49 protein-coding genes and 1 pseudogene (1 of these 50 cut by a window edge) are annotated in these 57,395 nt (G+C 59.6%); 23 read left to right on the forward strand and 27 right to left on the reverse strand.

Annotated elements, in window-relative coordinates; genetic code table 11:
• Positions 1 to 123: 123 nt before the first annotated feature.
• Both yedA and CD175_RS28900 read left to right on the forward strand, forming a co-directional pair.
• Positions 124 to 1,053, forward strand: a complete 930-nt coding sequence (yedA, locus tag CD175_RS28895) for a drug/metabolite exporter YedA (RefSeq protein WP_104451360.1) — start codon at positions 124 to 126, stop codon at positions 1,051 to 1,053.
• Positions 1,054 to 1,131: 78 nt separating this feature from the next.
• Positions 1,132 to 2,472 (forward strand): RNA helicase RhlE1, encoded by a 1,341-nt coding sequence (locus CD175_RS28900; RefSeq protein WP_007975800.1) that lies wholly within the window; start codon positions 1,132 to 1,134, stop codon positions 2,470 to 2,472.
• Between the two features lie 130 nt (positions 2,473 to 2,602).
• Here the strand turns inward: CD175_RS28900 and CD175_RS28905 are convergent, their stop codons facing one another.
• Entirely contained in the window at positions 2,603 to 3,844 is a 1,242-nt protein-coding gene (locus CD175_RS28905) for a TIGR03862 family flavoprotein (protein WP_104451361.1), read from the reverse strand.
• Between the two features lie 280 nt (positions 3,845 to 4,124).
• Positions 4,125 to 5,045, reverse strand: a complete 921-nt coding sequence (locus CD175_RS28910) for a histone deacetylase family protein (protein ID WP_104451362.1) — start codon at positions 5,043 to 5,045, stop codon at positions 4,125 to 4,127.
• Between the two features lie 79 nt (positions 5,046 to 5,124).
• Between CD175_RS28910 and CD175_RS28915 the strand changes: the two genes are divergently transcribed.
• The 3 genes from CD175_RS28915 (at position 5,125) to CD175_RS28925 (ending at position 7,259) form a co-directional block, all read left to right on the forward strand.
• On the forward strand, positions 5,125 to 5,694 hold the full coding sequence (locus CD175_RS28915; protein ID WP_104451363.1) for a GNAT family N-acetyltransferase: 570 nt from the start codon (positions 5,125 to 5,127) through the stop codon (positions 5,692 to 5,694).
• A gap of 105 nt (positions 5,695 to 5,799) precedes the next feature.
• Positions 5,800 to 6,669, forward strand: a complete 870-nt coding sequence (tesB, locus tag CD175_RS28920; protein WP_104451364.1) for an acyl-CoA thioesterase II — start codon at positions 5,800 to 5,802, stop codon at positions 6,667 to 6,669.
• Positions 6,666 to 7,259, forward strand: a complete 594-nt coding sequence (locus tag CD175_RS28925) for an HAD family hydrolase (RefSeq protein WP_104451365.1) — start codon at positions 6,666 to 6,668, stop codon at positions 7,257 to 7,259. The genes tesB and CD175_RS28925 overlap by 4 nt, the downstream gene beginning before the upstream one ends.
• A gap of 143 nt (positions 7,260 to 7,402) precedes the next feature.
• On the opposite strand, the gene CD175_RS28930 is transcribed toward CD175_RS28925, so the two are convergent.
• Positions 7,403 to 8,362 carry an alpha/beta fold hydrolase gene (locus CD175_RS28930; protein WP_104451366.1) on the reverse strand — a complete coding sequence of 320 codons (960 nt, stop codon included), beginning with the start codon at positions 8,360 to 8,362 and terminating at the stop codon, positions 7,403 to 7,405.
• Complete coding sequence (gene ypfJ, locus CD175_RS28935; protein ID WP_104451367.1) at positions 8,363 to 9,256, reverse strand: KPN_02809 family neutral zinc metallopeptidase; 894 nt, start codon at positions 9,254 to 9,256, stop codon at positions 8,363 to 8,365.
• Between the two features lie 166 nt (positions 9,257 to 9,422).
• Here ypfJ and CD175_RS28940 point away from each other — a divergent pair, with 166 nt between their 5' ends.
• Positions 9,423 to 10,199 carry an IclR family transcriptional regulator gene (locus CD175_RS28940; RefSeq protein ID WP_104451368.1) on the forward strand — a complete coding sequence of 259 codons (777 nt, stop codon included), beginning with the start codon at positions 9,423 to 9,425 and terminating at the stop codon, positions 10,197 to 10,199.
• A gap of 125 nt (positions 10,200 to 10,324) precedes the next feature.
• Positions 10,325 to 11,209, forward strand: a complete 885-nt coding sequence (locus CD175_RS28945; protein WP_102702081.1) for a DMT family transporter — start codon at positions 10,325 to 10,327, stop codon at positions 11,207 to 11,209.
• 125 nt (positions 11,210 to 11,334) lie between these two features.
• Here CD175_RS28945 and CD175_RS28950 read toward each other — a convergent pair whose 3' ends face one another.
• Complete coding sequence (locus CD175_RS28950; RefSeq protein ID WP_104451369.1) at positions 11,335 to 12,672, reverse strand: MFS transporter; 1,338 nt, start codon at positions 12,670 to 12,672, stop codon at positions 11,335 to 11,337.
• A gap of 345 nt (positions 12,673 to 13,017) precedes the next feature.
• On the opposite strand from CD175_RS28950, the gene quiC reads away from it, so the two are divergent.
• Together quiC and CD175_RS28960 are read left to right on the forward strand one after the other, a co-directional pair.
• A complete protein-coding gene (gene quiC, locus CD175_RS28955; RefSeq protein ID WP_104451370.1) occupies positions 13,018 to 14,919 on the forward strand; it encodes a 3-dehydroshikimate dehydratase QuiC in 1,902 nt (633 codons plus the stop codon).
• 102 nt (positions 14,920 to 15,021) lie between these two features.
• Positions 15,022 to 15,699: a TetR/AcrR family transcriptional regulator gene (locus tag CD175_RS28960; protein ID WP_104451371.1), complete on the forward strand. Its 678-nt coding sequence runs from the start codon at positions 15,022 to 15,024 to the stop codon at positions 15,697 to 15,699.
• A 79-nt stretch (positions 15,700 to 15,778) separates the two neighbouring features.
• Here CD175_RS28960 and CD175_RS28965 read toward each other — a convergent pair whose 3' ends face one another.
• From CD175_RS28965 to CD175_RS28985, 5 genes are all read right to left on the reverse strand, one after another.
• Positions 15,779 to 16,633 carry a shikimate dehydrogenase gene (locus tag CD175_RS28965; protein ID WP_104451443.1) on the reverse strand — a complete coding sequence of 285 codons (855 nt, stop codon included), beginning with the start codon at positions 16,631 to 16,633 and terminating at the stop codon, positions 15,779 to 15,781.
• Between the two features lie 5 nt (positions 16,634 to 16,638).
• Positions 16,639 to 17,079 carry a type II 3-dehydroquinate dehydratase gene (aroQ, locus tag CD175_RS28970; protein ID WP_104451372.1) on the reverse strand — a complete coding sequence of 147 codons (441 nt, stop codon included), beginning with the start codon at positions 17,077 to 17,079 and terminating at the stop codon, positions 16,639 to 16,641.
• Between the two features lie 140 nt (positions 17,080 to 17,219).
• Entirely contained in the window at positions 17,220 to 18,131 is a 912-nt protein-coding gene (locus tag CD175_RS28975; protein WP_104451373.1) for a LysR family transcriptional regulator, read from the reverse strand.
• A 113-nt stretch (positions 18,132 to 18,244) separates the two neighbouring features.
• Positions 18,245 to 19,324 (reverse strand): tRNA (uridine(54)-C5)-methyltransferase TrmA, encoded by a 1,080-nt coding sequence (gene trmA, locus CD175_RS28980; protein ID WP_104451374.1) that lies wholly within the window; start codon positions 19,322 to 19,324, stop codon positions 18,245 to 18,247.
• The gene (locus tag CD175_RS28985) at positions 19,321 to 20,616 is read right to left on the reverse strand and encodes an NCS2 family permease (protein ID WP_046041744.1); all 1,296 of its coding nucleotides are present in this window, start codon (positions 20,614 to 20,616) and stop codon (positions 19,321 to 19,323) included. The genes trmA and CD175_RS28985 overlap by 4 nt, the downstream gene beginning before the upstream one ends.
• Positions 20,617 to 20,838: 222 nt before the next feature.
• Between CD175_RS28985 and CD175_RS28990 the strand changes: the two genes are divergently transcribed.
• Positions 20,839 to 21,285: a DUF4879 domain-containing protein gene (locus tag CD175_RS28990; RefSeq protein WP_104451375.1), complete on the forward strand. Its 447-nt coding sequence runs from the start codon at positions 20,839 to 20,841 to the stop codon at positions 21,283 to 21,285.
• A gap of 68 nt (positions 21,286 to 21,353) precedes the next feature.
• Positions 21,354 to 21,905, forward strand: a complete 552-nt coding sequence (locus CD175_RS28995) for a DJ-1 family glyoxalase III (RefSeq protein ID WP_007975779.1) — start codon at positions 21,354 to 21,356, stop codon at positions 21,903 to 21,905.
• Here CD175_RS28995 and CD175_RS29000 read toward each other — a convergent pair.
• Positions 21,902 to 23,152, reverse strand: coding sequence for an MFS transporter (locus tag CD175_RS29000; protein ID WP_104451444.1), 1,251 nt, complete (start codon positions 23,150 to 23,152; stop codon positions 21,902 to 21,904). The genes CD175_RS28995 and CD175_RS29000 overlap by 4 nt on opposite strands.
• A gap of 486 nt (positions 23,153 to 23,638) precedes the next feature.
• On the opposite strand from CD175_RS29000, the gene CD175_RS29010 reads away from it, so the two are divergent.
• The 3 genes from CD175_RS29010 to CD175_RS29020 all read left to right on the forward strand — a co-directional run bounded on the left by CD175_RS29010 (position 23,639) and on the right by CD175_RS29020 (position 26,327).
• Positions 23,639 to 25,075 carry a cytochrome ubiquinol oxidase subunit I gene (locus CD175_RS29010; protein ID WP_007975777.1) on the forward strand — a complete coding sequence of 479 codons (1,437 nt, stop codon included), beginning with the start codon at positions 23,639 to 23,641 and terminating at the stop codon, positions 25,073 to 25,075.
• Positions 25,076 to 25,078: 3 nt separating this feature from the next.
• Positions 25,079 to 26,086 carry a cytochrome d ubiquinol oxidase subunit II gene (gene cydB, locus CD175_RS29015; RefSeq protein ID WP_007975775.1) on the forward strand — a complete coding sequence of 336 codons (1,008 nt, stop codon included), beginning with the start codon at positions 25,079 to 25,081 and terminating at the stop codon, positions 26,084 to 26,086.
• Between the two features lie 73 nt (positions 26,087 to 26,159).
• Complete coding sequence (locus tag CD175_RS29020) at positions 26,160 to 26,327, forward strand: DUF2474 domain-containing protein (protein WP_104451376.1); 168 nt, start codon at positions 26,160 to 26,162, stop codon at positions 26,325 to 26,327.
• A 64-nt stretch (positions 26,328 to 26,391) separates the two neighbouring features.
• Here the strand turns inward: CD175_RS29020 and CD175_RS29025 are convergent, their stop codons facing one another.
• Positions 26,392 to 27,516, reverse strand: a complete 1,125-nt coding sequence (locus tag CD175_RS29025; protein WP_104451377.1) for a methyltransferase — start codon at positions 27,514 to 27,516, stop codon at positions 26,392 to 26,394.
• A gap of 175 nt (positions 27,517 to 27,691) precedes the next feature.
• A pseudogene (locus CD175_RS29030) lies at positions 27,692 to 28,405 on the reverse strand (helix-turn-helix transcriptional regulator).
• Between the two features lie 305 nt (positions 28,406 to 28,710).
• Here CD175_RS29030 and CD175_RS29035 point away from each other — a divergent pair.
• Complete coding sequence (locus tag CD175_RS29035; RefSeq protein WP_104451378.1) at positions 28,711 to 29,487, forward strand: ferredoxin--NADP reductase; 777 nt, start codon at positions 28,711 to 28,713, stop codon at positions 29,485 to 29,487.
• 41 nt (positions 29,488 to 29,528) lie between these two features.
• On the opposite strand, the gene mscL is transcribed toward CD175_RS29035, so the two are convergent.
• Positions 29,529 to 29,942 carry a large-conductance mechanosensitive channel protein MscL gene (gene mscL, locus CD175_RS29040; RefSeq protein ID WP_104451379.1) on the reverse strand — a complete coding sequence of 138 codons (414 nt, stop codon included), beginning with the start codon at positions 29,940 to 29,942 and terminating at the stop codon, positions 29,529 to 29,531.
• Positions 29,943 to 30,568: 626 nt separating this feature from the next.
• Between mscL and radA the strand changes: the two genes are divergently transcribed.
• Entirely contained in the window at positions 30,569 to 31,936 is a 1,368-nt protein-coding gene (radA, locus tag CD175_RS29045; protein WP_104451380.1) for a DNA repair protein RadA, read from the forward strand.
• A gap of 103 nt (positions 31,937 to 32,039) precedes the next feature.
• Here the strand turns inward: radA and CD175_RS29050 are convergent, their stop codons facing one another.
• On the reverse strand, positions 32,040 to 32,408 hold the full coding sequence (locus CD175_RS29050; RefSeq protein ID WP_104451381.1) for a PilZ domain-containing protein: 369 nt from the start codon (positions 32,406 to 32,408) through the stop codon (positions 32,040 to 32,042).
• 160 nt (positions 32,409 to 32,568) lie between these two features.
• On the opposite strand from CD175_RS29050, the gene CD175_RS29055 reads away from it, so the two are divergent.
• The 3 genes from CD175_RS29055 to yjiA all read left to right on the forward strand — a co-directional run bounded on the left by CD175_RS29055 (position 32,569) and on the right by yjiA (position 35,972).
• A complete protein-coding gene (locus CD175_RS29055) occupies positions 32,569 to 34,635 on the forward strand; it encodes a carbon starvation CstA family protein (protein WP_104451382.1) in 2,067 nt (688 codons plus the stop codon).
• Positions 34,636 to 34,650: 15 nt separating this feature from the next.
• Entirely contained in the window at positions 34,651 to 34,848 is a 198-nt protein-coding gene (locus CD175_RS29060) for a YbdD/YjiX family protein (RefSeq protein WP_007895266.1), read from the forward strand.
• Positions 34,849 to 35,000: 152 nt separating this feature from the next.
• Positions 35,001 to 35,972 (forward strand): GTPase, encoded by a 972-nt coding sequence (gene yjiA, locus CD175_RS29065; protein WP_104451383.1) that lies wholly within the window; start codon positions 35,001 to 35,003, stop codon positions 35,970 to 35,972.
• Between the two features lie 123 nt (positions 35,973 to 36,095).
• Here yjiA and CD175_RS29070 read toward each other — a convergent pair whose 3' ends face one another.
• From CD175_RS29070 to CD175_RS29100, 7 genes are all read right to left on the reverse strand, one after another.
• Entirely contained in the window at positions 36,096 to 36,776 is a 681-nt protein-coding gene (locus CD175_RS29070) for a GntR family transcriptional regulator (RefSeq protein ID WP_104451384.1), read from the reverse strand.
• Positions 36,777 to 36,801: 25 nt separating this feature from the next.
• Entirely contained in the window at positions 36,802 to 37,506 is a 705-nt protein-coding gene (locus CD175_RS29075) for a FadR/GntR family transcriptional regulator (protein ID WP_104451445.1), read from the reverse strand.
• A gap of 48 nt (positions 37,507 to 37,554) precedes the next feature.
• Positions 37,555 to 38,868, reverse strand: a complete 1,314-nt coding sequence (locus tag CD175_RS29080) for a C4-dicarboxylate transporter DctA (RefSeq protein ID WP_102702058.1) — start codon at positions 38,866 to 38,868, stop codon at positions 37,555 to 37,557.
• 308 nt (positions 38,869 to 39,176) lie between these two features.
• Positions 39,177 to 39,734, reverse strand: coding sequence for a hypothetical protein (locus tag CD175_RS29085; protein WP_104451385.1), 558 nt, complete (start codon positions 39,732 to 39,734; stop codon positions 39,177 to 39,179).
• Between the two features lie 60 nt (positions 39,735 to 39,794).
• On the reverse strand, positions 39,795 to 40,337 hold the full coding sequence (locus tag CD175_RS29090) for a hypothetical protein (RefSeq protein ID WP_104451386.1): 543 nt from the start codon (positions 40,335 to 40,337) through the stop codon (positions 39,795 to 39,797).
• A 281-nt stretch (positions 40,338 to 40,618) separates the two neighbouring features.
• Entirely contained in the window at positions 40,619 to 41,872 is a 1,254-nt protein-coding gene (gene glyA / locus CD175_RS29095) for a serine hydroxymethyltransferase (RefSeq protein WP_104451387.1), read from the reverse strand.
• A gap of 233 nt (positions 41,873 to 42,105) precedes the next feature.
• Positions 42,106 to 45,954, reverse strand: coding sequence for a bifunctional diguanylate cyclase/phosphodiesterase (locus CD175_RS29100; RefSeq protein WP_104451388.1), 3,849 nt, complete (start codon positions 45,952 to 45,954; stop codon positions 42,106 to 42,108).
• A 273-nt stretch (positions 45,955 to 46,227) separates the two neighbouring features.
• On the opposite strand from CD175_RS29100, the gene ettA reads away from it, so the two are divergent.
• Positions 46,228 to 47,892 (forward strand): energy-dependent translational throttle protein EttA, encoded by a 1,665-nt coding sequence (ettA, locus tag CD175_RS29105; protein WP_007970893.1) that lies wholly within the window; start codon positions 46,228 to 46,230, stop codon positions 47,890 to 47,892.
• A 347-nt stretch (positions 47,893 to 48,239) separates the two neighbouring features.
• Positions 48,240 to 49,577 carry an NADP-specific glutamate dehydrogenase gene (gene gdhA, locus CD175_RS29115; protein WP_008052046.1) on the forward strand — a complete coding sequence of 446 codons (1,338 nt, stop codon included), beginning with the start codon at positions 48,240 to 48,242 and terminating at the stop codon, positions 49,575 to 49,577.
• On the opposite strand, the gene CD175_RS29120 is transcribed toward gdhA, so the two are convergent.
• The 4 genes from CD175_RS29120 to CD175_RS29135 form a co-directional block, all read right to left on the reverse strand.
• On the reverse strand, positions 49,574 to 50,068 hold the full coding sequence (locus CD175_RS29120) for a GreA/GreB family elongation factor (protein WP_104451390.1): 495 nt from the start codon (positions 50,066 to 50,068) through the stop codon (positions 49,574 to 49,576). The two genes, gdhA and CD175_RS29120, sit on opposite strands and share 4 nt — an antisense overlap.
• A 70-nt stretch (positions 50,069 to 50,138) precedes the next feature.
• Positions 50,139 to 50,495, reverse strand: coding sequence for a hypothetical protein (locus CD175_RS29125; RefSeq protein WP_104451391.1), 357 nt, complete (start codon positions 50,493 to 50,495; stop codon positions 50,139 to 50,141).
• A 183-nt stretch (positions 50,496 to 50,678) separates the two neighbouring features.
• Positions 50,679 to 52,532, reverse strand: coding sequence for an Lnb N-terminal periplasmic domain-containing protein (locus CD175_RS29130; protein WP_104451392.1), 1,854 nt, complete (start codon positions 52,530 to 52,532; stop codon positions 50,679 to 50,681).
• 231 nt (positions 52,533 to 52,763) lie between these two features.
• Entirely contained in the window at positions 52,764 to 53,252 is a 489-nt protein-coding gene (locus CD175_RS29135) for a DUF3015 domain-containing protein (RefSeq protein WP_007970900.1), read from the reverse strand.
• Between the two features lie 280 nt (positions 53,253 to 53,532).
• Between CD175_RS29135 and CD175_RS29140 the strand changes: the two genes are divergently transcribed.
• Together CD175_RS29140 and CD175_RS29145 are read left to right on the forward strand one after the other, a co-directional pair.
• Positions 53,533 to 55,971: a Lon protease family protein gene (locus tag CD175_RS29140; RefSeq protein WP_007970901.1), complete on the forward strand. Its 2,439-nt coding sequence runs from the start codon at positions 53,533 to 53,535 to the stop codon at positions 55,969 to 55,971.
• 336 nt (positions 55,972 to 56,307) lie between these two features.
• Entirely contained in the window at positions 56,308 to 56,649 is a 342-nt protein-coding gene (locus CD175_RS29145) for a PA4575 family protein (RefSeq protein ID WP_104451393.1), read from the forward strand.
• A 6-nt stretch (positions 56,650 to 56,655) separates the two neighbouring features.
• Here the strand turns inward: CD175_RS29145 and CD175_RS29150 are convergent, their stop codons facing one another.
• Positions 56,656 to 57,395 carry the 3' end of a hypothetical protein gene (locus tag CD175_RS29150; RefSeq protein WP_104451394.1) on the reverse strand. It continues 1,090 nt past the right edge of the window, so 740 of the gene's 1,830 nt are visible here — the last part of the coding sequence; the start codon falls outside the window, past its right edge; the stop codon is at positions 56,656 to 56,658.

Consider the following 57,395-nt stretch of genomic DNA (forward strand, 5'->3'; position numbering starts at 1 on the left):
TATAGCGCTGAACTCCGTGATATGAAAAGTGTACCGGCGCTTTAAACAGGTTTTGTAACTTATTTTCCGTCGCCAGCCTTTCTAGAATAGCCGTTCACTTGTCCTTGCCTGTGAGCTGCCCCCATGTCCGGCCTTCGTCGCTTTCCCTTACCTTTGATCGCTGCCTTTTTCGCCTTGTACGTGATTTGGGGCTCGACTTACCTGGTGATCCGCATCGGTGTGGAATATTGGCCACCGCTGTTGCTCGCCGGCATCCGCTTCGTCATTGCCGGGACCTTGATGTACGCCTTTCTGCGCTGGCGCGGGGCGCCGGCACCGACCTGGGCTCAGTGGAAAGCCGCCGGGGTCATCGGGATTTTGCTGCTGGCGTGTGGCAACGGCGCGGTCAGTGTGGCCGAGCACACGGGCGTGGCCTCCGGGGTGGCGGCTTTGGCGGTGGCGACGGTGCCGCTGTTTACCTTGCTGTGCGGATATTTCTGGGGCGCACGTAATACCCGTCTCGAATGGGCCGGGATTGTGCTCGGGCTGATCGGCATTGCCATGCTCAACCTGGGCTCGAACCTGCAATCGAGCCCGTTGGGCGCGGCGTTGCTGATCTTTGCGGCGGCGACCTGGGCGTTTGGCTCTGTTTGGAGCAAACACCTGCCGTTGCCTCAGGGCGCGATGGCCAGCGCTGTGGAAATGCTGGTGGGTGGCGTAGTGCTGCTGATCGCCAGTGCGGTCAGCGGTGAACACCTGGAAAAGGTGCCGCCCATCGAAGGTTGGGCAGCCCTGGCGTACTTGACCGTGTTCGGCTCGATCATCGCCTTCAACGCCTACATGTACCTGTTGAAACACGTGCGTCCGGCGGCGGCTACCAGTTATGCCTACGTCAATCCTGCGGTGGCGGTGTTGCTGGGGATCGTGTTTGTTGGCGAGACCATCGGCATCGAAGAAGCACTGGCGATGGCTGTGATCATCAGCGCCGTGGTGCTGATCGGATTGCCGCAGTGGCGTCGGACGCCGGTTAAGCCTGTGGTGACGGTGCTACCGACAGAATCCCGAGTGAATTAGGGTAAACTGCGCGGCATTGCATCTTGTTTTGCACACTTGTTTTGAACAACCCGCGCTGAATTTTCCTACGGTATTCCCATGACTTTCGCCACCCTTGGCCTGATCGAACCCTTGCTGCGCTCCCTAGAGACGCTCGGCTACCAGACTCCGACGCCGGTTCAGGCGCAAGCCATTCCGGCGGTGCTGGCCGGTCGCGACCTGATGGCCGCCGCCCAGACCGGCACCGGCAAGACGGCCGGTTTCGCCCTGCCGCTGTTGCAACTGCTGGCCATGGAAGGGCCGAAAGTCACCGCCAACTCGGTCCGCGCGCTGATCCTGGTACCGACCCGCGAGCTGGCCGAGCAGGTTCACGAGGCCGTGCGCCAGTACGCCGAAAATCTGCCGCTGCGTACTTACGCGGTGTACGGCGGCGTCAGCATCAACCCGCAAATGATGAAGCTGCGCAGCGGTGTCGATCTGCTGGTGGCAACCCCGGGCCGCTTGCTCGACCTGTTCCGCCAGAACGCGCTGAAGTTCAACCAGCTGCAAACCCTGGTGCTGGACGAAGCCGACCGCATGCTCGACCTGGGCTTTTCCGAGGAGCTGGCGAACATTTACCGTGCGCTGCCGAAGAAACGTCAGACGCTGCTGTTCTCCGCGACCTTCTCCGATGACATCCGCCTGCTGGCCGGGCAGATGCTCAACGACCCGCTGAGCATCGAAGTCAGCCCGCGCAACGTGGCGGCCAATACGGTCAAGCAATGGATCGTGACCGTGGACAAGAAGCGCAAGCCGGAGCTGTTTGTGCACCTGATGCGCAAGGGCAAGTGGAAGCAAGTACTGGTGTTCGCCAAGACCCGCAACGGCGTGGATGCGCTGGTGGAAAAGCTTCAGGGCCTGGGCATCAACGCCGACGGCATCCACGGCGACAAACCCCAGGCTACCCGTCAGCGCGCACTGGATCGTTTCAAGGCGAGTGAAGTGCAGATTCTGGTCGCTACCGACGTGGCGGCCCGTGGCCTGGACATCGAAGACCTGCCGCTGGTGGTCAACTTCGACTTGCCGATCGTCGCCGAGGATTACATCCACCGCATCGGTCGTACCGGCCGCGCGGGCTCGACCGGCGAGGCGATTTCCCTGGTATGCGCCGATGAAGTGAATCTGCTGTCGGCGATCGAGATGCTGACCCGCCAGACGCTGAAGCGTCAGAATGAGCCGGACTTCGAGCCGGAGCACCGCGTGCCGGACACCGATGCCAGCGGTCAGGTGATCAAGAAGCCGAAAAAACCGAAGAAGCCCAAGGCTTCCGGTGGTGGCGGTGGTAAACGCAATCTTGGCAAGTGGGTAGATAGCGGAGAGGTTGCACCGGCGGAGCCTTCGATCAAGCCGGTGCGCAAGGTGCCGGTGTTCAATACCGGGCCGCGTAAGCGCAAGCCTTAATAGCTTCAGCGATCGTTCGACCGCCATCGCGAGCAAGCTCGCTCCCACAGGATCCATGTCGTACACAAATTATGTGTTCACTGAAGATTAATGTGGGAGCGAGCTTGCTCGCGATTGGGGCGACTTGGTCTCAGCCCTTGCGCCGCAACCACTCCACCATCCCCAACCCCGCCGCCCGCCCACTGGCGAAACACGCAGTCAGCAGATAGCCGCCTGTCGGCGCTTCCCAATCGAGCATTTCCCCGGCGCAAAACACGCCAGGCATTTGCTTGAGCATCAAGCGCTCATCCATCGCCTCGAACAACACACCGCCCGCGCTGCTGATGGCTTCGTCCAGCGGACGGGTTTTCACCAGTGTCAGTGGCAATGCCTTGATCGCCTTGGCCAGCAACGCCATATCGGCAAAGCACTCGGCGCTGGTCAGTTCACGCAACAGCGCCGCTTTTACCCCATCGATGCCAAGCTGGCTGTGCAGATGCTTGGCCATCGATCGTGAACCTCGTGGTTTGCTCAACGCCGCCAGAACTTTATCCACAGGCCGGCCGGGCAACAGGTCCAGATGAATCGTTGCCGAACCGTGCTGGTTGATCGCTTCGCGGATCGGTGCCGACAGGGCGTAGATCAAACTGCCCTCGACCCCGGTGGCGGTCATCACGCATTCGCCGAGCCGGGGGACGTCGTCGTTCAGGCCGATGGCGATATTTTTCAGCGGCGCACCGGCGAATTTGCTGACCATCAATTCGCTCCAGGCCTGCACTTCGAAGCCGCAATTGCTCGGTTGCAACGGCGCCAGTCCCACGCCGTGCTGCTCCAGTGCCTGCATCCAGGCGCCGTCCGAACCCAGCCGTGACCAACTGCCGCCACCGAGGGCGAGCAGGGTGGCATCGGCTTGAACGGTCTTTTCGCCTTCCGGGCTGTCGATGCGCAAACCGCCATGTTCGGTCCAGCCGAGCCAGCGATGGCGGGTGTGGATAACTACACCGCTGTCGCGCAGGCGTTTGAGCCAGGCGCGTAGCAACGGTGCGGCTTTCATGTCGGTGGGGAATACCCGGCCGGAGCTGCCGACGAAGGTCTCGATGCCGAGCCCGTGAATCCACTGGCACAGCGCTTCGGCACCGAAGCCTCGCAACAGCGGGGCGATTTGCGGGGCGCGTTCGGCGTAACGCGAGAGAAACGCCGGGTAGGCTTCGGAGTGAGTGATGTTCATGCCGCCGACACCAGCCAGGAGGAATTTTCGTCCGACCGAAGGCATGCCGTCGTACAGGTCGACCTTGATCCCGGCCTGGCTCAGCACTTCAGCTGCCATCAAACCGGCAGGACCGCCGCCGATGATGGCGACGTGAGGGGGGAGGGAAGTGCTGGGCTGAGTCATGGTAAAAGCTGCGGTGTGGCGGAGTAGCCGCGCATTCTAGCAGTACACGATAACTGTGGGAGCGGGCTTGCCCGCGATAGCGAACTGTCAGTCAACAAAGATGTTGATGTGCCGGCGTCATCGCGGGCAAGCCCGCTCCCACAGGGTTTGGTGGTGTTTGCCAGTGCTGGTTAAAAAATAACCGTCGTTCTGTAGCCTATACGCAGTGGGGCCTGCAGGCCCTTTCACTCAGGTTATCCACAGGCAGCTCCACAGGCATTGTGGGTAAAGCATCCACAACTCAGTGACAGCCTGATGACTGCCAGACGCGCTGCGCGCTGTGATGGAGGATGCCGTGGCGACGGGCCAGGGCCTGGCGGTCCTTGCTGTAGCCGCCGCCGATCACCCCGACCACCGGGATGTCGCGACCCAGGCAATGGCGCATCACGCTTTCATCGCGGGCGGCGACGCCTTCGTCTGTCAGCTTGAGATAACCCAGGGCGTCGTCCTTATGCACATCGACCCCGGCGTCATACAGCACCAGGTCCGGTTGGTAGAGCGGCAGCAGGTAGTTGAGCGCATCGTCCACCACCTTCAGGTAGTCGGCATCGCCCATGCCGTTGGGCAGCGGAATGTCCCAGTCACTTTCGGCTTTGCGTGCAGGAAAGTTCTTTTCGCAGTGCAGGGAAACGGTTACCGCTTCCGGGGTGTGGTGCAGGATTCGTGCGGTCCCGTCGCCTTGATGCACGTCGCAATCGAAGATCAGCACCCGGTTCACTCGACCACTTTCCAGCAGGTAATGGCTGATCACCGCCAGGTCATTGAAGATGCAGAACCCGGCCGGGTAGTCGTAGTGCGCATGATGGGTACCGCCCGCCAGGTGACAGGCCAGGCCATGCTCCAGCGCCTGCTCGGCCGCCAGCAGCGAGCCGCCGACTGCGCGCACCGTGCGCCGGGCCAGTGCTTCGCTCCAGGGCAGGCCAAGGCGGCGCTGGTCTTCGCGGGACAATTCGCCACTCATGTAGCGTTCGATATACGAAGGGTCATGGGCGAGGGCGAGAATGTCTGCCGGACACAGATCCGGGCGCAGCAGGTCGGCGTCGCGGGTCAGGCCGCTGTCTACCAGGTGATCGCGCAGCAGGCGGAACTTGTCCATGGGGAAGCGGTGATCCGCCGGAAACTCGGGACTGTAGTCTTCGTGATAAATCAGCGGCAGTGGCATGGTCATTTCATGTAGGAATGAGAGAGGGATCCTACCAGCGTTGTAGACTGGCGACATTGAAATGGAGGGGCGGGGCACGATGGAGCCAATACTGGAACTTGAAAGCGCTCGGCTGCTGTTGCGCCAGTGGCGCGATGAAGATTTGGCGGACTTTGCGGCGATGTGTGCCGATCCGCAGGTGATGCGCTATTTTCCAGCCCCCCTGAGCAGGCTGGAAAGCGCGTCATTGATCGGGCGAATCCGTGGTCATTTCGCCGAGCATGGTTATGGGCTCTGGGCCTTGCAACGAAAGGACTCTGGCCAGTTCATCGGGTTTACCGGGCTCAATGTGGTCGGATTCGACGCACCATTCACCCCCGCGACGGAAATCGGCTGGCGCCTGGCCCGCGAGCACTGGGGCCTCGGTTACGCCAGTGAAGCGGCATGGACCGCTCTACGCTGCGGGTTCGACCGCTTGCCGCTGAAAGAGGTGGTGGCCTTCACGACGCAAACCAACCTGCCGTCAGAGAAAGTCATGCAGGCCATCGGCATGCACCATGACCCGGCGGATGACTTCGAACACCCGCGACTCGAAGCCGATCATCCGTTGCGTCGGCATGTTCTGTATCGCATCAGCCGCGAACAATGGCTGCAAACCTTGCATGGATAAGCTGGCACGGACGTTTACAATGGCCCCATGCTGGCCCGGGCCGGAAACTGAATCGACCGTTGCAGCCAAGACTGCACGGCAATGTTTTGCGTGAGGAGAGTCTGAATGAGCCAAGTGTTGGAAGATCTGGTCGACTTGCTGACCCTGGAACCGATCGAAGAAAACCTGTTCCGCGGCCGTAGCCAGGACCTGGGTTTTCGTCAGCTGTTCGGTGGCCAGGTACTCGGCCAGTCGCTGTCGGCGGCGAGTCAGACGGTAGAAGAGGCGCGCCATGTGCATTCGATGCACGGCTATTTTCTGCGTCCGGGTGATGCCGGGTTGCCGGTGGTGTATCAGGTTGACCGGGTGCGTGACGGCGGCAGTTTCAGCACGCGCCGGGTGACGGCGATCCAGAAGGGTCATCCGATCTTCACGTGCAGTGCGTCATTCCAGTACGACGAGGAAGGCTTTGAGCACCAGAGCGAAATGCCGGTTGTGGTTGGCCCGGAAAATCTGCCCTCGGAGCTGGAACTCACCCAGCAGCGCGCGCACCTGATACCCGAGAAAATGCGCGAAAAGCTGTTGTGCCCCAAGCCGATCGAATTCCGCCCGGTGACTGAAAAAGATCCCTACAACCCGCTGCCGTCCGATCCGGTCAAGTACGTCTGGTTCCGCGCCGACGGGGCTTTGGCCGATTCGCCGGCGCTGCATAAATACCTGCTGGCCTATGCATCGGACTTCGGTCTGCTGGTCACCTCGATGCAGCCCCACGGCAAATCGGTCTGGCACAAGGACATGCAAGTCGCCAGCCTCGATCACGCACTGTGGTTCCACCAGAATCTGCGTGCCGATGATTGGCTGCTCTACGCGATGGACAGCCCGTGGGCCGGCAACTCGCGCGGATTCTCCCGAGGCAGCGTGTTCAATCGCGCCGGGCAACTGGTGGCCTCGGTCACCCAGGAAGGCTTGATCCGTCACCGCAAGGATTGGGCGTGAGCCTGGCTGACGTGCGTCACTGGGTGTTCGACATGGACGGCACCCTGACCGTGGCCGTGCACGACTTCGCAGCGATTCGCGTAGCCTTGGCGATTCCAGCCGAAGCCGACATCCTGACCCACCTCGCCGCACTGCCGGCCAATGAAGCCACTGCCAAGCATGCGTGGCTGCTGGAGCACGAACGGGACCTGGCCCTCGGTTCGAAACCGGCGCCGGGCGCGGTTGAGTTGGTGCGTGAGCTGGCCGGGCGCGGTTATCGCCTGGGCATTCTCACGCGCAATGCCCGGGAGCTGGCGCATGTCACGCTGGAGGCCATTGGCCTGGCCGACTGCTTTGCGCTGGAAGATGTATTGGGCCGCGATGATGCACCGCCCAAGCCGCATCCGGGCGGGCTGCTGAAACTGGCCGAAGCGTGGAAGGTGCCGGCAAGCGAGATGGTGATGGTCGGTGACTACCGCTTTGATCTGGATTGCGGGCGAGCGGCGGGTACGCGGACTGTGTTGGTGAACCTGCCGGATAATCCTTGGCCGGAATTGACCGATTGGCATGCGGCGGATTGTGTTGAGTTGCGGCAGATGCTGTCGGCTTGAGTGCCTCGTTGCCTGGTCAACCGCTTTCGCGAGCAGGCTCGCTCCCACATTTGATTGCTGGTGTTCACAAATGATGTGTTCACCGCAAAATCCTCGTGGGAGCGAGCCTGCTCGCGAAGGCGTCAGATCAGACAGTGCAACACCTACTGCCCAAACAACGCCTTCTGCCCCTCCGGCGACGTAAACATCCCGTCCCCGCTATGCCCGACTCCGGGTACCTCAATCAATTGCTGATTCAACCCTTGCGGTTGCAGCCGCTTCAGATAATCAAAGAAAAAACGCCCGCGCGCCAACCGATACGGCCCTTGCGCCATGGCCTCACAGCTCTTGTCCAGCGCCGGATGATTCGGGTCGGTGTCCTGCTGGCCCAGAAGGTAAACGATGTCACGCTTAAGGTACTTTTCCTGCAGTTGTGTGGGCGTTTGTCCTTCGGCGTAGGCGGGCAAATCCGCTAGCCCATATTTCCAGCGATTGAATTGCGGGCAACCGGCGTGACTGAACGCCACCGGCCGGCGCTCATCGAAATAGGCGTAGGACGACGGGTTGGCTATCACGTATCGAACCTGTACGCCGGCCGCCTCGAGGGCCGGCTGATCATGACCGAGCAATGCATAACGCTGAACCACCTGCGCGCCACCGGAGTGACCGGCGATGACGATTTGCTTCACATCCGGAAACTGCTGGCGGTCACCCAAGCGAGCGATGATTTCGTCGAGCGCCGCGTAGGAACTTAGCCGAAACGGCGCCGAGGATTCGCCGCCGGCCATCCATTCATTGCCTTGCCAGCGCAAAACGGTGTCGGCCACCGGATGAACCGCCACATCGGTTTCATTGAGGAATTGCGGGGCGATCACCAGGGTCGTTGCGCTTTGCCCGGCCAGTTCGACCGCGTGCTCACCGCTCTGCAGATAGGTTTGCGCGTTGCGCAAGCGACCGTGGAGGAAGATCAGCACCCGTTCGATTTTTGCCGGGGCGGGGCTGATGCCCACCGCGATTTCACCTGATTTCAACAGTAGGCGTCCGGGACTGAGCTCCTTGACCTCATGCTCGGCGGCCTGGGACGTTGCGCAAGTAAACAGAACAACCAACAACCACTTCTTCATTTACAGATTTTTCGTCGCAAAGGTATCGCACTGGCTTACCTGGCCTTGGGCGAAACCGGTTTTGAACCAGCGCACCCGTTGCGCCGACGTACCGTGGGTGAACGAGTCCGGGACCACGCGGCCCTGACCCTGTTGCTGCAAACGATCGTCACCGATGGCGTTCGCTGCGTTCAGTGCTTCTTCGATGTCGCCCGGTTCCAGCCAGTTCAGGCGCTTCTGTGCATTGTTGGCCCAAACACCGGCCAGGCAATCGGCTTGCAGTTCCTGACGAACCAGCAAACCGCCGTCGCCTTCCATCTGCCGGCCTTGTTGGCGGGCTGCCTGGATTTTTGCGGACACCCCAAGCAGGGTCTGCACATGGTGTCCGACTTCGTGAGCGATTACGTAGGCCTGGGCGAAGTCGCCCGCGGCGGAAAAGCGTTGGGACATTTCCTGGAAGAACGCCATGTCCAGGTAGACCTTCTGGTCCGCCGGGCAATAGAACGGCCCGGTCGCCGAGCTGGCCAGACCGCAGGCTGAATTCACGCGGTTGCTGAACAGCACCAGGGTCGGTTCTTTGTATTGACGGCCGGCCTGCTGGAATATAGCGCCCCAGGTGTCTTCGGTGTCGCCGAGGATCGAGCGCACGAACTCCGCGCCTTCGTCATTGGCCGGTGGTGCCTTGCGGCTCTGGTTGGTGGCGGGTGCCGATTGCTGACCCATTTGCCCGGTCAGTTGTCCGAGGATTTGCAGCGGATCCTGGCCGGTGATCCAGCCGATGCCGACGATCAGCAGGATCGCCGTCAGGCTCAGGCCCTTGCCACCGCCGAAGCGCATCCCGCCGCCGCCACTGCCGACATCATCACCACGGGCATCGACCACGTTGTCGCTGCGTCGGCCTTTTTTCCATAGCATGTGGGAATCCTCTACTGTTCCGGGTATCGAGCCGTGCGATGAGTGTTGCTGCCAAGTGGGAGCCGCGCCAGTCCGGTCGTCAGACTACCGGTTGAGCGACTGGTTCCACATTTTGCTTCGTGGGGCTTCTCTTCTAGAATCAGCCAAATTTTGTTTGGGACATACCATGGCTGGCAGTCAGATCGAACGTGTCTTCAGCGTGCTGGAAAGCCTGACCGGTGAACCGCAGGGTTTGCCGATGCAGACGTTGGCCGAGCAACTGGGAATCCCTAAAAGCGCGACTCATCGTTTGCTCGCTGAACTGATTCGCCTGGGGTACGTACGGCAGAATCCGGACAACCTGCGCTATCACTTGTCGACCAAGCTGGTGGCCATGGGCTTTCGATACTTGTCCGGCAACGGCGCGGATATCATCCAGCCGGTACTCGATCGTCTGGCCGGGGAAACCGGTGAGCTGGTGCGGCTGGGGGTGATCCAGGGGGAACGCCAAGTGTGGATCGCCAAGTCCCAGGGTGCCCGGTCCGGTCTGCGCTACGACCCGGACATGGGGCGCGATGCGCCTTTGTTCTACACGGCTTCGGGGCACGCGTGGCTGGCTTGCATGAGCGATGCCGAGGCGCTGTCGCTGGTCGAGCGGCAAGGGACGAAATTGCCTCGGGACGTCGGGCCTAATGCACCACGTTCGAATATTGAACTGCTGGAGCGCTTGCGTCTGGCACGGGAGCAAGGTTATGCCTGGGTAGAGGAAAGTTCGGCGGTGGGCACCTCGGCGATTGCCGCCGTGGTGCGTCATCCACTGGATGGCCGGGTCATCGGAGTGCTCAGTATTGCCGGGCCAAGCGCGCGAATGCCCGGCGCGCGATTGCATGAATTGGCGCCGACCTTGTTGAAATACGCCGATGAGCTGTCACTGGCGAGCCAGGCATCAGAGTTGTTCAGTTGAATCTGAAGTCTGCTTGAATAAACAGTGTGCGGTATTCGCCCACTTTCTTGAGTCGTCGATATCATAAAATGGAACCAGGTTCTAAATTATTTATGTCTCGCCTCAACCCATAAAAGGACTTTGTCTTGACGTCGCCCAGCAGCACCCCGCTTTCCGGCGTCAATCAGCCCTTCAAAGGGATCCTGCTGATCGTTGTCGCGACTTTCCTGTTTTCCAGCCACGACGCCTTTTCCAAATACCTCTCCGGTTTCTATCCCATTGTCATGGTGGTCTGGGCGCGTTACGTGGTTCACACCTTGCTGATGGCCGGGATTTTCCTACCGCAATCAGGGCTGCGGGTGCTGCGTACCAAGCGGCCATTGCTACAGCTGATCCGGGCGCTGTGCCTGCTGGGCACCAGTCTGTTTTTCACCACGGGGCTGATGTACATCCCGTTGGCCGAGGCCACGTCGGTCAACTTCCTGGCGCCGGTACTGGTCACCGCGCTGTCGGTGCCGCTGCTTGGCGAGCGTGTGACGCGGGGGCAATGGCTGGCGGTGATCTGCGGTTTTATCGGGGTGCTGATCATCGTTCACCCGGGGGGAGATCTGTTTACCCCGGCGGTGTTGCTACCGTTCTGCTCGGCGCTGTTTTTCTGCTTCTATCAACTGCTGACGCGCAAGCTCAGTGAGATCGACAGCCCGACCACCAGCAACTTTTTCGCGGGCCTGTGCAACACGCTGGTGATGAGTGCGCTGGTGCCGTTCTTCTGGCAGACACCGAACCTGGTGCATGGCGCGATGATGCTGGCGCTGGGGGCCTGCGGGATGACGGCTCACCTGTTCCTGACCCAGGCGTTCCGACTCGCGGCACCGGCACTGCTGGCGCCGTTCAGCTATTGCCAGATCATCTTCGCCGGCCTGCTGGGCTGGCTGCTGTTTTCCCACACGCCGACACTGACCACCGTGCTCGGTATTGCCGTGATCTGTTGCAGCGGATTGGCGGCCGCGTGGCAGCAAAGCCGCCGCTAGGAGGGCCACGATCAGAGACCTGTGGGAGCGAGCCTGCTCGCGAAGACGTACTGTCATTCAATATTGAGGTTGGCTGACGTATCGCTTCGCGAGCAGGCTCGCTCCCACAGGGACTGCTGACTTCTTTAGTCGGTGATGGTCGGAATCTTGCGCGGTGCCATGAAGTACATCCAGGTCAGCGCGATGAAGTACATCGCCGGTATCAGCGTGAACAGCACGGTGTAGTTGTTGTTGGTGACGGTCAGGATATGGCCGACCAACTGGGTCATGAACATCCCGCCAATCGCAGCACACATACCGCCGAAGCCGAATACCGTGCTCATCATGTGCTTGGGCGTGTAGTCCATCACCAGACTCCAGATGTTTGCGGTCCAGGCCTGGTGTGCGCCGATGGCCAGGGAGATGGCGGCTACGGCGACCCACAGATTACTGGAGCCGGCAGCCATGACCACGCCGATGATGCAGCAGGCGAACAGCAGCATCGACATCAGCCGCGCCTTGATCGGGTTGATCCCGCGACCGATCAGGAACGAGGAGAGGATGCCGCCGCCAACGCTGCCGAAGTCGGCGGTGAGGTAAATGATGATCAGCGGAATACCCATCTGGGTCACGTTGATGCCCAGGTTGTATTGCTGATTGAGGAACGGCGGCAGCCAGTACAGGTAGAACCAGAACACCGGCGCGGTCATCGAGTAGGCGAGGGCGAAGGCCCAGGTGCCGCGCATGCGCAGGATCTTCGAGAACGGCACGCGGGTTTGTTCTGGCTCGACTTCTTTCTGGATGTAGTCCAGTTCCGATTGTTTGACGCTCGGATGCTCTTCCGGGTTGAAGTACTTCAAGGCCCAGCACACCAGCCAGATTCCGCCCAGTGCCGACATGCACAGGAACGCGGCCTGCCAGCCCCATGCATGAAGGATCAGAGGCAGCAGCATAGGGGTGAACATCGCACCGACATTGGTCCCGGCATTGAATATCCCGGTGGCCACGGCGCGCTCGCCGGCCGGGAACCACAGGCGGGTGGTTTTCACGCAGGCCGGGTAGTTGGCGGCTTCGGTCAGGCCGAGGATGAAACGGCAGACCATGAAGCCGACCGCCGAAGTGGCCAGGCCATGGGCGCCGGTCGCCAGGCTCCAGAGCAATACGGCGCAGAAGAATACGCGCTTGACGCCGACCCGGTCGATCAGCCGGCCCTGCAGCACGAAACCAATGGCATAGCCGACTTGGAACCAGAAGTTGATGTTGGCGTAATCCATCGCCGTCCAGCTCATTTCCTTGGCCAGGATGGGCTGCATCACACCCAGTGCGGCGCGGTCGATGTAGTTCAGGGTAGTGGCGAAAAACACCAGCGCCAGCATGCCCCAACGGGTTTTGCCGACCGCCATGGCGCCGCGGATCTTGTCGCCGATACCGCCGGCAGTGACGCTCATGGCCGGAGCCATGCGTGAGCTTTGGGAAGGAAGCATATGTACCACCCGTTTTTTTGAATTTGTTATTTGGTGTTTTGGACATCGCGGCCGGTGCTGCGAGTCCGGACTCAATGTGGGGTCGATGTTGGGCAGCGGACAAAAAATCGTCAATTCGCCAACCACCATTGTGTTCGATAATCGAACACAAAACTAACCGGATAGTACACTTTGAATTGCTGTGCGGGATCGCGCAGCCAATAATTCACTCAAAGTTAAACGCGCCCCCTGTAGGAGCCCGGCTTGCCGGCGATGGCGTCCGCGAGATCGTCATCGCCGGCAAGCCTGGCTCCTACAAAAGCGTGCGATGTCCCTAACAAGATTGCCTCCACCGGGAGTCGAAACATGCAGCGTTCCATTGCCACCGTATCCTTGAGCGGTACCCTGCCGGAAAAACTCGAAGCCATTGCCGCCGCCGGGTTCGACGGTGTGGAGATTTTCGAGAACGACCTTCTCTACTACGACGGCAGCCCACGGGAAATTAAACAGATGTGCGCCGATCTCGGGATCGCCATCACCCTGTTTCAACCTTTCCGTGATTTTGAAGGCTGCCGGCGTGATCGGCTGTCGCGCAACCTGGAACGCGCCGAGCGCAAATTCGACCTGATGCAGGAACTGGGCACCGACCTGGTGCTGGTGTGCAGCAACGCCTCGGCCGACTCCATCGGTGATGAACAGATTCTGGTCGACGATCTGCGACTGCTGGCTGAGCATGCCGGGGTCCGTGGTCTCCGCATCGGTTACGAAGCGCTGGCCTGGGGCCGGCATGTGAACACGTATCAACAGGTGTGGAACATCGTGCGTCAGGCCGATCATCCAAGCCTTGGCGTGTTGCTGGACAGCTTTCACACCCTGTCGCTCAAGGGCGATCCCAGTGCCATCGCCGAGATTCCCGGCGACAAGATTTTCTTCGTGCAAATGGCCGACGCGCCGATCCTGGCCATGGACGTGCTGGAGTGGAGCCGGCATTTTCGCTGCTTCCCGGGTCAGGGTGAGTTCGACTTGCCAGGGTTCCTCGCGCCGATCATCCAGAGCGGCTACACCGGGCCATTGTCGCTGGAGATCTTCAACGATGGCTTCCGCGCCGCGCCGCCACGAGCCAATGCCGCCGACGGCTTGCGCTCGTTGTTGTACCTGGAAGAGAAGACCCGCGAGCGTCTGGCGCAGGAAACCAGGCCTGCGGCCAACCCCGGGATTCTGTTCGAAACACCCAAGGCCAGCGAGTACAACGGCATCGAATTTCTCGAATTCGCCGTGGATGAAAGCCTCGGCGCCAAGCTCTCCCATTGGCTGGAGCGACTGGGTTTCGTCAAGGCCGGGCAGCATCGCTCCAAGAGTGTCAGCCTGCTGCGTCAGGGCGATATCAACCTGATCCTGAACTCGGAGCCTTACTCCTTTGGCCACAGCTTTTTCGAAGCCCACGGCCCTTCGCTGTGCGCTACGGCCGTGCGGGTCAAGGACAGCGCCAGCGCACTGGCCCGCGCCGTAGCCTACAAGGGCCAGCCCTATCGCGGGCTGGTCGGCCCCAACGAACTGGAGCTGGCGGCGGTGCGTGCACCGGATGGCAGCCTGATCTATCTGGTGGATCAGCACGCCGATGTTTATGGCACGGACTTCAATCTGTACCCGCAAGCGCCGGTCAGCGGCGGCCTCAAGCGCATTGACCACATGGCCATGGCGCTGCCGGCCGACAGCCTCGACAGTTGGGTGTTGTTCTACAAGAGCCTGCTGGATTTCGAGGCGGACGATGAAGTGGTGCTGCCGGATCCTTATGGTCTGGTGAAGAGCCGTGCCTTGCGCAGTCGCGACAGTTCGATCCGCCTGCCGCTGAACATTTCCGAGAACCGCAACACCGCGATCTCACACGCGCTGTCGAGCTATCGCGGCTCCGGAGTGCATCACATAGCCTTTGATTGTGATGACATCTTTGCCCAGGTCAGCCGTGCAAAAGAGGCGGGCGTGCCGCTGCTGGATATCCCGCTCAACTACTACGATGACCTGGCGGCGCGCTTCGATTTCGACGATGAGTTCCTCAGCGAGCTGGCCTACTACAATGTGTTGTACGACCGCGACGCCCAGGGCGGGGAGCTGTTTCACGTATATACCGAGCCGTTCGAGGGGCGGTTCTTCTTTGAAATCATCCAGCGTAAAAACGGGTATGCCGGCTATGGCGCGGCCAACGTGGCGGTGCGACTGGCGGCCATGGCCAAATCCCGAAGCGGAGCCATCCGTCAGGCCAAGTTGTAGGAAATTCGTAAATGCGGGATTAAACGTAGGCCGCGCGGCTTCCTTCACCGTGCCGCGCAGCCCATAATCGCCAGCCTGTGCAGTGATGGCCGTGAGCCCGCAATGACAATGACCTCAGAACTCCCCGCAGCCTCCGTAGAACCCGGTACCGAGCCGCGCAAGAGTCGCAAGAACAACCCGGAAAAGACCCGTGAAAACATCCTGCAGGAGGCGATTGTCGAATTCGTCCAGCAGGGGCTTTCCGGGGCCCGCGTCGATGCCATCGCCGAGCGCATCCACACCTCCAAGCGCATGATCTACTACTACTTCGGCAGCAAGGAGCAGCTCTACGTCGAGGTCCTGGAAAAACTTTACGGCGATATCCGCAGCACTGAAAGCCGTTTGCACCTGACCGAACTGGCACCGGTGGAAGCGATTCGGCGGCTGGTTGAATTCACATTCGATCACCATGATCGTAACGTCGATTTCGTGCGCATCGTCAGCATCGAAAACATTCACAACGCCGAGTACGTGAAGCGCTCCGAAGCGATCAGGGCGATGAACAACACCGTTCTCGATTCCCTCGATGTGATCCTGCGTCGGGGCGTTGAAGAGGGCGTATTCCGCGCCGGCCTGGTGCCGCTGGATGTGCATCTGCTGATCAGTTCGTTCTGCTTTTATCGCGTCTCGAACCGCCATACCGTGGGTGAGATTTTCCAAATCGACTTGCCGGATGAGCGCATCAAGCAGCGTCATCGGGAGATGATTTGCGAGTCGGTGCTGCGTTATTTGCAGGCTTGAAAAGATCGCAGCCTTCGGCAGCGCCTACGGATCAATGCGATTGACGTAGGCGCTGCCGAAGGCTGCGATCTTTTGATCTTCAGTCATTCATGCCCTGGAAGTGTTCAAGCATTCTCTGGGCATCCGGCACCACGCCGCTGAACAACTCGAATGCCTTCACCGCCTGAAACACCGCCATGTTGCCGCCGTCCAGCGTCCGGCAACCGAGGGCGCGGGCGTTGCGCAGCAGTTCGGTTTCCAGCGGGAAGTAAACGATCTCCGCCACCCACAACTCGGCTCGAAGCAACTCGACCGGCACCGGCATGCCCGGCAGTTTTTTCATGCCCATCGGCGTGGTGTTCACCAGGCCGTCAGCCTGGGCCAAGGCGCTTGGCAGGTCATACCCGGCCACCGCCAGAGCGGCACCGAAATGCTGATTGAGGTTGTCGGCCAGATCCTGGGCGCGGTGGATGTCCACGTCAAAAATGCTCAGTTGCTGTACGCCTTCGCTCAACAAGGCGTGGGCTACCGCCGCCCCTGCGCCGCCGGCGCCCATCTGCACGACACGCTCAACGGCAACGCCTTTCAGTCCCCGTCGAAAGCCTTCGGCAAAGCCCAGGCAATCGGTGTTGTGGCCGATGCGTTTGCCATCCTTGAGCACCACGGTGTTGACCGCACCGATACCGCGGGCCTCCGGCGAGAGTTCGTCCAGCAGCGGGATGATTGCCTGCTTGCAGGGAAAGGTGATGTTCAAACCGGTGAAGTTCATGCGCTCGGCGGCCATCAACAGGTCGGGCAGGGCGTTGCTGTCGAGTTTCAACTGATCAAGATCAATCAGACGATAGAGGTAGCGCAGCCCTTGGGCATCGCCTTCATGCTCGTGCAAGGCCGGTGTGCGGGAAGCCTGGATGCCGGCGCCGATCAGCCCGGCCAGTACCACGTTGTTCTGAGTCACGGCGATCACCCCTTCAAACGAAGACTGAAGTGTTCAAGCGCCAGGCGATAGCCGTGACTGCCGAAGCCGGCCATCACCGCCGTTGCTATAGCGGATACGAACGAGTGGTGGCGGAAGGGCTCGCGGGCGTGCACGTTGGACAGGTGGACTTCGATGACCGGCAGCTCGCTGGCGACCAGAGCGTCGCGGATGGCGACCGAGGTGTGAGTCCACGCGGCGGGATTGATGATGATCCCGGCGCAGCGACCGCGGGCCGCGTGAATCCAGTCGAGCAATTCACCCTCATGGTTGGTCTGGCGAAACTCCACCGCCAGGCCGAACTCTTCGGCGGCGCGTCCGCACAGGGCCGAAATGTCTGCCAGGGTTTCGTGGCCGTAAGTCGACGGTTCACGGGTGCCGAGCAGGTTCAGGTTCGGGCCGTTTAGCACCAGAACGATAGGGGACATCGGAATCTCTCCACTTATTATTGTTGGAATCGGCCAAGGTTCTCGGCCTGTGGAGATAAATTGTACTAACTAGTTAATTCGGTCAATTGAAGAGAGGGTACGCTGGCGGTTTGTGGGCGATGATCGGACACTTTCTCTATTCAGCGAGGCAAATGCTCCACCAGAAAATCAATGAACGCCCTCAAGCGCAGCGGAACATGCCGACTTTGCGGGTACAACAGGGTGAATGGCCGAGAGCGCCCGCCATAGGGCTTTAGCACTTCCACCAGCGAGCCGTCGGCCAGTTCCTTTTCCACGATAAAACGATAGGTCTGAAACAACCCTGCCCCGTGTTTGGCCAGCGTCACCCCGCCCAGTACATCATCGGAACAACTGAGGTTGCCCTCGGCCAGAATCTCCCGGGGCACGCCTTCATCGTTAAACAACCAGGCAATGCGCCGGCCGCTGCTGGGTAACTCGTATTGAATGCATTCGTGGTGTTCGAGGTCGTCGAGGGTTTGCGGAGTGCCGGCCTGTTTCAGGTAATCAGGGCTGGCGATCAACACCAGGGCGGCATCTTCCAGCTGGCGGGCGATCAGACCGGAATCCGGGATGGCTCGCACGCGAATCGCCATGTCGTAGCCTTCGCCGACGAAATCGATGTTGCGATTGCTGATATGCGACTCGACTTTCACGGCGGGATAGCGCGCCCGAAATTCGGGCAGTAGCGGCAGGATTCGATGATGCGCGTAGGTGGTCGGAATACTGATGCGCAAAGTACCCGACGGCACTTGCTGCTGGCCCATGACCTCACGCTGGGCCTCGACCAGTTGCGCAAGGGCCTGGCGACATTCTTCGTAATAACGGCGACCACTGTCAGTGAGCTTCACGCTACGCGTGGTGCGCGCGAACAGGCGCACACCCAGGCGTTCTTCCATGCGCGACACCGATCGGCTCACGGCAGCGGGCGTGACACCTGCCACCAGCGCCGCGGCAGTAAAACTGCCAGCCTCGGCGGCCAGGCAAAACAGCTCAATGCTGCCCAACTGAAGATCGTCGAATTGTCGCTGCATAATTGATTACACCGGGGATCAGATGAAGTATCCGACCCAGTATTTATCAGTCTCCCGTGCACGAATACAAAAAAACCGTCACGAGGACGGCTTTTTTGTGGTGGCAGATGCCATCAACGCCGGGTCAACATCACCCCGGATTCCATGTGATGGGTCCACGGGAACTGGTCGAACATCGCACACCGGCTGATGCGGTGGGTGTCGTGCAGTTGGGCGATGTTGGCTGCCAGGGTCTCCGGATTGCAGGAGATGTATAGGATGTTGTCGAAGCGCCGGGTCAGCTCGCAGGTGTCCGGGTCCATGCCGGCGCGGGGCGGGTCGACGAACACGCTGCCGAACTCGTAGCTCTTGAGGTCGATGCCGTGCAGGCGGCGGAACGGACGCACTTCGTTCAGGGCTTCGGTCAGCTCTTCGGCGGACAAGCGCACCAAGGTGACGTTATCCACAGCGTTTTCGCTGAGATTGCTCAGCGCCGCGTTGACCGAGGTCTTGCTGATTTCGGTGGCCAGCACTTTGCGCACGCGGGTGGCGAGCGGCAGGGTGAAGTTGCCGTTGCCGCAATACAGCTCCAGCAAATCATCGGAGCGATCGCCAAGCGCATCGTATGCCCAGTTGAGCATCTTCTGGTTCACCGTACCGTTGGGCTGGGTGAACGCGCCTTCCGGCTGGCGGTAGCTGAAGGTGCGGCCGCCGACGTCCAGTTGCTCGACCACGTAATCGTGACCGATGACTTCGCGCTTGCCCTTGGAGCGGCCGATGATGCTGACGTTCAGGTCCGTCGCCAGTTTCGAAGCCGCCGCGTGCCAGTGCTCGTCCAGCGGGCGGTGATAGCACAAAGTGATCATTGCGTCGCCGGCCAGCGTGGTCAGGAATTCGACCTGGAACAGCTTGTGGCTCAGAGGCGCACTGGCTTGCCACGCTGCCTTGAGCTGCGGCATCAACTGGTTGATGCGCAGGCTGGCGATCGGGAACTCTTCGATCAGGATGGGCGTGCGTTTGTCTTCCTGGGAAAACATCGCGTAATGCCGCTCGCCGGCCTCGCGCCACAGGCGGAACTCGGCGCGCAGGCGGAAGTTTTTCAGCGGCGAATCGAAAACGGCCGGCTCGGGTGCATCGAACGGGGCCAGCAGGTCACGCAAACGCGTGACCTTTTCTTCAAGTTGAACGGCATAGGCCTGGGAATCAAAAGTCATGCGTTGAACCAACCCAGCTTGATCACGAACAGAATCGACAGGATCACCAGCGCCGGGTTCAGCTCACGACCACGACCGGACATCAGCTTGATGGCGGTCCAGGAAATGAAACCGAAGGCGATGCCATTGGCGATGGAATAGGTGAACGGCATCGCCAGCGCGGTGATCACCACAGGCGCGGCAACGGTGATGTCGTCCCAGTCTATTTCGGCCAGGCCGGATGTCATCAGCACGGCGACGAACAGCAGGGCCGGTGCAGTGGCGAAGGCTGGAACACTGGCGGCCAGTGGCGAGAAGAACAGCGCCAGCAGGAACAGGATCGCGACGACGACGGCGGTCAGGCCGGTGCGGCCACCGGCACTCACGCCAGCGGCGGACTCGATGTAGCTGGTGGTGGTCGAGGTGCCCAGCAGGGAACCGGCCATGGCAGCGGTGCTGTCGGCGATCAGCGCACGGCCCATTTTCGGCATGTGGCCGTCCTTGCCCATCAGGCCGGCGCGCTTGGCAACGCCGATCAGGGTGCCGGAATTGTCGAACAGGTCGACGAACAGGAACGCAAAAATCACGCTGACCAGACCGATGTCCAGTGCGCCCTTGATGTCCAGTTGCAGGAAGGTCGGGGCCAGCGACGGCGGCATCGACATCACGCCGCCGAACGGGGTGAAGCCCATCACGATCGAAACGATGGTCACCACCAGAATACCGATCAGCACCGCGCCGCGCACGGCAAGGGCTTCAAGCGCGACGATCAGGGCAAAACCGAGGGTGGCGAGGATCGGAGCCGGTTGCTTCAGGTCGCCGAGGCCGACCATGGTCGCCGGGTTGCTGACCACAATGCCGGCGTTGTGCAGGGCGATCAGCGCCAGGAACAGGCCGATACCGGCAGCAATGGCCGAACGCAGTGGCAACGGGATGCTGTTGATGATCCATTCACGGATGCGGAAGATCGACAGCAGGAAGAAACACACTGCCGAGATGAACACCGCGCCGAGCGCCACTTGCCAGGTATGGCCCATGTGCAGGACCACGGTGTAGGTAAAGAAGGCGTTCAGGCCCATGCCCGGTGCGAGGGCGATCGGGTAGTTGGCGATCAGGCCCATGGTCGTCGAGCCGATGGCAGCTGCCAGACAGGTGGCGACAAACACCGCGCCCTTGTCCATGCCGGTCTCGCCGAGGATGCTCGGGTTGACGAACAGAATGTAGGCCATGGCCAAAAAGGTCGTGACGCCCGCCAGAATCTCGGTCCGCACGTTGGTGTTGTGTGCCTTGAGTTGAAACAGCCTTTCCAGCATGTCTGCTCCCCGTGGCGCGCCGGGCGCCGTGAATGTATCGACCTCAACAGCAAAGCACAGGCAGCAGAACGCGCCTGGAAATTACTGTGGGCCGGAAAAAGCCGCGCATCATACCAGTAGCTTGGGCATATGGCTGCTTATGGCGGTGATCGTCGTCGATGTTTTGCGACAAAGCCAAGTGCGCCATACTGCGCGCTGGTTTTTCGGGGTGGAAAGTACTGCATGAAAAGGCGTCTGGTTAGCGTGTTCGGCGTATTGATAGCGTTGCTTCTCGGGGCCCAAACGGCCACGGCGGCATCGGCCCCGCCATTGAGTCAATTGAAAGTGCTCAAAGTCGCTTCGCCGTCCTGTGGCGTTGAAAATATCGACGAAGGGCAAACCCGGACGCGCTGCGATCACAATGGCCCGAACATCACGGTGTACGTGCTGGAAGTGGGTTACGGGCGTGAGGCCCATGTCGCCATCGACGGTTTTGAGGTGAACGGCACGCGTACGCCGGTCTGCGCGTTCAAGAACGGCAACCTGACCAGTTGCACCCCCGGGGAAAAAACCGTCGGCTATTTGTATGCACTCGATCTGGCTGGCAAACAGGAAGGCACTCTGACCTTCAGCAATACCTCGATCAATGCGCCCGGCAATACGATGTCGACGCAGCTTTACATCCAGTAGCCACATGTCTCGAACAAGGCGCGGGAAAGCTGACTACGCTTAAAAGATCACTCCGTGGACAGTACCCGATGACCTTTAGAGCCTTGATTGCCCTCGCCGAGGGTACCGATGACCTGCAGACCGTCACCCTGATCGACGTACTGCGCCGCGCCAAAATAGAAGTGGTGGTGGCCAGTATCGAAGGGCGGCGCATGCTCACTTGCGCCCGCGGCACTCGGCTGACGTCCGATGCCATGCTGGTGGACTTGCTGGCGCAGCCTTTCGACCTGATTGCCTTGCCGGGTGGCGCGGTGGGGGCGCAGCACTTGGCAGCCCACCAACCCCTGCAACAATTGATCAAGGATCAGGCGGCAGCCGGTCGCCTGTTCGCCGGCATCGCCGAAGCGCCCGCCGTGGCGCTGCAAGCCTTTGGCGTTTTGCGTCAACGGCGCATGACCTGTCTGCCATCGGCCAGCCATCAACTGTTGGGCTGTAATTTCGTCGATCAACCGGTAGTGGTCGATGGCAACTGCATCACCGCCCAGGGCTCGGCTGGCGCATTGGCATTTGCCCTGGCGCTGGTGGAACAACTCTGCGGCAAAGCCACACGTGCGGCGGTGGCAGGGGAGTTGTTGGTTTAGACTTTCGCCTCTTCCTTCTCTTCATCTTTAGCCACGTGCATGCGATCGCGGCTGGCCAGGGTCGGGAACAGTTTGACCCACACCCCGGTCACCACCAGCGTGCCGATCCCGCCCATGACCACGGCTGGCACCGTGCCGAACCAGTGGGCCGTCAGGCCCGATTCGAATTCGCCCAACTGGTTCGAGGCACCGATGAACAGACCGTTCACGGCGCTGACCCGGCCGCGCATTTCGTCCGGGGTTTCCAGTTGAACGAAGGAGGCGCGGATCACCATGCTGATCATGTCTGCCGCGCCCAACACCACCAACACCGCCAGGGAAAACCAGAACGAGGTCGACAGGCCGAACGCAATGGTTGCCACGCCGAAGATGCCCACGGCGGTGAACATCACCCGCCCTACATTGCGCTCCACGGCAAACCGCGCCAGGAACAGCGACATCAGCAGTGCACCCACTGCCGGTGCCGAGCGCAACAGGCCCAGCCCCCACGGGCCGGTCAGCAGGATGTCCTTGGCGAACACCGGCAGCAACGCCGTCGCTCCACCCAATAGCACCGCGAACAGATCGAGGGAGATCGCCCCGAGAATGTCCGGACGACTGCGGATGAAGCGGATGCCCGCGAGCAGTGAATCCAGTGTGGCCTTGCCCTTGTTCAGCGGCGTCTGCCGGGCCGGCAGGTTGAGCATCAGCGAACAGGCGATGACATACAGCAGCACCGTCGGGCCATACACCCAGACGCTGCCGAAGGCGTAGAGCAAACCGCCGAGGGCCGGGGCGACGATGGTGGCTGATTGCTGGGCCGATTGTGCGGCGGCTACCGCTCGGGGAAACAGCGCGCTGGGCACGATACTGGGCAGCAAGGCCTGGGTGGTCGGCATTTCAAAGGAGCGCGCGGCACCGAGCAGGAAGGCCAGGATAAAGATCATTTCCCGAGTGACATGGTCGGTTGCGCTGCCGATGGCCAGCGACAGGGCGATCAATGCCTGCAGGGACTGGCAGATCGCCGCGACCTTGCGCCGGTCATAGCGGTCGGCGACGTGCCCTGTGTGCAGCATGAACAGCACGCGCGGGGCGAATTCGACCAGGCCGACCAGACCCAGGTCGAGCACATTGCCGGTCAATTGATACAGGTTCCAGCCGATGGCCACGGTGAGCATCTGGAAACCGCTGGCGGTAAATATCCGGGCCAGCCAGAACGCGAGAAAAGGGCGATGGTGACGTAACAGCAAGGGCTCTTGGCTGGGCATTTGCGGAGAAATCTGGGGGGAGGGGAACCGCGAGATTATCACCAACCTGTAACAGAAAGTTGCCATGACAAAAAAATTAGTTAGCCAGACATCGATATCGAGAACACTGCCATTAACTGTGGGAGCGAGCCTGCTCGCGATAGCGGTGTGACATTCAGCGATGATGTTGACTGACAGACTGCTATCGCGAGCAGGCTCGCTCCCACAGGGAATGTGTTGTAGTCGATGACAAAAGCCATGAGGCAACTTGTCACGCGGCAAAAGACCACGCGGTTCATCCCCGAAATTGGGACTACTCTTTCAACGTTGATTGATCCAGATCAAAACCCACAAAAGGAATTGATCCGGCGGCCGCAAGGCCAGACTCCCTGCGTTGTGATGCGTGCCAAAAAAAGAACAAACAGAGATTCGCCACACTCCATATCCGTGGGGGCCGTGGGTGCAGGCTTCCAGCCAGCAGCCGTACTACCTGACAGAGGAAGACTTATGTTCGGTTTAGAGGCACTTGATCTCGCCCGAATTCAGTTCGCGTTCACCATCTCGTTCCACATCCTGTTTCCGGCCATCACCATCGGCCTGGCGAGTTACCTGGCGGTACTCGAAGGTCTGTGGTTGAAAACCCATAACGACACCTACCGTGACCTCTACCATTTCTGGTCAAAGATCTTTGCCGTCAACTTCGGCATGGGCGTGGTTTCCGGCCTGGTCATGGCCTATCAGTTCGGTACCAACTGGAGCCGCTTCTCGGACTTCGCCGGATCGGTGACCGGGCCGTTGCTGACCTATGAAGTGCTCACGGCGTTCTTCCTCGAGGCGGGGTTCCTGGGGGTCATGCTGTTTGGCTGGAACAAGGTCGGGCGTGGCCTGCACTTCTTCGCCACCGTGATGGTCGCCATCGGTACGCTGATCTCGACCTTCTGGATTCTCGCCTCCAACAGCTGGATGCAGACCCCGCAGGGCTTCGAGATCGTCAACGGGCAGGTCATCCCCACCGACTGGCTGGCAGTTATCTTCAACCCGTCGTTCCCGTATCGCCTGATGCACATGGCCACGGCGGCGTTCGTAGCCACGGCCTTCTTCGTGGGAGCCTCGGCGGCCTGGCATTTGCTGCGTGGCAAGGACAACCCGGCGATCCGCAAAATGCTCTCGATGGCCATGTGGATGGCGTTGATCGTTGCGCCGATCCAGGCGGTCATCGGCGACTTCCACGGCCTCAATACACTTGAGCATCAGCCGGCGAAAATCGCCGCGATCGAGGGGCACTGGGAAAACAAGGGTAACGAAGCGACTCCGCTGATCCTGTTCGGCTGGCCGGACATGAAGGAGGAGAAAACCAAGTTCGCCGTCGAGATCCCGTACCTGGGCAGCCTGATCCTGACTCACTCGCTGGACAAGCAAGTCCCGGCGCTCAAGGAGTTCCCGCCTGAAGACCGGCCAAATTCGACCATTGTGTTCTGGTCGTTCCGGATCATGGTGGGCCTGGGCATGCTGATGATCTTCACCGGGTTGTGGAGCCTGTGGCTGCGCAAGCGCGACACCCTCTACACCTCGCGGCCGTTCCTGTACCTGGCGCTGTGGATGGGGCCGTCAGGTCTGATTGCGATCCTTGCCGGCTGGTTCACCACCGAAATCGGCCGTCAGCCGTGGGTGGTCTACGGCCTGATGCGCACGGCGGATGCGTCGTCCAACCATAGCGTCATGCAGATGAGCATCACCCTGATCCTGTTCGTCGTGGTGTATTTCGCCCTGTTTGGCGCCGGACTTGGCTACATGATGCGCTTGGTGCGCAAGGGGCCGAAGATCGACGAAGGCAAGGAAACCAACGATGGAGGCCCCGGCCAGAAACGTACACCGGCCCGTCCGCTGTCCGCCGCCGACGACGATCACGCCGATGCCGGCCACAGCCTGACCAAGGAGATTTGAATCATGGGTATTGATCTTCCGCTGATCTGGGCCGTGATCATCATCTTCGGCATCATGATGTACGTGGTCATGGACGGTTTCGACCTGGGCATCGGCATTCTCTTCCCGTTCATTCCGGGCAAGACCGATCGCGATGTGATGATGAACACCGTCGCCCCGGTCTGGGACGGCAACGAGACCTGGCTGGTGTTGGGGGGCGCGGCGTTGTTCGGCGCATTTCCGCTGGCCTATTCGGTGGTGCTCTCGGCGTTGTACCTGCCGCTGATCCTGATGTTGATCGGGCTGATCTTCCGCGGCGTAGCCTTCGAGTTCCGCTTCAAGGCCAGGGACGACAAGCGCCACCTGTGGGACAAGGCGTTCATCGGTGGCTCGGTCACCGCGACGTTCTTCCAGGGGGTAGCACTCGGCGCGTTCATCGATGGGCTGCCGGTGGTCAACCGGCAGTTCGCCGGTGGTTCACTGGACTGGCTGACACCGTTCACGATGTTCTGTGGCGCGGCGCTGGTGGTGGCCTATGCGTTGCTCGGCTGCACCTGGCTGATCATGAAGACCGAAGGCAAGTTGCAGGAGCAGATGCATGACCTGGCACGGCCATTGGCCTTCGTACTGCTGGCGGTGATCGGCATCGTCAGCATCTGGACTCCGTTGGCCCACGCGGAAATTGCCGCACGCTGGTTCACCATGCCGAATCTGTTCTGGTTCATGCCGGTGCCGATTCTGGTGCTGGTGACGATGTACGGCCTGATCCGCGCCGTGGCCCGCAACGCGCATTACACGCCGTTCCTGTTGACCCTGGTGCTGATCTTCCTTGGTTATAGCGGCTTGGGCATCAGCCTGTGGCCGAACATCATCCCGCCGTCGATCTCGATCTGGGATGCCGCCGCACCGCCGCAAAGCCAGGGTTTCATGCTGGTGGGCACGCTGTTCATCATCCCGTTCATCCTGGGCTACACCTTCTGGAGCTACTACGTGTTCCGCGGCAAGGTCACCCATGAAGACGGTTACCACTAGCCCTGTTGTGGGAGCGAGCTTGCTCGCGATGGCGTCGGATGCGACGCCATCAATCTTGAAGAGGATTGACGTTATGGCTGCCAAACATTCCCTGCGCGACATTGAAGAAGCCGAAAAAAAACCGCTGTGGCAGCGGCTCGGCTGGTTGGCCCTGATCTGGGTCGGCAGCGTGGGCGCCTTGTTCATCGTCGCCAGCCTGATGCGTCTGTTCATGAACGCGGCCGGACTGACGACGCACTGACATCTCCCCCGCAGCCTCAAGGCGCGGATTTACAACCCTCCGACCGGAGGGTTTTTTTTGTCTGTTACTTACGCGCCTTGAGGATCACGAATTTCGGATTGGCTGCCACTTGCTCGACGCCACGGAACAATCGCGCCAGCTTGCTGTGGTAACCCAGGTGACGATTGCCGACGATGTACAGCGCGCCGCCCACAACCAGCGCTTCGCGTGCTTGCTGGAACATCCGCCAGGCCAGGAAGTCGCCCACGACCTGTTGCTGGTGAAATGGCGGATTGCACAGCACCACGTCAAGCGATTGCGGTACCTGGCCGGCCAGGCCATCGCCGGCACGCACGATCACTTCCCGTTCACCCAACGTTGCGCGCCAGTTTTCGGCGGCCGATTGCACGGCCATGAACGATTCGTCCACCAGCGTGTAGTGGGCCTCGGGGTTTTGCAGGGCGCTGGCGATGGCCAGGACACCGTTGCCGCAGCCGAGATCGGCAACCCGCGCCGAGCCGAGGTTTTTCGGCAGGTGTGGCAAAAACGCCCGGGTACCGATGTCCAGGCCTTCGCGGCAAAACACATTGGCGTGGTTGAGCAGTTCGATAGCCGGCTCGTCGAGTCTGTACCGCGTCGGGTAAGGCGACACAACCGGGGTTTTGTCTTGCGCCGTGGCAATCAATAGCCGCGCCTTCTTCACCGCCAGCGAGGCTTGCACGGGGCCGATGTAGCGCTCCAGCAAGTCGCCCGCCGCCCGGGGCAGGTGCTTGATCATGGCCGCGGCGATCACTTGGGCGCCAGGTGCCAGTTGCCTTTGCAGGCGGATTAGTTGCTCTTCCAGCAATGCCAGGGTTTTCGGTACGCGAATCAGCACGCAGTCGAATGGCCCGACGGGGGCCTCGCTGGCGGGGACGCTCGGTACCGCATCAAACGCCAGGCCATTGCGCACCAGGTTCTTTTCCAGACCTTGCAAGGCCAGGAACGAATCACCGCTGCTGACCACCCGCACCTTGCCCGCCAGGCTGGCCGCCAACGCGCCGAAACTGTCATTGAGCACCAATACCCGCATCTCGGCCGTGGGTTGCTGTTCGGCCAGATAATTGAGCAGGTATTCATCGGCCGCATCGAAAGCTTGCAGCGGTTCGTTCTGCTGTTCTGGCTGGCGGATCAAGTCGAGGCTGGCGAAGGGTGTTTCGAGCAAAGGCATGGGGCGGGGCTCTGGGTAATCAACGGATGTCCCGCTGCCCTAAGGCGTTGAAGCGGGCGGAGCCGTCCGAGTGTACTGCGTCGTGAAGGTCTACACGCCATCACTCAGGAGGGACCGCAAATGGTACGTTTTTTTTGATCGGATTACCCGCAGGTTTTCCCGCAGTCGGGCGCTTTCAGAAGGCTCCGGAGCGGACCGCGACCATGACTGCCGCCATCTTGTTGTTGACGCCGAGCTTCTCGATAGCCCTGTGCACATGAAAGTTGACCGTGCGTTCACTCAAATTGAGGATCCTGGCAATCTCATAGGCCGTCTTGCCATCGGCCGACAGTTTCAATACTTCGATTTCCCGCCGTGACAAGGAAGGCGCTTGAGTGCGAGCCGGTTTTTTTGGTTGCATCCCGATCGCCAGGGCGTGCAGGTGGCGACTGATGAACACCGAGAATCCAAGATTCTCGTACAGCTCATAGGCTGAAATCGGGCAATGGCTTCAGGCCAGGCTGAGAATGCTGCGCAGGCCGCTTTCTTCATCGTGGATTGCTTGCGACCAGCCATGTGCCAAGCCTTGCTGCTGCAGCAGTTGCCATAACCATGGGGTTGCGCAGAAGAGCTCTTTGCTCCAGAGCACGGGTAGCATGGAGTGATTGCAATAGGCCGCTACGGGGTCAATCTCGCTGGCATTGTTTTGTTCATACTGTGTGTTCCAGTCGTGTGGATAGTTGTTCAGGTTGACGGGGCAGCAATCAGTGCAACTGCTGGCTGAAATGGTTGAAAAGGCACAAAATTTATATCCAAGGTTCCTGACGAAGTTCAGTGATATTCGATAGGCCGTATTAATGTCCTGTGTTTGAGAAAGCAGTTGAAGCTGTGACTCCTTCCAGATTTCCATATACGGGGTCTCCAACAGTATGTTTCCGGAGGGTGCTATTTTGGATCCGAGATCCGGCACGAGACGGAGTGTAGGATATATCCGACAACTGTAGTTCGACGATTTTGCTCTTTTAACGGCTGAAAAGTGTGTGTCAGGTTCTTAAGCCGTGTGTGAAATATTAAATGCCATATGTCATTTTAAGTTGGCTGATGTTTCTCGCGTCGAATAATCAATAAGTTGCACATGCAATAACACTACAAAATGTCTGTGGTTACGCTGCCGTCTTTGCGGGACACTGAGGTATCTTTTGATTGGAGCCTTCCATGTCCGTCAGTGAAGAAAAATTTACCCGTCAGACCTTGCTCGAGGTTCATCCGTTGACCTCGAACCTGTTTACCCTGCGTGCCACGCGGGATGCGGGGTTTCGTTTTCGGGCGGGGCAGTTTGCCCGGTTGGGCGTCACCAGGGCTGATGGCAGCACGGTATGGCGCGCCTACTCCATGGTGTCCTCACCCTTTGACGAGTTCCTTGAGTTCTTTTCCATTGTCGTACCGGGTGGTGAGTTCACCAGCGAGCTCAGCCGGCTGGTCGTTGGCGACAAATTGCTGGTTGACCGCCAGGCCTTTGGCTACCTGACGCCGGACCGTTTTGTCGATGGGCGCGATCTATGGCTGTTATCCACCGGAACCGGCGTGGCGCCATTCCTGTCGATACTGCAGGACTTCGAAGTCTGGGAGCGATTCGAGCGGATTATCCTGGTCTACAGCGTTCGTGAAGCCCGGGAACTGGCTTATCAGGAGCTGATCGCGGGGCTGACGCAACGTGACTATCTGGCCGAGTACGCACACAAACTGCAATTCATCACCACGGTCACTCGTGAACAGCATCCTGGCTCATTGAACGGGCGGATCACCACACTGATTGAAAGCGGCGAACTGGAGCGCACCGCGGGTGCTGCGCTGACGCCTGAACACTCACGGGTCATGCTGTGCGGCAATCCACAGATGATCGATGACACGCGCAAACTGCTTAAACAGCGGGACATGCACTTGAGCCTCAGCCGGCGACCCGGTCAAGTGGCGGTGGAAAACTTCTGGTAAAAAAACGGCGCCTCGAAGGCGCCGTTTTTATGCGGGTGCGGTCAAGGCCGGTTGTTCTGGGCCTTGAGCAAGTCGCGGATCTCGCCCAGCAACTCTTCTTCCTTGGTTGGAACCGGCGGCAGGCTGGGGGCCACGGCCTCTTCGCGCTTAAGGCGGTTGATGGCCTTCACGCCCACGAAGATCGCGAGGGCGACGATGATGAAGTCGATGATGGTCTGGATGAATTTGCCATAGGCCAGCACCACCGGCGGAGTCGCACCCTCGGCTGCCTTGAGCGTAATGGCCAGATCACTGAAGTCCACGCCTCCGATCAGCATCCCGATTGGCGGCATGACCAGGTCACCGACGAACGATGTGACGATCTTGCCGAAGGCTGCGCCGATGATGATGCCGACGGCCATGTCGACCACGTTGCCTTTGACCGCGAAGGCCTTGAACTCGTTTAGCACGCCCATAGGTTATTTCCTTGTTACAGATGAGGTTGATGAACGCAGTGTAAATCAGCCAATCGCATTCTGCTCGAATCAACGGCCTGCCGTGCTTGCCCGCAATCGATCCGGGTGGTCATGGAGAACTCGCCGATTGATCTCATTTGTGGGCCGGCCAGCCCTTCTGCGGCGGTTCGCTTTCGGCTTTTTTTTCAGCGATATGACTTCGCTGCGTGAGCGAACCAGGTTGAAGGACCATCCTTGAGTTGAGTTGAGTTGAGTTGAGTTGAGATGTTGAAGTTGTTCGCGTAGTTGTTAAACAAAAAATCTGTATTGAAAATTGATTGCAGTTGCAATGCTGTTAACTGTTTCGTTAGTTTGCGGTCGGCTTTGTTTGAGTGTTTTTTAAGTTGTGCATCAGGTATGTAAAATAATAAGGCTTGTATAGGTTTTTAAGGGGTTCAGTAAGGAGTATCTCAAGTGTTTGTTGAGTCTGTTGGGTAAAAACTTATACAAAGTTTTTGTAAGGCGTTCGTATTTAAAAAGTACGAATGAATTATGGCCATTTGAAATCATTCAAGAGATTACAAAATATCTGGCCGCACTCGCGTGCCTCAGCTGAGCTATCATCGCGTTTTTTTCCGGGAGTTCCAATGGCCAAGGCCAAGCGCATGTACGGCTGCACCGAGTGCGGCTCAACCTTCCCAAAATGGGCCGGCCAGTGTGGTGAATGCGGGGCCTGGAACACGCTTACCGAAACCATGGTGGAAAGCGGCGGGGCAGCCGCCCCCAGCGGTCGTACCGGCTGGGCCGGCCAGCAGGCGCAGATCAAGACGCTGGCTGAAGTCAGTGTCGAAGAAGTTCCGCGCTTCTCCACCGCTTCCAGCGAGCTCGACCGGGTTCTGGGTGGTGGTCTGGTGGATGGCTCGGTGGTGCTGATCGGTGGCGATCCGGGCATTGGCAAGTCGACCATTCTTTTGCAAACATTGTGCAACCTCGCCAAAAGCATGCCGGCGCTGTACGTCACCGGTGAAGAATCCCAGCAGCAAGTGGCCATGCGTGCACGACGCCTGGGGTTGCCTCAGGATCAACTGCGGGTCATGACCGAAACCTGCATCGAAGCCATCATTGCCACGGCCCGTCAGGAAAAGCCCAGGGTGATGGTGATCGACTCGATCCAGACGATCTTTACCGAGCAACTGCAATCGGCACCGGGTGGTGTGTCCCAGGTGCGTGAAAGCGCGGCGTTGCTGGTGCGTTATGCCAAGCAGAGCGGTACGGCGATTTTCCTGGTGGGCCACGTCACCAAGGAAGGCGCGCTGGCTGGCCCTCGGGTTCTGGAACACATGGTCGACACTGTGCTGTATTTCGAAGGCGAGTCCGACGGGCGCCTGCGTCTGCTGCGGGCGGTGAAGAACCGTTTCGGTGCAGTCAATGAACTGGGCGTGTTCGGCATGACCGACAAGGGCTTGAAAGAAGTCTCCAACCCTTCGGCGATTTTTCTGACCCGCGCCCAGGAAGAAGTCCCGGGCAGTGTGGTAATGGCGACGTGGGAAGGCACGCGGCCGATGTTGGTGGAGGTACAGGCGCTGGTGGACGACAGTCATTTGGCCAACCCGCGGCGGGTCACGCTGGGGCTGGATCAAAACCGGCTGGCGATGTTGCTGGCGGTGCTGCACCGTCATGGTGGCATTCCGACCCACGATCAGGACGTGTTTCTCAATGTGGTCGGCGGGGTCAAGGTGCTCGAAACGGCGTCCGACCTGGCATTGATGGCAGCGGTGATGTCCAGTTTGCGCAACCGGCCGCTGCCTCACGATCTGCTGGTGTTCGGTGAAGTGGGGCTTTCCGGTGAGGTGCGACCGGTGCCGAGTGGTCAGGAGCGTTTGAAAGAAGCTGCCAAGCACGGCTTCAAGCGGGCCATCGTGCCCAAGGGCAATGCGCCGAAAGAGGCGCCGGCAGGGTTGCAGATTATTGCCGTGACCCGGCTGGAACAGGCCCTCGACGCACTCTTCGAGTAATGCCTGTCTCCCTGTAGGAGCTGCCGCAGGCTGCGATCTTTTGATCTTGAAAATGCCAGATCAAAAGATCGCAGCCTGCGGCAGCTCCTACACAGAGGTACGTTCAGATTTCGATCAGCGCACCCAATTCTCGTTCCAGCTCCTGCGGATCAGCGAGGTTGAGCTCGATCAGCCGCCGCAGCCGTTCTATGGATTCCAGACTGATGTGCAGGCAGACAAAGCCGAGTTGGCCATGGTCATCGTGGGCCAGTTGCGCATCCATGGTGATGTCGACGTCTTTGCTCAGATGAATGTCGACGAGAAAATCCTGCTGCGGATTGCCCAACCACGGATCGGGTCGCTCGATCAGCAACCCCTTGAGCGACAGGTCAATCAACTCCACCGGCCAGGTGAGCTCGCCCTGACTCAAGTCAGTTCGGGCATCGAACGCAATACGTTTGAAGCGGCGACGCTCGGCAGGGTGCTCGCTCATGGCGCGATCCTCGTAGATGTACGCTGACTATAGACCTGCATTCTTCAAGGCTGCCAGCGCTGGCAGGTGTCCAGACATATGTCGGGGTATGGCCTTTGCCGTCAGGAGCGCTAAACTCGGGGTGGCTGTCTTTCTTGTCCACTCTGGCTGGAATAATAAAATGAAAAATAATAATAGCCCGCTACGCCATCTGCCCTGGCTGGTGCTGGCAATCGTAGGTGCGTGCGCCCTGGGTGTCGTGGCATTGCGCCGAGGTGAGGCAATCAATGCCTTGTGGATTGTGGTCGCTGCCGTGGCCATCTATCTGGTCGCCTACCGCTACTACAGTCTGTTCATCGCCAACAGTGTCATGCAACTCGATGCGCGACGGGCCACTCCCGCCGTGATCAACAATGACGGTCTGGATTACGTTCCGACCAATAAACACATTCTCTTCGGTCACCACTTCGCCGCCATCGCTGGCGCGGGGCCGTTGGTCGGCCCGGTGCTGGCCGCGCAGATGGGCTACCTGCCCGGTACGCTGTGGCTGATCGCCGGCGTGGTGCTGGCCGGTTCGGTGCAGGACTTCATGGTCCTGTTCATGTCCACCCGCCGCAACGGTCGCTCCCTGGGCGACATGGTCCGTGAAGAAATGGGCCGCATCCCCGGCACCATCGCGCTGTTCGGTTGCTTCCTGATCATGATCATCATCCTCGCGGTGCTGGCGCTGATCGTGGTGAAAGCTTTGGCCGAGAGCCCTTGGGGCATTTTCACGGTGATGGCGACCATCCCGATCGCGATGTTCATGGGCATCTACATGCGTTACATCCGCCCGGGCCGCATCGGTGAGATCTCGGTGATCGGCGTGCTGTTGCTGCTCGGTTCGATCTGGCTCGGCGGGCAGATTGCCGCGGATCCGGTGTGGGCCAAGGCCTTTACCTTTACCGGTATCCAGATCACCTGGATGCTGATCGGCTACGGTTTCGTTGCCGCGGTGTTGCCGGTGTGGCTGATCCTGGCGCCCCGTGACTACCTGTCGACCTTCCTGAAAATCGGCACCATCGTCGCGCTGGCCATCGGCATCCTGGTGACCATGCCCGAGCTGAAAATGCCGGCCCTGACCCAGTTCATCGACGGCACCGGCCCGGTCTGGAAGGGCGGTCTGTTCCCGTTCCTGTTCATCACCATCGCCTGTGGCGCGGTCTCGGGTTTCCACGCGCTGATCTCCTCGGGGACCACACCGAAACTGCTGGATAACGAAACCAATGCCCGCTACATCGGTTACGGCGGCATGCTGATGGAATCGTTCGTGGCCATCATGGCCATAGTCGCCGCGTCGGTGATCGAGCCTGGTGTGTATTTCGCCATGAACAGCCCGGCGGCCGTGGTCGGCGGTGATGTGGTGGCCGTTGCGACAGCCGTCAGTAACTGGGGCTTCGCCATTACCCCGGAAGCCCTGCAGGCGGTGGCCCATGATATTGGTGAAACCACCATCCTGGCCCGTGCCGGTGGTGCGCCGACCCTGGCAGTGGGGATTGCGCAGATCCTGCACAGTGTTCTGCCGGGCGAGAACACCATGGCGTTCTGGTACCACTTCGCGATCCTGTTCGAAGCGCTGTTCATCCTGACCGCAGTCGACGCCGGTACCCGTGCCGGGCGCTTCATGCTTCAGGATTTGCTCGGCTCGTTCGTGCCGGCCCTGCGCCGCACCGAATCCTGGACCGCCAACCTGATCGCGACTGCCGGTTGCGTGGCCATGTGGGGTTATCTGCTGTACCAGGGCGTGATCGATCCGCTGGGCGGCATCAACACCTTGTGGCCGCTGTTCGGTATCTCCAACCAGATGCTGGCCGGCATTGCGCTGATGCTCGGCACCGTGGTGCTGATCAAGATGAAACGCCAGCGCTACATTTGGGTGACCCTGGTGCCAGCCACGTGGTTGCTGATTTGCACCACCACCGCCGGCTTCATCAAGCTGTTCGACGCCAACCCGGCGATCGGCTTCCTGTCCCTGGCGAAAAAATACAGCGATGCCTTGGCTAACGGCCAGATCCTCGCCCCGGCCAAGGACATCACGCAAATGCAGCACGTGATCTTCAACGCCTATACCAACGCAACGCTGACCGCTCTGTTCCTGTTTGTGGTGTTCAGCATCCTGTTCTATGCGCTCAAGGTCGGTATATCCGCCTGGGGCAGCAAAGAGCGCACGGATAAAGAAGCGCCATTCCAGGCTCTGCCGGAAGCGTGATCGAGGATTTGCATCATGTTCAATGACTTGAGTCGCCTCGGTAAATACCTCGGTCAGGCCGCGCGCCTGATGGTCGGCATGCCCGACTACGACAACTACGTCGAGCACATGCAGACCAAGCACCCGGACAAACCGGTGATGAGCTACGAGATGTTCTTTCGGGAGCGTCAGGAAGCCCGTTACGGTGGCAAGGGCGGGCCGAAGTGCTGTTGATCCGACAACCCGGTTGATGCAGTCCGTGTAGGAGCGAGCTTGCTCGCGATGAACGCAAGGGCGACGCGTGTATTCAGAAAGCACGCATTATCGTTGACGTCCATCGCGAGCAAGCTCGCTCCTACAGTTTTTTAGCGTAGGGAGATTTTGTTTTGCTCACTCCAATCCCGGTCACGATCCTCAGCGGCTTCCTCGGCGCCGGCAAGACCACCCTGTTGCGCCACCTGCTCAAGGCCGAGCACGGCCTGAAAATCGCCGTGATCGAGAACGAATTCAGCGACGCCGGTATCGATACCCAGTTGTTGGGTGATGAGCCGGTACAAGTAATGACACTCTCCAACGGCTGCGTCTGCTGCACCATCCATACCGACCTGACCAAGGCGCTTTATCTGTTGCTCGAGCGTCTGGACCAGGGCGACATTGCCTTCGACCGCCTGGTGATCGAATGCACCGGACTGGCCGATCCTGCACCCGTGGCGCAAACCTTCTTCATCGATGAAGAACTGCGCGAGCGCTACATCCTCGACGGCATCATCACGCTGGTCGACGCGGCACATGCCGACTCGCACCTGACCCAGACCATCGCCCAGGCGCAGATCGGTTTCGCCGACCGCTTACTGGTGAGCAAGCGCGATCTGGTAGACGAGCCGACCTTTAGCGCGTTGAGTGAGCGCCTGACCCGCATTAACCGTCGTGCCCCGATCCGCGTGGTCGACCACGGCAAGATCGACCTGGCTGAATTGCTTGACGTGCGCGGTTTCAATCTCAACGCCGACCTCGGTGGCGGTGTGAGTTTGCGACCGGTCAGCCAGGCACCATCCATCGATCGTATTTCCAGTCTGGTCCTGCGCACTGAAAAGCCGCTGGATATCGACAGACTCAGCGAGTTCATGAACGAACTGCTGGAGGAGCATGGCAAGCAGTTGCTGCGCTACAAAGGTGTATTGAACATCCTCGGTGAACCACGGCGCATGGTGTTTCAGGGGGTACTGAAGCTTTATGGTTTCGACTGGGATACCGAGTGGGCTGAAGACGAAGTGCGCGAGAGCGTGATCGTGTTCATTGCCGATGATTTGCCGGAAGAGAAAATTCGTGAGGGGTTTGCACGGGTGGCGGCGGTCTGAGGTTTTTATGGCGTCTTTGAGGACGCCATCGGGGGCAAGCCCGGCTCCCACAGGTTTCTGGTTGAACACAATGTCTGTGCTCATCCACGAACACTGTGGGAGCGGGCTTGCCCGCGATGCGATCTAGCCGGCAACACAATGTTCACGGGTTGTATTGAGCAGTGTCTGTTCCAGATGATCCAGATGCCGGTTAATCAGCATGGTCGCTGTCGCAGTATTTCCACGTTCAACAGCATCAACAATCGCCAAATGATCCTGCCAGGCACAACAACTGTGCATCTGCTCCTCACACTGCGCAATCGCCAACGAAGTCAGTGGCACAAGGCTCTCAAGAAAGTGCGCTAGCGGTGCATTTCCCGCCATTTGTGCCAGCTGCAAATGAAACTCTCCCGACAAACGAATCGCCCGGCCACGCTCGGCGCATTGACGCTCGTTTTCGACCAGTGTCCGCAGGCACTTCAAGTCTTGCGCGCTCGCTCGCTGACCGGCCAGCCGCACCAGCATGACCTCGGCCAGCCGCCGGGCGTGCAGTGTCTGCCGGGTCTGCTCGGCATCAAGCTCGGCGACGCGGGGGCGATGGTTGGCGCGAAGGAGGATGATGTGCTGATGGGACAGTCGCATCAGCACATCACGCATGTCGCTGCGCCGGGCACCGAACATCTGCGCAAGGCTTTCTTCGGTAAAGCGACTGGCCGAATGGATGCGCTGCTCGAAAATGGCCTCGAGGACCCGGGAATACAGATCATCCACTGAAGGGCGGACGGGCAGGGTGGCGAGTGTTTGTGGCGAGGCGAAGCGGTTCATGGCCGATCTCCAGTTCGAAGAGGTTTCAACTGCCGAGGTTGTCTTCCGGTATGTTCAGTTCGATACCCATGCGTTGGCCTTCGCGCAGAATGTGCCGGCGCATCTCGGCACTGGCCTGGGCGCTGTTCTTGCTGCGGATGGCCCGCACCACGGCTTCGTTTTCTTCAAGTCGCTCGGCCAGATGCTCCGGTGAGTTGCGCAACACTTCGGCGCTTTGCTTGAGGGCATTGCTGGTTTGCTGCACCACACTCTGGAAGATCGGGTTCGACGTCAGCGTGAACAGTTCTTCGTGGAACGCGATGTAGGCGGTTACGCCGGCTTCACTGTCATTGGCCTCAAGGGCTTCGCGCATGTCCATCAGGGTCAGACGCAGTTGCCCGACCTCCTTGCTGCTGATGGACTGCGCGACGAGACCGACGATGAATGGCTCAAGGGTGTAGCGCAGTTGCAGCACGTCTTCCAGGCTCGCTGCGGCCACCGCGTTGTCATGCGCCTGGCTGTCGGCCAGATTGGCTTCGAGCACCACCACGCCTTTGCCCGGCATCGAGCGCACCAGCCCGAGGGTTTCCAGAACGATGACGGCTTCACGCAGGCTCGGACGGCTGATACCCAGTTGTTCGGCCAGTTCACGTTGCCCCGGCAGCATTTCGCCGGAGCGCCACTGACCTCGGGCCAAAGCGGCCCGAAGTTTTTCTACCACTGAATTGACGACGGTTGATGAGGTAATCACTTGTTCGCTCCATGAGCCGTGCCTGCGGTCGGCAGGCACGGCGATCATTCAGAATTCTTTGGCTGCCGCTTGAGCAACCGGTTTTCTCGGCTGAAAGGTGTAACCGGCCTGGCCGGAAAGTACCTTGTTCGCCCGCTGCACATCGATGTCCTTTTCCCACCGAGCGATGGCCACGGTCGCCACACAGTTGCCAATCAGGTTGGTCAGCGCCCGGCCGATGCCCATGAACCAGTCCACGGCCAGCACCAGCACCAGACCCACCACCGGAATTGCCGGAATAGCTGTCAGGGTGGCCGCCAGAATCACCAGCGCCGAGCCGGGAATACCGTGGGCGCCTTTGGATGTGATCAGCGACACCAGCAGAATGGTCAGCAGGTCAGTCATGGCCAACGGCGTGCCGGTGGCGTTGGCGATGAACACGATGGCCAGGGTCAGGTAGATCGAGAAACCGTCGAGGTTGAATGAGTAACCCGTTGGAATCACCAACCCGACCGTCGAACTGCCGATGCCCAGGTGCTCAAGCTTGCGCATGATTTGTGGCAGCACCGCGTCGGACGAAGCGGTGCCCATGACGATCAGCAATTCTTCGCGCAGGTACTTGAGCAGCGGCCACATTTTCAAGCCGGAAAGGCGCATCACCAGGCCGAGAATCAGGGCCACGAAGGCAACACAGGTCAGGTAGAAGAGGCCGACCAGGCTGCCCAGGTGCTGCAGCGAGTCCAGGCCATATTTGCTGGTGGTGAAGGCGATCGCACCGAATACACCGATCGGTGCCAGTCGCACGATCATGCCCATGATGCGGAAGATCACGTGGCTGAGCTCATTGATCAGCCGCGAAATACCCGATGCCGCCTCGCCCACCAGATTCAGGGCACTACCGAACAACACTGAAAACAGCAGGACCTGCAGGATATTGTTATCGGCAAAGGCACCGATCACCGAAGTCGGAATCAGGTCCATCAAGAACTGCGTGGTGGTGTGCATGTGCTGACTGCGCTGGGCAATATCGCCCATGTCGGCTGCGGAAAGCTGCTCCAGGTGAATGTTCGCGCCGCTGCCGATACCGGTGCTGAAGGCGAACACCAGGCCAATCACCAGGGCGATGGTGGTCAGCACTTCGAAGTAGATTACCGATTTCAGACCGATGCGCCCGACCTTTTTCAGGTCGCCGGCACCGCTGATGCCGCTGACCACCACACAGAACACGATCAAGCCGATGAGCATCTTGATCAGCTTGATGAAGCCGTCGCCGAGGGGTTTGAGTTGGGCGGAGTATTCGGGAAGGGTCAGTCCGCAGACGATGCCGAGCACCAGTCCGAGAACCACTTGGAGGAAGATTGAACGCGAGCACCATCTGAGCATGGGAGGAATCCTGGTCGGTGTCCTGGCTGCCGTACGCTGCGCGCATTAGCTTCAGGACTTAATTATTGTGGTCTTACCGGTATGTCCAGTGCAGACGCAGTCTAGGCGCTGTTTTGTGGGGTTCGCAAGCGAAAATTGCGCGATTGGCATGACCGGTCTTACCAGTTGTGTGGGAAGCCCCGACCTTGAGCCTTCTCATATGAAAAAATGCCAGTCGGCAGGGCTGACTGGCATCGGGGTGTCATTGCTGGACCTCTGAGAGGTGGTTCACACCGGGAGGTTTATTGCCCTGACTTATTGCAGTTTGCTCAATTTACACCGGGGACGTTGCGCTCAATAATCTTCAGTCTGAAAGATACAAGACTCCCGCCGCGGTTTTGGTCATCAGTGAAAACTGGAAAGGTGGGCGGACCGCCATAGGTGTGAACCAGTCGCCGTTGCGGCCCGGTTACGAGATAAACGTCACTGACTTCGTTTGGAATTTCATCCAGTTTCACAACAACGCTGTCACTGTTAAGGATACGGAAGTAAGTTGGGTCATCTCCTGTAAACATGCTCAAATTGCGAGGCGACCCTTCCATGCTTGCAGTTTTAGTGAACTGTCCGACTCCGTTTCTGTCTTTAATCCTGATGGTGTACACATCGTCGTGATAGGTGAATAAGAAAATATCGGGAATGACACCTTCCCCGTAGCTCAATTCTTGGGGGTTTTCGTTATCAAGTATGCTTTGAAGAAAATAGCGCGACCCATTTTCAAGTTCGGGATCTTCGAGCAGCTTGGATATGACCTTGCGGGCTTCTGCTACCGGTTTGTCACCGACAAGAAGTTTAGCGGTGAACGATTGTTGTTCGTCTGTATTTTGCATGATATATAACTCTTCCGTGAGAATGGATGTTTGTTTTTGATTGTTCTTATAGCGGTGTGTTCAGCGTGTTGGTGAAACATAGCGTTGGAGGATTTTCAGTTCAAGGAACAAAGTTCGGCCGCGATTCTTTAGATCGGTTAGCACCGGGAAGCTAGGTTGATCGCCATAGGTTAGAACCTCCCGGTGTTGCGGTCCGGATCGTAAGCGAATTCTATTCAGTTCGTTTGGCATGTCATCTAATTTCGCATATCCGCCCTGGTGAATGATCCGAAAATAAGTAGGGTCATCGCCATCGAAGACTGTTAAGTTGCGGAGTTCACCCTCCATGCTTGCAGTATTTGTGAACTGACCGTTTTCGTCTGCAATCTTGATGGTATAGACATCGTCGTGATAAGCGAAAAGGAAGGTTTCGGGGGTTACTTCTTCGCCGTAACTCAGGAGATTGCTGGAATAGATGAGCTGTTTTCGGAAGACTCCGGCCCAATACTCTGAGACTTCAGGAGCCGCGAGCTTCTTTTCAAGTATTTTGCGGGATATGGCTATCGGCGTGTTATTGACAAAAAGTTGCGCGGTGAACGATTGATTTACATCCATGGTTTGCATGATCTAATACTCTTCCGTGATGCGTTAATAATGCTCGTGGTGGGTTGTAAGTGAGATTATCATGAGGTTTTAAAGTTTGGATCTTGGTTGTGTTTCAAAATAATAGGTGTTAATTGGTAATGTTCGGGGCTGCTATTTAGATGGAGTATGTATTTGGTGGGGCTGTTTTTTATGAAGCTATTAGTATCGATTCGTAAGGATAGTTATAGGTGGTTAGAAATCCCAGGCGTAAAAAAACCGGCACAAGTGCCGGTTTTTTAACTGCGATTGAACGGGGCTGATTAAACGCCGTACACCGGCAGCTTCTTGCAGATGGCCTTGACCTTCTCACGAACGGCGTCGATAACCGCTTCGTTGTTCAGGTCAGCCAGAATGTCGCAGATCCAGCCGGCCAGTTCCTTGCACTCTGCTTCCTTGAAGCCACGAGTGGTCACAGCTGGAGTGCCGAAGCGCAGGCCGGAGGTGACGAACGGGGAGCGTGGATCGTTTGGCACGGAGTTCTTGTTCACGGTGATGAACGCTTTGCCCAGAGCGGCGTCGGCGTCTTTACCGGAGATTTCCTGCTTGATCAGCGACAGCAGGAACAGGTGGTTTTCAGTACCGCCGGAAACCACGTCGAAACCGCGCTCGATGAATACGCCGGCCATGGCCTTGGCGTTTTTCACCACTTGTTGCTGGTATGCCTTGAACTCAGGCTGCAGCGCTTCCTTGAAGCAGATCGCCTTGGCTGCGATCACGTGCTCCAGTGGGCCGCCCTGGGCGCCCGGGAATACTGCGGAGTTCAGCTTCTTCTCGATGTCTGCGTTGGCGCGAGCCAGGATCAGGCCACCACGTGGACCGCGCAGGGTCTTGTGGGTGGTGGTGGTCACGACGTCAGCGAATGGAACCGGGTTCGGGTAGACGCCAGCGGCGACCAGCCCGGCCACGTGGGCCATGTCGACGAACAGGTACGCGCCAACCTTGTCGGCGATTGCACGGAAGCGCGGGAAGTCGAGGATCTGCGAGTAGGCAGAGAAACCGGCCACGATCATTTTCGGCTTGTGCTCAACGGCCAGGCGCTCGACTTCGTCGTAGTCGATCAGGCCATTGGCGTCGATGCCGTACTGGATGGCGTTGTACAGCTTGCCGGAGGACGAAACGCTGGCACCGTGGGTCAGGTGACCGCCGTGGGCCAGGCTCATGCCCAGGATGGTGTCGCCAGCCGACAGCAGGGCCAGGTAAACGGCGCTGTTGGCTTGCGAACCGGCGTGCGGCTGAACGTTGGCGTAGTCGGCACCGAACAGCTCTTTGGCGCGGTCGATAGCCAGTTGTTCGACGATGTCGACGTACTCGCAACCACCGTAGTAGCGCTTGCCCGGGTAGCCTTCGGCGTACTTGTTGGTCAGTACCGAGCCTTGAGCTTCCATCACAGCAGGGCTGGTGTAGTTTTCCGAAGCGATCAGCTCAATGTGCTCTTCCTGGCGCTGAGCTTCTTGCTCCATGGCGGCAAAGAGATCGGCGTCGTACTTGGCAATAGTCAAATCACGGCTGAACATGGCGGTCCTCAGGGATCGGGGGCGGAAAAGGGGGGCATTCTAACCCAATGGGTTTTAGATGGCATATGAAACGGCATCATGTCGCAGACAAGTGGGCTTCATGAGCGGATATGCGGTGCCTGTGCAGGCCCCATCGCTGGCAAGCCAGCTCCCACAAATGTCCGTGTTTCAACAGCTAGACCCTGTAGGAGCTGGCTTGCCAGCGATGAGGCCCGCAGCCTCACCGCAACCAGTCAGTCGAACATGAACAGCGCATCATTGCTGAACTGCCCTTCGAACCGCCCCGCCGGCATCGGCCGGCCGAACAGATACCCCTGAACCTCGTCGCAGCCGTGCTCACGCAGGAAGTCCAGCTGTTCCTGGGTCTCGACACCCTCGGCGATCACCGCCAGGTTAAGGCTGTGGGCCATGGCGATGATCGCCCGGGCGATCTGCGCATCCTGTTCGCCCGACGGCAATCCGTCGACGAAGGTACGGTCGATTTTCAGTACGTCGATCGGGAACTGCTTGAGGTAGTTGAGCGATGAGTAACCGGTACCGAAATCGTCAACCGCAATGCTCAGGCCGAGGTTTTTCAGACCATCGAGGATCTGCATCGCCTCGCTGACTTCGCGCATCAGGATGCTTTCGGTGAGTTCCAGTTCCAGGCACGCCGGCGGCAGGCCGGTTTCCTTGAGGATGGTGGCGATTCGCGTACCGAGCTGGCCGTCGGAGAACTGCCGCGCCGAGATGTTCACCGACACCTTCGGCACCCGTACCCTGGCCTGATGCCAGGCCTTGAGTTGACGGCAGGCTTCGCTGATCACCCAGTCACCGACATCCACCACCAGCCCGAGCTCTTCGAGCACCGGAATGAAATCCCCCGGCGGCACCAGCCCGCGGCGGGGATGACGCCAGCGCAACAGCGCTTCGGCACCGGTCAGGCGCTTGCCGTCGCCGCTGAACTGCGGCTGGTAATACAGCACGAATTCGTTCTGTTCCAGGGCATGGCGCAAGTCGCTTTCCAGTTCCAATCGCTCCAAGGCGCTGGCGTTCATGTCCGTCTGATAGAACTGGAAGTTGTTCTTGCCGCGCTCCTTGGCGTGGTACATCGCCGTGTCGGCGTTCTTCATCAACTGGCTGAGCTCGTTGCCGTCCTGCGGGCTCAGGGCGATACCGATACTGGCGGTGACAAAGAACTCACGGCCTTCGAGCACGAAGGGTTTCACCAGGCTGGCGAGAATCTGTTCGGCCACGTGAATGGCCCGGTTCAGGGCGATCTCACGGTTGGCTCGCGGTTGCAGGAGCAAGGTGAATTCGTCACCGCCCATGCGCGCCACCGTGTCGTCATCGTCGACGCAACCGAGCAGGCGCGTGGCCATCTCCTTGAGCATGCGGTCGCCGGCGGCGTGGCCCAGGGAGTCGTTGATCGGCTTGAAGCGATCGAGATCGAGGAACATCAGCACCACCCACGACTTCTGCCGTTCGGCCGATTGCAGTGCCGTGTGCAGGCGATCCTGGAACAGCGTGCGGTTGGGCAGGTGGGTCAGGGCGTCGTAGTAGGCGAGGCGATGAATCCGCTGCTCGCTGGCCTTGCGCTCGCTGATGTCGCTGAAAAAGCATACATAACTGGCCAGGTCGCCTTCGTCGTCGAGTACGGCGGTAATTCCGACCCAGGCAGGGTAATGCTCGCCGTTGCGGCGCTTGAGCCAGACTTCGCCTTCCCAGGTACTGTGCTGGCCCAATTGCTTGAGCACATAACGCAGGTGGGCTTCCTGCTGATCGTCGACGGTCAGCATATTCGGCAGCTGATCGAGCACCTGCTCCACGGCATAGCCGCTGACACGGCTGAAGGCTTCGTTGGCCTGGACGATGTAGCCGGCCGGGTCGGTGATCAGGATCGCCGAGGTCGAGTGTTCGAATACCGTGGCGGCCATGCGCAAGTCTTTTTCGGCCCGGCGTTGCTGGCTGATGTCGCGGCCGACGCCGAGCACGCCTTCGAACGTCCCGTGTTCGTCCCAGACCAATACCAGGCGCAGTTCGATCGGGATCTTGCGCCCGTCGGCCCGCAGGCAATCGAACAGAAACAGTTGGGTTTGTACCTGGCTGCGTAACACCGCCAGTTGGTCCGGCTGATCCAGCGCCTTGCTGACCCGGTCCATCAGGTGGTAGATGCCGGTCAGTTGTTGCGGGTTGGCGATGGTCGACTGCCAGCCGTTCTGGAAAATCCACTCGGCGTCATAGCCCAGCACGGCTTGTACCGAAGGGCTGACGTAATTGAGGTTGAGGCGGCTGTCAGTGGAGAAAATCACGTCGCTGATGCTTTCGGCGAGCATGCGATAGCGCTGCTCGCTGTCGCGCAGGGATTCGCTGGCTTCGATCTGGTCGGTGATGTCCTTGGCCACGCCGATGATCCGTGTGACCTGGTCCTCATTGTCCCGCGCCAGTGCCTGCTCGCGAATCTCGAAGCGTCGCCACTGGCCGTCCCGATGGCGGAAACGCAACTGACACTGCATCAACTGGCGATAACCGGCCTGGCGCTGGACCTGGCGGGAGCGGTGGTAATAGTCGGCGTCTTCGGGGTGCAGGAGGATTTCCCAGAAGTATTCGCCCATCTGGTGCAGTTCGGTGCGGTTGTAGCCCAGCGTCTGGCCCAGATGGTGGTTGCTGTAGATCATTCGCTGGCTGATCACATCCTGCACATACAGATGATCCGGTACGGTGCGTACCACGTCCGACCAAAACCCTTCGCGCTCCTGCAACGACAGTTCGATGAGCTTGCGGCTGGTGATGTCGGTGATGCTCAAAATCAACGATTTATAATCGTCCTGGGCTTGCGGCAGGCGCAGTACCAGCCACAGGTGCTGGTCGCGACCGTTGGCATCCTGCAATTTGATTTCCAGCTCAAGCTGTTGCTGCTGATTGAGCACCGCGTCGAGCACCTGGTTGCCGATGGCGGTGCCGTCCAGCGGGTGGCCGTCGATCAGCAGTTTCCAGGCTTTATTGGCGTTATCGACATTGAGCAACTGCAGGGCGACCTGGTTGACCTCGGTGATCCGCAGTTCCTGCAGCAGTTGTCGGCGTTTTTCCGGGATCGCCAGCCACGCTTGCAGTTGTTCACTGTCCTGCAGTTGTGCCTTGTCGAAAAAGCTCTTCAGCCCGGACATGTCGAGGACACACAAGGCCACACCGGTGCCCTCGAAAATGTCCTGATAACGCCGGCGGCCTTCATTCAATTGGCGTTGGCGCCGACGCATGTTCAGCAAAGCGATGAACGGCAGCATGGAAAACGCCAGGCCCAGCAGGCATTTGCCGATGAACGCCGGCAGCAGTTCTTCCAGTACGCGCTGACGGTCAAACAAGCCGCGCAATTGCCAATCGCTGCTGCTCAGCGGAACCGTCAGCACACTGTTGGCGACATCGTCCTCGGTCAGGGTGCCCGGATTGACCGAGGGCAACCCTTCGTCACGGCTGATGATCTGATGATTGATGCGGTTTTCCACCAGCCACAACGGACGGCTGCCGGTCTCGCTTTGCTTGGTCAAGGACGAAAAGAAGGTCGGTGTCAGGCGCAAGGCCCAGTAGCCCCGGGAACTGCCGCTGGCCTGGTGCAACAATAAATGCACCACGGAACCATCGGTGGCGTTGCTGAAGTAGTGCGCCTGGGCATGGCTGCGGCGTACCAGTTCGCCCAGGTAGTCGCTGTCTTCGCTGTCGGGAGCGCTGTCACTGATAACTTTCCCCGAGGGGCTTAGCAAGGCCAGGCTGCGCAGTTCCGGTAGCGACTGTTGCAGCTTGCGCAGCAGGGCCTGCAGTTCATCGGCATCCTGCGGTTGCTCGACGATGGGCAACAGGTTGAGGGCGATCTGCGCGTTGAGTGCCATGTTCAGGCTGACCTGAGCGGCCAGATCGGCAGTGTAGTCGATGGTGTACTGACGCTGGCTTTTCTGGGTTTCGCGCAACTGATCGAGCAACTGCCAGAAGAGCAATGCCAGCAACAACAATGCAAGTGTCGCCAAGGTGCCCTTCAAGGTCCCGCGCAGGGGGGAGCCGGGCGCTATGGTCGGCGCACTGGAAGTCAGGGGCGGAGGGACATTGGACAAGCTGTAATCCTGCGGTTTGGCTGGACTGGCGCGACGTGCACTATAAGCCGGACGCCCGAAGGGCGGCTAGCATGCCTTGAGTTGTGGCGAAGTGCCAGCCCCAGCCCGTCGGCTGGACTGCCACCGGTCATTAAGGTAGCTTTGCCGGTTACGCGGGAGCGTTCCAGCTCCTAGACTCAGGCTTTTTCAGCGCGCATATATTGAAAGCCCTCAATCGGGCGACGCGCATCGCCTGCCCCTAATCATTCATCAGTCACTGACCCTAGGTTCTCCATGGCTCAATACGTATTCACCATGCATCGGCTGGGCAAAGTTGTTCCGCCGAAGCGGGAAATCCTGAAAAACATTTCTCTGTCGTTCTTCCCCGGCGCCAAGATCGGTGTACTCGGCCTCAACGGTTCGGGTAAGTCCACGTTGCTGAAAATCATGGCTGGCGTCGACACCGAATTCGAGGGCGAAGCCCGTCCGATGCCGGAGCTGAACATCGGCTACCTGCCGCAGGAGCCACAACTGGATCCGACCAAGACCGTGCGTGAAGTGGTCGAGGAAGCGGTCAGCGTGATCAAGGACGCCCAGGCGCGTCTGGACGAGGTCTACGCGGCCTACGCCGATCCGGATGCCGATTTCGACAAGCTGGCCGCCGAACAGGCCAAGCTCGAAGCCATCCTGCAGGCCAGCGACGGCCACAACCTGGAGCGTCAGCTGGAAGTCGCCGCCGATGCGTTGCGTCTGCCGGCCTGGGATGCCAAGGTCGAACACCTGTCCGGTGGTGAAAAGCGTCGTGTGGCCCTGTGCCGTCTGCTGCTGTCCGCACCGGACATGCTGCTGCTCGACGAACCGACCAACCACCTGGACGCCGACTCCGTTGCATGGCTTGAGCATTTCCTGCACGACTTCCCGGGAACCGTGGTTGCGATCACGCACGACCGTTACTTCCTGGACAACGTCGCTGGCTGGATTCTGGAACTCGACCGCGGCGCGGGCATTCCTTACGAGGGCAACTATTCGGGTTGGCTGGAAGCCAAGTCCGATCGTCTGGCTGCCGAATCCAAGCAGCAGTCGGCTCATGAAAAGGCCATGAAGGAAGAACTGGAGTGGGTGCGCAAAGGCGCCAAGGCCCGCCAGTCGAAATCCAAGGCTCGTCTGCAACGCTTCGAAGAGATGCAATCGCAGGAATTCCAGAAGCGCAGCGAAACCAACGAGATCTACATCCCGGCCGGTCCACGCCTGGGTGACAAGGTCATCGAATTCAAGAACGTCACCAAGGGCTACGGCGACCGGGTGCTGATCGACAACCTGTCGTTCTCCATGCCTAAAGGCGCCATCGTCGGCGTGATCGGTGGTAACGGTGCCGGTAAGTCGACCCTGTTCCGCATGCTGATGGGCAAGGAAACGCCGGATTCGGGCAGCATCGAAGTCGGCGAAACCGTGCAACTGGCTTGCGTGGACCAGAGCCGCGAAGACCTCGACGGCAGCAAGACGGTGTTCCAGCAGATTTCCGACGGTTCCGACCAGATCCGCATCGGCAACTACGAGATCCCGTCGCGCACCTACGTCGGTCGCTTCAACTTCAAGGGCGGCGATCAGCAGAAGTTCGTCAAGGACCTGTCCGGTGGTGAGCGTGGTCGCCTGCACCTGGCCCTGACTCTGAAAGAGGGCGGCAACGTCCTGCTGCTCGACGAACCGTCCAACGACCTCGACGTTGAAACCCTGCGTTCCCTGGAAGAAGCCCTGCTGGACTTCCCGGGCGCCGCCATTGTGATCTCCCACGACCGGTGGTTCCTTGACCGCGTCGCGACGCACATCCTGGCGTACGAAGACGACTCGCAGGCGGTGTTCTTCGAAGGCAACTACACAGAGTACGAAGCCGACCGTAAAAAGCGTCTCGGCGAAGCGGCTGCCCAGCCGCATCGTGTACGGCACAAGAAACTGGCCTGATTTCGGGTCGGTTGCATAAAAATCGGAGCCTTCGGGCTCCGTTTTTTTTGCCTGTGTTTTTTCAATGACACCGAGTCGCGCCATTCGCGAGCAGGCTCGCTCCCACATTTGAATGCGTTTCCCTGTGGGAGCGAGCCTGCTCGCGAAGGCGGTATTCCTGATGGTGCAGGAATTGAATGGTGAATCCCCATTCGGGTGCAATATCAGGCCGAAAAGCACTCTGATTTATATCCTGTGCACCATTTAATTTCATTAATGCGACATTTTGCTCTGTTCCTGTGCGCGAATCGTTTGTTACAGTCCGGCTCAATCTCCTCCAACGACAATAAATTTGCCGAGACTTTTCCATGATCGAATCCGTCGAATCCTTCCTTGCGCGCCTGAAAAAACGCGACCCGGATCAACCCGAATTTCACCAGGCTGTCGAAGAAGTCCTGCGTACCCTGTGGCCCTTTCTTGAAGCCAATCCGCATTACCTGACCTCCGGCATCCTGGAGCGCATCTGCGAGCCGGAGCGAGCGGTGGTGTTTCGCGTGTCATGGGTCGACGACCAGGGCAAGGTCCAGGTCAATCGCGGTTTCCGCATCCAGATGAACAGCGCGATCGGCCCATACAAGGGTGGCCTGCGTTTTCACCCGTCGGTGAACATGGGCGTCCTGAAATTCCTCGCCTTCGAGCAGACCTTTAAAAACTCCCTGACTTCATTGCCCATGGGCGGCGGCAAGGGTGGATCTGACTTCGACCCCAAAGGCAAAAGCGACGCGGAAGTCATGCGCTTCTGCCAGGCCTTCATGAGCGAGCTGTACCGCCACATTGGCGCGGACGTTGACGTGCCGGCCGGGGACATCGGTGTCGGCGCGCGGGAAATCGGCTTTCTGTTCGGTCAGTACAAGCGCCTGAGCAACCAGTTCACCAGCGTGTTGACCGGCAAAGGCCCGAGCTACGGCGGCAGCCTGATTCGCCCGGAAGCCACCGGTTTCGGTTGCGTGTACTTCGCCGAGGAAATGCTCAAGCGTCGCGGTTTGGCCGTGGAAGGTAAACGCGTAGCGATCTCCGGCTCCGGCAACGTCGCGCAATACGCGGCGCGCAAGGTCATGGACCTGGGCGGCAAAGTGATTTCGCTGTCCGACTCCGAAGGCACGTTGTATTGCGAAAGTGGTTTGACCGAGGAGCAATGGCTGGCGGTGCTGGAACTGAAAAACGTACAGCGTGGGCGCATCCGTGAACTGGCCGGCCGTTTTGGCCTGGAGTTCCGCGCAGGTGAGCTTCCGTGGAGCCTGAGCTGCGATATCGCGCTGCCGTGCGCGACGCAGAACGAACTGGACGCCGAAGCCGCTCGCACCTTGCTGCGCAACGGCTGCATCTGTGTGGCCGAGGGCGCGAACATGCCGACCACCCTGGAGGCGGTGGACCTGTTCATCGAGGCCGACATTCTGTTCGCGCCGGGCAAGGCGTCCAATGCCGGTGGCGTGGCGGTGAGCGGGTTGGAGATGTCGCAGAACGCCATGCGCCTGGCATGGACTGGTGGCGAGGTGGACAGCAAACTGCACGCGATCATGCAGTCGATTCACCACGCCTGCGTGCATTACGGCGAAGAGAATGGCCGAGTCAATTACGTCAAGGGCGCGAACATCGCCGGCTTCGTCAAGGTTGCCGATGCCATGCTGGCCCAGGGCGTGGTTTAAGCCGGTTCGATGCGGATCACCTCAATCAGTTGATCCCCGGCAGGGCGCTGCCACAGCACTTCATCGTTGAGTCGTGCACCGAGCAGTGCCCGCCCCAGCGGTGAACCCCAATTGATCAGGCCGTGGGCGGCATCGGCCTGATCTTCGCCCACCAGTTGTACCCGGCGTTCGGTGGCGTGTTCATCGGCGTAGGTCACCCAACTGCCGATCTGCACTTTTTCGGTTGACGTCGCGGCGGGTACCACCTGAGCGCTGCCCAGGCGCTGCTTGAAGTAGCGCAGATCACGTTCGAGATCGGCCAGGCGCTGCTTGTCGGCCTGCTCGCCTTTTGCCGATTGTTCGGCGTGCAGGCTTTGCAGTTCGGCGACTTTTCCCTGCAACAGGCTAAGGCCTTGCGGCGTGACGTAATTGGGCTGCGCGCTGACCTGGCGTTCGACGGGCTGATCGGCTTGCGCGGCGGCGTTATCTTCATTGACGAAGGCACGGCTCATGGAATTCTCCCGATATAGGATTTGGGCCATGGTCGCAGGCATTTGGTTTCACTGGATGTCTGAAAGCGACTTACGGCGAGTGATAGGCCCGGGCAGCGTCCTGGTCTTTCTGCTGCTGCCAGGCTTTGTCCCGCTCTTGCAGATGACTATTGCGCCCATCCCCGCTGTCCTGGTTATCCCGCATCGCCTGGCACTGGCGAAATCCATCGCTCCAGCCTTCGGCGTACAACGGATCCTTGAGGTAGCGCGGGACGTTCTTGCGGAACTCGCCGCTGATCGCCCCGGCGGCCTGCCGGCCACTGCTGCAACCGTCATCGAAGCCATCGGCGAAGGCGGGTGGGTAACCTTTGGCGAGCAGGTCATCGTGGGTTGACTGGCAACCTGCGATCAGCAGTAACACAGCCAACCATCCTGCACACCGCCACATTTCACTCTCCCAGGCCGATACGCGGCCCATAGAGAAAGTCTAGAAGTGGATTCGTCGGGCGTCACATAACCCGTGTGGGAGCGAGCCTGCTCGCGAAGGCGGTGAGTCAGTCCAATAGATGTTGGCTGACACTACGCCTTCGCGAGCAGGCTCGCTCCCACAGGGAATGGCGGTGCGTCCGGATCAATAGTGATACCACTTCAGCTGAAGCATCACTTCGTTCTCGGCCGACGCCAGATGGCTGAACTCCCGTTGTGCGCTCAAGCGCAGTCCGAGATTGCGGGATATTTCCCACTGCTGATTCAGGCTCAGGCTGCGGCGCACTTCACCATTGGTGAAGTAATCGCCCTTGGCTTCGAGGCTCAGATTGCCCAGCGGGTTTTTCCACAGCACCCCACTGTTGAAGCCGGCGGCTGGCGCAATGAATTCGGCGAAGTCGTTGTTGTGCTCGATACGCACAGTGCCCATGACAAATCCGAGCATGTCCTCGCTCAGTTGCCAGGTTCCACCACCACCGCCGTTGACATGGCTGACCAGGGTTTGGTCATCGTGCTTGCCCGGCACCCGTTCCAGGCCACCCGTGACTTGCCATGACAGCGGTTGCAGCAATTCGTTACGCGGAGTCAGGGAGCGAATGGTTGCCAGGTCCAGTTGCTGCACCTGCCAGTCGTTGCCTTCGTACTGGCGCAGTTTCAATTGCAGGATTTCGATCTGAGCGCCAAGGGGAAAGCTTTCGCTGTTGTCATTGAGGTCGTGATAAGCCATGCGCAAACCGTACTCGCCAAAGGCCTTGTCTCCACGGGTGCCGAGACCGAGTTGCCAGGTGCGCGACTCGTGACCGTCTTCAGGCAAGCCGGGTTGCGGGATATTCAGCTCCGGCGCCGGGTTCTGGTTGATCGCCCGCAGCAGTTCGAAGCTGCGCTGGGCGCGCGCCGGATCGCGTTCCTGGCCGTTGGCGCGATAGCGCTCCAGGCGATAGGCGGCATCAATGATCAGCGCCTGGCGATCGCGGGGTTGTGCCTTGAACGCCGGGTCGTGCAGTTGTTTCTGGTCGGCGCTGACTTTCAGCACCCATTGCTGCTCTTCAGGGTTCAACGGCTCGGCGCGACTGAGCAACTCACGCTCCCGGGACGGGCGATACTGGATCGATTCCACCAGCCCGGCCGCTTTCACGGCCTTGACGGTGTCGGTGGGGATGGCCGTGAGCGGGAATTGCCCGGTGAGGCGCAGGCCCGGGCGGGCCACTTGCAGCAGTTCCAGCAAGCGATATGAGCAGTTTTCGTCGAAGAAGAAATAGTCGAATTTGATCTGCTTCAGTTCCCAGACGTGCTCGACCATGCGCGCGGTTTCCTGTGGGGTCAGGTTAAGGCGGTACTCCCACAGGTCGCGGTTTTCCAGGCTGCGGTATTCCGAGAGCTTTTCCTGATAGGGCACCATCGCGAACAGGCCGGGATAACCGCCCATCAGGCCTTTCCAGGCATAGATGATGCTGTTGTCCGAGCCCTCGATGTAGGCGCCGAAGTTGATCGCGTAACTGAGCAGCGCAGTCTTGTCGCTCTTCACTTCGGCCTGGTCGATGCGCAGCAGGGTATGGCCGAACATCGAGGAAGGGCTGTTCAGGTAAGCCGCCGGGAAGATCATCACCGCGCTGTCGGGCGAGACGTCCTTGAACCATTGTTTGAACGCTGCGCAGTCCGGCGTTGGCAGTCCGGTCAGGTCGAGTTGATCCTTCAGCCAGCGGGTGCGGGCCGGGTAGACGCATTGCGCGTGTTGTTCACCGGCACTGACCGGGGCATACAAGGCTTGTACAGTCGCCGCCAGTTCATGGTCCGGATGTTCATTGCCATCGGCGGCGAGGAAGAATTTCCGGTCGCTGACATAGCTGCGCCAGCCGCCGAGCTTGGCGGTTTCGTAATGGCCCAGGGATATCCAGAAAGGGTCGTTGGCCAGTTGCTGCAAACGTTGAGGGTCGATGTGAGGCGCGGCGGACAGTGGGGCGCAGACACACAGCGCCAGCCAGGCAAGGCGTTTGAACATAGATGGCAACTTAAACTTGAGAAAAAGACCCGGCACGGCGTAATGCCATTTGAACTGTAGGAGCTGGCTTGCCAGCGATGGTCGTTAACGATGACGCGTGTTTACTGGATAACACTGCGCTTTTGAAACCATCGCTGGCAAGCCAGCTCCTACAGTACGGTGGCATCACCCATGGAGGGGCAGGTCCAAAAAACAAAACCCGCTTCCCGAAAGAAGCGGGGCGGGTCGAGCTTAAGCTTGAGTGGCGTACTTGGCCAGACGAGGGTCGGCCTTGAGCACGGCCAGGGTGTTGGTATGCACATCTTCGGCCGTCACGTCAGCTTTGCTGAAGATCTGCTGGAAGTGCTCGTGAGTGACAGCGGCGAAGTGCGCACGGTCTTCCGGCGCTACGCCCAGTACCACGGCATAGGTGGTCAGCGCTTCGCCCTGACCCTTGGCCATGTCTTCGGACAGCTCGTTCATCATGCCGTTCATGGCGAACCAGGATTTGCCGCCATAGGTCAGCGACGCATTGGTTGCGCAACCGTTGGTGCCGGATGTCATGCCGAAGGTTGCGTTACCGGAAGTGCCGTTGGTGGTGGATGCCAGGAAGTGAGCCGGAGTACCACGCTGGCCTTCGAACAGCATGTTGCCCCAACCGCAATCCGGGCCGCCTGGCGCCTGAGCCATGGCGTTGATGGATACAGCGGTGAAGAGAGTACCAAGAAGAATCCGTTTCATAGCTTTGTTCTCTTTATGTGCATACCAATTTGACAAGGGGGTCTGGCCCGTCTGGTGCCAGTGGGCCGGTCATTAGTCCAGCCGCGCAGTTTGGAGTTTAGGCACGATCGCGGGGTTCCGTGATTTTTTGCAAAAACAATCGTCGCAAGCAGTGATTTGGCGCGGCTCTACGTCGGGGTTTCGGCTTGTCTATGCTTTGGCCTGCGGCGCTCCTTGCCAGTCGGGCATGGGCAGCGCCAGAATGCTGCCATCTGCCCCGCCTGATTGTTAAGGAAGCCCGATGCCTGATCCTGTTGCTGCCAGCTTGCGTCTAGCGCCCGAAGCGCTGACCCGTCCGTTTTCCGCTGAACAGTTCAGCTTCTCTACCACCAATGATCTGGAGCCCTTTCGCGGTGTGCTTGGCCAGGAACGTGCGGTCGAAGCCTTGCAGTTCGGTGTGGCCATGCCACGCCCCGGTTACAACGTATTCGTCATGGGCGAGCCCGGGACTGGCCGGTTCTCGTTCGTCAAACGCTACCTCAAGGCCGAAGGCAAGCGCCTGCAGACTCCTGCGGACTGGGTCTACGTCAACAATTTCGATGAGCCGCGCGAGCCGCGCGCACTGGAACTGCCGTCGGGCACCGCCGGTGCCTTCATCGGTGACATCAACGGCTTGATCGACAACCTGCTGGCGACGTTTCCGGCTGTCTTCGAGCATCCGTCCTACCAACAGAAGAAAAGTGGCATCGACCGCGCCTTCAACCAGCGCTACGACAAGGCCCTGGACGTCATCGAGCGTCTGGCGCTGGAGAAGGACGTCGCGCTCTACCGCGACGCCAGCAATATCGCCTTCACCCCAATGGGCGATGGCAAGGCGTTGGACGAAGCTGAATTCGCCCAGTTGCCGGAAGCCGAACGCGAGCGCTTTCACGAGGATATTTCGGCACTGGAGGAGCGCCTCAACGAAGAGCTCGCCAGCCTGCCGCAATGGAAGCGCGAGTCGAGCAACCAGTTGCGTCACCTGAACGAAGAAACCATCACCCTGGCCTTGCAGCCCTTGTTGTCACCATTGTCGGAGAAGTACGCCGAGAACGCGGCGGTTTGCGGTTATCTGCAAGCCATGCAGGTGTATTTGCTCAAGACCGTGGTCGAGCAACTGGTGGACGACAGCAAGACCGACGCTGTCGCCCGCAAGTTGCTGGAAGAACAATACGCGCCGAGCCTGGTGGTCGGTCACTCGGCCAGCGGCGGTGCGCCGGTGGTGTTCGAGCCGCACCCAACCTACGAAAACCTCTTCGGTCGTATCGAATACAGCACCGACCAGGGCGCGCTGTACACCACCTACCGCCAACTGCGGCCGGGGGCTTTGCACCGGGCCAACGGTGGTTTCCTGATCCTTGAAGCGGACAAAATGCTCAGCGAGCCATTCGTGTGGGACGCGCTGAAACGCGCCCTGCAATCGCGCAAGCTGAAAATGGAATCACCGCTGGGCGAGCTGGGCCGTCTGGCCACCGTGACCCTAACACCGCAACACATTCCGCTGCAGGTCAAAGTCGTCATCATCGGTGCCCGTCAGCTGTATTACACGCTGCAAGACCTCGATCCGGATTTCCAGGAGATGTTCCGCGTCCTGGTGGATTTCGACGAGGACATCCCGATGGTCGACGAGAGCCTGGAGCAGTTCGCCCAGTTGCTCAAAACCCGTACTTCCGAAGAAGGCATGGCACCGCTGACCGCCGATGCGGTGGCGCGTCTGGCGACTTACAGCGCCCGCCTGGCCGAGCACCAGGGGCGCTTGTCGGCGCGTATCGGTGACTTGTTCCAACTGGTCAGCGAGGCCGATTTCATCCGCCACCTGGCCGGTGATGAAATGACCGACGCCGGGCACATCGAGCGGGCACTCAAGGCCAAGGCCACGCGAACCGGGCGGGTTTCGGCGCGGATTCTCGACGACATGCTGGCCGGGATCATCCTGATCGACACCGATGGCGCAGCGGTCGGCAAGTGCAACGGCTTGACCGTTCTGGAGGTCGGCGACTCGGCTTTCGGTGTGCCGGCGCGGATTTCCGCCACGGTGTACCCGGGTGGCAGCGGTATTGTCGACATCGAGCGCGAGGTCAACCTCGGCCAGCCGATCCACTCCAAGGGCGTGATGATCCTCACGGGGTATCTGGGCAGCCGCTACGCCCAGGAATTCCCGCTGGCGATTTCCGCGAGCATCGCCCTGGAGCAATCCTACGGTTATGTCGATGGCGACAGTGCGTCCCTGGGCGAGGCCTGCACATTGATCTCGGCCTTGTCGAAAACCCCGCTCAAACAGTGCTTTGCCATCACCGGTTCGATCAACCAGTTCGGCGAAGTGCAGGCGGTGGGCGGGGTCAACGAGAAGATCGAAGGCTTCTTCCGTCTGTGCGAAGCCCGCGGGTTGACTGGCGAGCAGGGGGCAATCATTCCTCACGCCAACGTCGCCACGCTGATGCTCGACGAGAAGGTGCTGGCGGCGGTGCGTGCGGGGCAGTTCCATGTCTACGCGGTCCGTCAGGCCGACGAAGCCTTGAGCTTGCTGGTCGGCGAGCCGGCCGGCGAACCGGACGAGAATGGCGAGTTCCCTGAAGGCAGCGTGAACGCGCGCGTCGTGGAGCGCTTGCGGGTTATCGCGGAAATGATCAGCGAGGATGATCTCAAGGAAGCCGAGAAGGAGTTGGCGCAGGAGGCATTGGCGGAAACCAAGCCGGCTTGATGCGCACTTGAACTAGCCACACCGCTCTACTGTGGGAGCGAGCCTGCTCGCGATGAGGGACTGACATTCAATCCATGTGTTGACTGACGGTCCGCCTTCGTCGGAACGCCGCCCGGAGCAGGCTCGCTCCCACATTTTTATGTATGGACTGCCGCAAAAGCGTCGTCGAAATGACGTCAATATTCACACTATGACCATTCGGCGCCTTTCGGTCTTGCCTCGGCCTGCAAGCCGGACTTTTCTTCTATTCTCTGCTCAGGGATATCGATAGTAATCACAGGATCGAAACAGCCTTCACATGGGGGCTGAATACCGGATCTACCGAGGGTCGCCGCCATGTCGCGCAACCTCTGCCTCACCCGTCAATGCCTGGGCCTTGTGACCCGTATCGAGTGTGCCATCCGTCCGTTGGCAGGAGACACGGGCATGTGGACTCTGCTGTTCGCCGCCGGAATGGCCGGTGAACAACCGTCGGCCATCAAGGCCCAAGGCCCGTTTCCTGGTCCAATCGCCGCTGAATCAATCCTCGACACCATCGTTGAAAGCCTGACCTTGCACGGCTACGAGTTGGCCGACGATCCGCAAATCTGGTGCCTGCACCTGCAAGCCCAGTTGCGGGAAATCAACGGGGGGCGCTGCCGTAACCTGGGCGGCTTCGAGTTTCACCCCGAACACTGAGTCGCACTATTGATCAAGGCGTGTCATATCGGCCTTGTCGAGTTTGACCTCGAAACCATATTGCACGGTGGCGAGCTCAGTGCGCTGGTAGGTTTCCAGGCGCGTAGGCTGCCCGTAGAAGTAATGCACGGCAAATTGCGCCCGGCCTTGTGCGTTCGCGCCATGGCTGACCGATAGAATTTCCTTCAAGTAATTGCCGCTGTCGTCCTTGGCGAAAAAGCGCCAGTCCTGGGCGGGAAATGCCTTCAGGTTCACCACCAGCGCATTGTCCTTGAGTTCAAGGCCTTTGGGCAGTTGACGGGTATCGACGGTTTTTTGCTCGACCGTGGCCAGGAACAGTGGCATCGAGCCCACTGCGTAGGCCGGCGTTTCCGGAAACAGATTCAGATCGTAGGTGATGGTGCCGCGCAGTGGATCGATCTGGTAGGCCTCGGGTGGCAGCTCGATTGGCTCGTCGCGTTTGCCACGCGCGTCTTCGGTAAAGAAACTCACCGGGCTTTCACCGGGGTTGAGCGATGTGCCAAGCAGTTCATCGTTGAAGCTGCGCAAATGAGTGAATTCGATTCGAGCAGCGCTGGGGTCGTCGACCGACTGACTGATGCTGACGTTCTTTTTCAGTTGATCCTCGCTCAGCGTTGCCCCTTTTAACCAGGTTGCCGCCTGGTCGTCATAGACCACCACGGGCAGGTTCAAGGGCTCAATGGCCTTGTCCGGGGTCTCGGCATCGAAGTGCCGGACCGGCAGGT

The organism is Pseudomonas laurylsulfatiphila, assembly GCF_002934665.1.
GTDB lineage: Bacteria > Pseudomonadota > Gammaproteobacteria > Pseudomonadales > Pseudomonadaceae > Aquipseudomonas > Aquipseudomonas laurylsulfatiphila.

What these genes read in the sequence shown, in the direction of transcription:
- CD175_RS29145 (WP_104451393.1), top strand. Translation starts at nt 56,308, where the DNA reads ATGTCGCGCAACCTCTGCCTCACCCGTCAATGCCTGGGCCTTGTGACC.
- CD175_RS28990 (WP_104451375.1), top strand. Translation starts at nt 20,839, where the DNA reads ATGAAAAGGCGTCTGGTTAGCGTGTTCGGCGTATTGATAGCGTTGCTT.
- radA (WP_104451380.1), top strand. Translation starts at nt 30,569, where the DNA reads ATGGCCAAGGCCAAGCGCATGTACGGCTGCACCGAGTGCGGCTCAACC.
- CD175_RS29010 (WP_007975777.1), top strand. Translation starts at nt 23,639, where the DNA reads ATGTTCGGTTTAGAGGCACTTGATCTCGCCCGAATTCAGTTCGCGTTC.
- CD175_RS29120 (WP_104451390.1), bottom strand. Translation starts at nt 50,068, where the DNA reads ATGAGCCGTGCCTTCGTCAATGAAGATAACGCCGCCGCGCAAGCCGAT.
- CD175_RS29020 (WP_104451376.1), top strand. Translation starts at nt 26,160, where the DNA reads ATGGCTGCCAAACATTCCCTGCGCGACATTGAAGAAGCCGAAAAAAAA.
- CD175_RS28915 (WP_104451363.1), top strand. Translation starts at nt 5,125, where the DNA reads ATGGAGCCAATACTGGAACTTGAAAGCGCTCGGCTGCTGTTGCGCCAG.
- ypfJ (WP_104451367.1), bottom strand. Translation starts at nt 9,256, where the DNA reads ATGCTATGGAAAAAAGGCCGACGCAGCGACAACGTGGTCGATGCCCGT.
- CD175_RS29140 (WP_007970901.1), top strand. Translation starts at nt 53,533, where the DNA reads ATGCCTGATCCTGTTGCTGCCAGCTTGCGTCTAGCGCCCGAAGCGCTG.
- trmA (WP_104451374.1), bottom strand. Translation starts at nt 19,324, where the DNA reads ATGACTTTTGATTCCCAGGCCTATGCCGTTCAACTTGAAGAAAAGGTC.
- tesB (WP_104451364.1), top strand. Translation starts at nt 5,800, where the DNA reads ATGAGCCAAGTGTTGGAAGATCTGGTCGACTTGCTGACCCTGGAACCG.
- CD175_RS28910 (WP_104451362.1), bottom strand. Translation starts at nt 5,045, where the DNA reads ATGCCACTGCCGCTGATTTATCACGAAGACTACAGTCCCGAGTTTCCG.
- CD175_RS29025 (WP_104451377.1), bottom strand. Translation starts at nt 27,516, where the DNA reads ATGCCTTTGCTCGAAACACCCTTCGCCAGCCTCGACTTGATCCGCCAG.
- CD175_RS29085 (WP_104451385.1), bottom strand. Translation starts at nt 39,734, where the DNA reads ATGCAAAATACAGACGAACAACAATCGTTCACCGCTAAACTTCTTGTC.
- gdhA (WP_008052046.1), top strand. Translation starts at nt 48,240, where the DNA reads ATGATCGAATCCGTCGAATCCTTCCTTGCGCGCCTGAAAAAACGCGAC.
- CD175_RS28975 (WP_104451373.1), bottom strand. Translation starts at nt 18,131, where the DNA reads ATGCAGCGACAATTCGACGATCTTCAGTTGGGCAGCATTGAGCTGTTT.
- CD175_RS29035 (WP_104451378.1), top strand. Translation starts at nt 28,711, where the DNA reads ATGTCCGTCAGTGAAGAAAAATTTACCCGTCAGACCTTGCTCGAGGTT.
- yedA (WP_104451360.1), top strand. Translation starts at nt 124, where the DNA reads ATGTCCGGCCTTCGTCGCTTTCCCTTACCTTTGATCGCTGCCTTTTTC.
- CD175_RS29125 (WP_104451391.1), bottom strand. Translation starts at nt 50,495, where the DNA reads ATGTGGCGGTGTGCAGGATGGTTGGCTGTGTTACTGCTGATCGCAGGT.
- CD175_RS28940 (WP_104451368.1), top strand. Translation starts at nt 9,423, where the DNA reads ATGGCTGGCAGTCAGATCGAACGTGTCTTCAGCGTGCTGGAAAGCCTG.
- CD175_RS29135 (WP_007970900.1), bottom strand. Translation starts at nt 53,252, where the DNA reads ATGAAACGGATTCTTCTTGGTACTCTCTTCACCGCTGTATCCATCAAC.
- CD175_RS28960 (WP_104451371.1), top strand. Translation starts at nt 15,022, where the DNA reads ATGACAATGACCTCAGAACTCCCCGCAGCCTCCGTAGAACCCGGTACC.
- CD175_RS29080 (WP_102702058.1), bottom strand. Translation starts at nt 38,868, where the DNA reads ATGCTCAGATGGTGCTCGCGTTCAATCTTCCTCCAAGTGGTTCTCGGA.
- CD175_RS29055 (WP_104451382.1), top strand. Translation starts at nt 32,569, where the DNA reads ATGAAAAATAATAATAGCCCGCTACGCCATCTGCCCTGGCTGGTGCTG.
- CD175_RS28900 (WP_007975800.1), top strand. Translation starts at nt 1,132, where the DNA reads ATGACTTTCGCCACCCTTGGCCTGATCGAACCCTTGCTGCGCTCCCTA.
- cydB (WP_007975775.1), top strand. Translation starts at nt 25,079, where the DNA reads ATGGGTATTGATCTTCCGCTGATCTGGGCCGTGATCATCATCTTCGGC.
- aroQ (WP_104451372.1), bottom strand. Translation starts at nt 17,079, where the DNA reads ATGTCCCCTATCGTTCTGGTGCTAAACGGCCCGAACCTGAACCTGCTC.
- glyA (WP_104451387.1), bottom strand. Translation starts at nt 41,872, where the DNA reads ATGTTCAGCCGTGATTTGACTATTGCCAAGTACGACGCCGATCTCTTT.
- CD175_RS29050 (WP_104451381.1), bottom strand. Translation starts at nt 32,408, where the DNA reads ATGAGCGAGCACCCTGCCGAGCGTCGCCGCTTCAAACGTATTGCGTTC.
- CD175_RS28985 (WP_046041744.1), bottom strand. Translation starts at nt 20,616, where the DNA reads ATGCTGGAAAGGCTGTTTCAACTCAAGGCACACAACACCAACGTGCGG.
- CD175_RS29090 (WP_104451386.1), bottom strand. Translation starts at nt 40,337, where the DNA reads ATGCAAACCATGGATGTAAATCAATCGTTCACCGCGCAACTTTTTGTC.
- CD175_RS29060 (WP_007895266.1), top strand. Translation starts at nt 34,651, where the DNA reads ATGTTCAATGACTTGAGTCGCCTCGGTAAATACCTCGGTCAGGCCGCG.
- CD175_RS28950 (WP_104451369.1), bottom strand. Translation starts at nt 12,672, where the DNA reads ATGCTTCCTTCCCAAAGCTCACGCATGGCTCCGGCCATGAGCGTCACT.
- CD175_RS29070 (WP_104451384.1), bottom strand. Translation starts at nt 36,776, where the DNA reads ATGAACCGCTTCGCCTCGCCACAAACACTCGCCACCCTGCCCGTCCGC.
- CD175_RS28905 (WP_104451361.1), bottom strand. Translation starts at nt 3,844, where the DNA reads ATGACTCAGCCCAGCACTTCCCTCCCCCCTCACGTCGCCATCATCGGC.
- quiC (WP_104451370.1), top strand. Translation starts at nt 13,018, where the DNA reads ATGCAGCGTTCCATTGCCACCGTATCCTTGAGCGGTACCCTGCCGGAA.
- mscL (WP_104451379.1), bottom strand. Translation starts at nt 29,942, where the DNA reads ATGGGCGTGCTAAACGAGTTCAAGGCCTTCGCGGTCAAAGGCAACGTG.
- ettA (WP_007970893.1), top strand. Translation starts at nt 46,228, where the DNA reads ATGGCTCAATACGTATTCACCATGCATCGGCTGGGCAAAGTTGTTCCG.
- CD175_RS29000 (WP_104451444.1), bottom strand. Translation starts at nt 23,152, where the DNA reads ATGCCCAGCCAAGAGCCCTTGCTGTTACGTCACCATCGCCCTTTTCTC.
- CD175_RS28930 (WP_104451366.1), bottom strand. Translation starts at nt 8,362, where the DNA reads ATGAAGAAGTGGTTGTTGGTTGTTCTGTTTACTTGCGCAACGTCCCAG.
- CD175_RS28995 (WP_007975779.1), top strand. Translation starts at nt 21,354, where the DNA reads ATGACCTTTAGAGCCTTGATTGCCCTCGCCGAGGGTACCGATGACCTG.
- CD175_RS29130 (WP_104451392.1), bottom strand. Translation starts at nt 52,532, where the DNA reads ATGTTCAAACGCCTTGCCTGGCTGGCGCTGTGTGTCTGCGCCCCACTG.